Origin of the sequence: uncultured Nostoc sp., assembly GCF_964247315.1 — a bacterium.
Classification (GTDB): domain Bacteria; phylum Cyanobacteriota; class Cyanobacteriia; order Cyanobacteriales; family Nostocaceae; genus Nostoc.
The window spans coordinates 14,161-58,097 of the sequence record NZ_CAXTTT010000038.1 but is presented as its reverse complement, the minus strand read 5'-3'; the positions used below and the strand labels follow the sequence as shown (position 1 = coordinate 58,097).

General features: G+C 41.4%; 42 protein-coding genes and 3 pseudogenes. 23 read left to right on the top strand and 22 right to left on the bottom strand.

Features of this window, described 5'->3' with window-relative positions; all coding sequences use genetic code 11:
- The first annotated feature begins 301 nt into the window (after nucleotides 1-301).
- Entirely contained in the window at nucleotides 302-970 is a 669-nt protein-coding gene (locus tag ACFE93_RS13765) for a Uma2 family endonuclease (RefSeq protein WP_375473813.1), read from the top strand.
- A 38-nt stretch (nucleotides 971-1,008) separates the two neighbouring features.
- On the opposite strand, the gene ACFE93_RS13760 is transcribed toward ACFE93_RS13765, so the two are convergent.
- The gene (locus ACFE93_RS13760; protein ID WP_375473812.1) at nucleotides 1,009-1,209 is read right to left on the bottom strand and encodes a hypothetical protein; all 201 of its coding nucleotides are present in this window, start codon (nucleotides 1,207-1,209) and stop codon (nucleotides 1,009-1,011) included.
- 239 nt (nucleotides 1,210-1,448) lie between these two features.
- Here ACFE93_RS13760 and mnmE point away from each other — a divergent pair, with 239 nt between their 5' ends.
- From mnmE to ACFE93_RS13725, 7 genes and pseudogenes are all read left to right on the top strand, one after another.
- Entirely contained in the window at nucleotides 1,449-2,870 is a 1,422-nt protein-coding gene (gene mnmE / locus ACFE93_RS13755) for a tRNA uridine-5-carboxymethylaminomethyl(34) synthesis GTPase MnmE (protein WP_375473811.1), read from the top strand.
- 80 nt (nucleotides 2,871-2,950) lie between these two features.
- Nucleotides 2,951-3,175, top strand: coding sequence for a hypothetical protein (locus tag ACFE93_RS13750; protein ID WP_375473810.1), 225 nt, complete (start codon nucleotides 2,951-2,953; stop codon nucleotides 3,173-3,175).
- 162 nt (nucleotides 3,176-3,337) lie between these two features.
- A pseudogene (locus tag ACFE93_RS13745) lies at nucleotides 3,338-3,681 on the top strand (element excision factor XisH family protein); the annotation flags it as partial.
- 55 nt (nucleotides 3,682-3,736) lie between these two features.
- Nucleotides 3,737-4,561: a class I SAM-dependent methyltransferase gene (locus tag ACFE93_RS13740; RefSeq protein WP_375473809.1), complete on the top strand. Its 825-nt coding sequence runs from the start codon at nucleotides 3,737-3,739 to the stop codon at nucleotides 4,559-4,561.
- A gap of 41 nt (nucleotides 4,562-4,602) precedes the next feature.
- On the top strand, nucleotides 4,603-4,911 hold the full coding sequence (cutA, locus tag ACFE93_RS13735) for a divalent-cation tolerance protein CutA (protein ID WP_375473808.1): 309 nt from the start codon (nucleotides 4,603-4,605) through the stop codon (nucleotides 4,909-4,911).
- Between the two features lie 210 nt (nucleotides 4,912-5,121).
- Nucleotides 5,122-5,451, top strand: a complete 330-nt coding sequence (locus ACFE93_RS13730) for a hypothetical protein (RefSeq protein ID WP_375473807.1) — start codon at nucleotides 5,122-5,124, stop codon at nucleotides 5,449-5,451.
- Nucleotides 5,418-5,573 (top strand): annotated as a pseudogene (locus tag ACFE93_RS13725) (class II aldolase/adducin family protein); the annotation flags it as partial. The gene ACFE93_RS13730 and the pseudogene ACFE93_RS13725, both read left to right, overlap by 34 nt.
- A 339-nt stretch (nucleotides 5,574-5,912) precedes the next feature.
- Here ACFE93_RS13725 and ACFE93_RS13720 read toward each other — a convergent pair.
- From ACFE93_RS13720 to ACFE93_RS13710, 3 genes are all read right to left on the bottom strand, one after another.
- Nucleotides 5,913-7,358, bottom strand: coding sequence for a DICT sensory domain-containing protein (locus tag ACFE93_RS13720; RefSeq protein WP_375473806.1), 1,446 nt, complete (start codon nucleotides 7,356-7,358; stop codon nucleotides 5,913-5,915).
- 186 nt (nucleotides 7,359-7,544) lie between these two features.
- Nucleotides 7,545-9,047 (bottom strand): UDP-N-acetylmuramoyl-L-alanyl-D-glutamate--2,6-diaminopimelate ligase, encoded by a 1,503-nt coding sequence (locus ACFE93_RS13715; protein WP_375473805.1) that lies wholly within the window; start codon nucleotides 9,045-9,047, stop codon nucleotides 7,545-7,547.
- A gap of 53 nt (nucleotides 9,048-9,100) precedes the next feature.
- Nucleotides 9,101-9,382 carry a glutaredoxin family protein gene (locus tag ACFE93_RS13710; RefSeq protein WP_375473804.1) on the bottom strand — a complete coding sequence of 94 codons (282 nt, stop codon included), beginning with the start codon at nucleotides 9,380-9,382 and terminating at the stop codon, nucleotides 9,101-9,103.
- Between the two features lie 389 nt (nucleotides 9,383-9,771).
- Here ACFE93_RS13710 and ACFE93_RS13705 point away from each other — a divergent pair, with 389 nt between their 5' ends.
- From ACFE93_RS13705 to ACFE93_RS13675, 7 genes are all read left to right on the top strand, one after another.
- Nucleotides 9,772-10,737, top strand: coding sequence for a homogentisate phytyltransferase (locus ACFE93_RS13705; protein WP_375473803.1), 966 nt, complete (start codon nucleotides 9,772-9,774; stop codon nucleotides 10,735-10,737).
- Nucleotides 10,738-10,740: 3 nt separating this feature from the next.
- A complete protein-coding gene (locus ACFE93_RS13700) occupies nucleotides 10,741-11,214 on the top strand; it encodes a tetratricopeptide repeat protein (RefSeq protein WP_375473802.1) in 474 nt (157 codons plus the stop codon).
- Nucleotides 11,215-11,633: 419 nt separating this feature from the next.
- On the top strand, nucleotides 11,634-13,787 hold the full coding sequence (locus tag ACFE93_RS13695) for an ATP-binding protein (protein WP_375473801.1): 2,154 nt from the start codon (nucleotides 11,634-11,636) through the stop codon (nucleotides 13,785-13,787).
- Between the two features lie 288 nt (nucleotides 13,788-14,075).
- Nucleotides 14,076-15,302, top strand: a complete 1,227-nt coding sequence (locus ACFE93_RS13690) for a tetratricopeptide repeat protein (RefSeq protein ID WP_375473800.1) — start codon at nucleotides 14,076-14,078, stop codon at nucleotides 15,300-15,302.
- 151 nt (nucleotides 15,303-15,453) lie between these two features.
- Complete coding sequence (gene cobA / locus ACFE93_RS13685; protein WP_375473799.1) at nucleotides 15,454-17,049, top strand: uroporphyrinogen-III C-methyltransferase; 1,596 nt, start codon at nucleotides 15,454-15,456, stop codon at nucleotides 17,047-17,049.
- Between the two features lie 63 nt (nucleotides 17,050-17,112).
- Nucleotides 17,113-17,709: a dephospho-CoA kinase gene (gene coaE / locus ACFE93_RS13680; RefSeq protein WP_375473798.1), complete on the top strand. Its 597-nt coding sequence runs from the start codon at nucleotides 17,113-17,115 to the stop codon at nucleotides 17,707-17,709.
- A gap of 245 nt (nucleotides 17,710-17,954) precedes the next feature.
- A complete protein-coding gene (locus tag ACFE93_RS13675; protein ID WP_375473797.1) occupies nucleotides 17,955-18,260 on the top strand; it encodes a hypothetical protein in 306 nt (101 codons plus the stop codon).
- Nucleotides 18,261-18,775: 515 nt separating this feature from the next.
- On the opposite strand, the gene ACFE93_RS13670 is transcribed toward ACFE93_RS13675, so the two are convergent.
- Nucleotides 18,776-19,711, bottom strand: a complete 936-nt coding sequence (locus ACFE93_RS13670) for a putative 2-dehydropantoate 2-reductase (RefSeq protein WP_375473796.1) — start codon at nucleotides 19,709-19,711, stop codon at nucleotides 18,776-18,778.
- A gap of 168 nt (nucleotides 19,712-19,879) precedes the next feature.
- Between ACFE93_RS13670 and ACFE93_RS13665 the strand changes: the two genes are divergently transcribed.
- Both ACFE93_RS13665 and ACFE93_RS13660 read left to right on the top strand, forming a co-directional pair.
- Nucleotides 19,880-20,281 carry a fasciclin domain-containing protein gene (locus ACFE93_RS13665; RefSeq protein ID WP_375473795.1) on the top strand — a complete coding sequence of 134 codons (402 nt, stop codon included), beginning with the start codon at nucleotides 19,880-19,882 and terminating at the stop codon, nucleotides 20,279-20,281.
- Nucleotides 20,282-20,483: 202 nt separating this feature from the next.
- Nucleotides 20,484-20,813: a hypothetical protein gene (locus ACFE93_RS13660; RefSeq protein ID WP_375473794.1), complete on the top strand. Its 330-nt coding sequence runs from the start codon at nucleotides 20,484-20,486 to the stop codon at nucleotides 20,811-20,813.
- A 140-nt stretch (nucleotides 20,814-20,953) separates the two neighbouring features.
- Here ACFE93_RS13660 and ACFE93_RS13655 read toward each other — a convergent pair.
- The 6 genes and pseudogenes from ACFE93_RS13655 to ACFE93_RS13630 all read right to left on the bottom strand — a co-directional run.
- Nucleotides 20,954-21,331: pseudogene (locus tag ACFE93_RS13655) on the bottom strand (GNAT family N-acetyltransferase); the annotation flags it as partial.
- 71 nt (nucleotides 21,332-21,402) lie between these two features.
- Nucleotides 21,403-22,758: a UDP-N-acetylmuramoyl-tripeptide--D-alanyl-D-alanine ligase gene (murF, locus tag ACFE93_RS13650; protein WP_375473793.1), complete on the bottom strand. Its 1,356-nt coding sequence runs from the start codon at nucleotides 22,756-22,758 to the stop codon at nucleotides 21,403-21,405.
- 147 nt (nucleotides 22,759-22,905) lie between these two features.
- Nucleotides 22,906-23,352 (bottom strand): tellurite resistance TerB family protein, encoded by a 447-nt coding sequence (locus ACFE93_RS13645; protein ID WP_375473792.1) that lies wholly within the window; start codon nucleotides 23,350-23,352, stop codon nucleotides 22,906-22,908.
- 177 nt (nucleotides 23,353-23,529) lie between these two features.
- Nucleotides 23,530-23,667 carry a hypothetical protein gene (locus ACFE93_RS13640; protein ID WP_190240853.1) on the bottom strand — a complete coding sequence of 46 codons (138 nt, stop codon included), beginning with the start codon at nucleotides 23,665-23,667 and terminating at the stop codon, nucleotides 23,530-23,532.
- Nucleotides 23,668-24,235: 568 nt separating this feature from the next.
- The gene (locus ACFE93_RS13635; protein ID WP_375473791.1) at nucleotides 24,236-25,156 is read right to left on the bottom strand and encodes a histone deacetylase family protein; all 921 of its coding nucleotides are present in this window, start codon (nucleotides 25,154-25,156) and stop codon (nucleotides 24,236-24,238) included.
- Nucleotides 25,157-25,416: 260 nt separating this feature from the next.
- Nucleotides 25,417-28,053 (bottom strand): EAL domain-containing protein, encoded by a 2,637-nt coding sequence (locus ACFE93_RS13630; protein ID WP_375473790.1) that lies wholly within the window; start codon nucleotides 28,051-28,053, stop codon nucleotides 25,417-25,419.
- A gap of 870 nt (nucleotides 28,054-28,923) precedes the next feature.
- Between ACFE93_RS13630 and ACFE93_RS13625 the strand changes: the two genes are divergently transcribed.
- Nucleotides 28,924-30,279 carry a GTP-binding protein gene (locus tag ACFE93_RS13625; RefSeq protein ID WP_375473789.1) on the top strand — a complete coding sequence of 452 codons (1,356 nt, stop codon included), beginning with the start codon at nucleotides 28,924-28,926 and terminating at the stop codon, nucleotides 30,277-30,279.
- Between the two features lie 113 nt (nucleotides 30,280-30,392).
- Here the strand turns inward: ACFE93_RS13625 and ACFE93_RS13620 are convergent, their stop codons facing one another.
- Nucleotides 30,393-30,509, bottom strand: coding sequence for a PEP-CTERM sorting domain-containing protein (locus ACFE93_RS13620; RefSeq protein WP_375473816.1), 117 nt, complete (start codon nucleotides 30,507-30,509; stop codon nucleotides 30,393-30,395).
- Between the two features lie 397 nt (nucleotides 30,510-30,906).
- Between ACFE93_RS13620 and ACFE93_RS13615 the strand changes: the two genes are divergently transcribed.
- Nucleotides 30,907-31,167, top strand: coding sequence for a Calvin cycle protein CP12 (locus tag ACFE93_RS13615; protein WP_375473788.1), 261 nt, complete (start codon nucleotides 30,907-30,909; stop codon nucleotides 31,165-31,167).
- On the opposite strand, the gene ACFE93_RS13610 is transcribed toward ACFE93_RS13615, so the two are convergent.
- Both ACFE93_RS13610 and ACFE93_RS13605 read right to left on the bottom strand, forming a co-directional pair.
- The gene (locus tag ACFE93_RS13610) at nucleotides 31,164-31,982 is read right to left on the bottom strand and encodes a TlyA family RNA methyltransferase (RefSeq protein WP_375473787.1); all 819 of its coding nucleotides are present in this window, start codon (nucleotides 31,980-31,982) and stop codon (nucleotides 31,164-31,166) included. The genes ACFE93_RS13615 and ACFE93_RS13610 overlap by 4 nt on opposite strands.
- The gene (locus ACFE93_RS13605; RefSeq protein ID WP_375473815.1) at nucleotides 31,983-32,417 is read right to left on the bottom strand and encodes a DUF29 family protein; all 435 of its coding nucleotides are present in this window, start codon (nucleotides 32,415-32,417) and stop codon (nucleotides 31,983-31,985) included. It lies immediately after the preceding gene.
- Between the two features lie 318 nt (nucleotides 32,418-32,735).
- Between ACFE93_RS13605 and ACFE93_RS13600 the strand changes: the two genes are divergently transcribed.
- Nucleotides 32,736-32,969 (top strand): Nif11-like leader peptide family natural product precursor, encoded by a 234-nt coding sequence (locus ACFE93_RS13600; RefSeq protein ID WP_375473786.1) that lies wholly within the window; start codon nucleotides 32,736-32,738, stop codon nucleotides 32,967-32,969.
- Nucleotides 32,970-33,180: 211 nt separating this feature from the next.
- Here the strand turns inward: ACFE93_RS13600 and ACFE93_RS13595 are convergent, their stop codons facing one another.
- The 3 genes from ACFE93_RS13595 to apcB form a co-directional block, all read right to left on the bottom strand.
- A complete protein-coding gene (locus ACFE93_RS13595; RefSeq protein ID WP_375473785.1) occupies nucleotides 33,181-33,345 on the bottom strand; it encodes an element excision factor XisI family protein in 165 nt (54 codons plus the stop codon).
- Complete coding sequence (locus ACFE93_RS13590; RefSeq protein WP_375473784.1) at nucleotides 33,323-33,646, bottom strand: element excision factor XisH family protein; 324 nt, start codon at nucleotides 33,644-33,646, stop codon at nucleotides 33,323-33,325. Before ACFE93_RS13590 ends, ACFE93_RS13595 begins: the two co-directional genes overlap by 23 nt.
- Before the next feature lie 201 nt (nucleotides 33,647-33,847).
- Nucleotides 33,848-34,357 carry an allophycocyanin subunit beta gene (apcB, locus tag ACFE93_RS13585; RefSeq protein ID WP_375473783.1) on the bottom strand — a complete coding sequence of 170 codons (510 nt, stop codon included), beginning with the start codon at nucleotides 34,355-34,357 and terminating at the stop codon, nucleotides 33,848-33,850.
- Nucleotides 34,358-34,715: 358 nt separating this feature from the next.
- On the opposite strand from apcB, the gene glnA reads away from it, so the two are divergent.
- Entirely contained in the window at nucleotides 34,716-36,140 is a 1,425-nt protein-coding gene (glnA, locus tag ACFE93_RS13580; protein WP_375473782.1) for a type I glutamate--ammonia ligase, read from the top strand.
- A gap of 123 nt (nucleotides 36,141-36,263) precedes the next feature.
- Here glnA and ACFE93_RS13575 read toward each other — a convergent pair whose 3' ends face one another.
- Nucleotides 36,264-36,464 carry a hypothetical protein gene (locus ACFE93_RS13575; protein WP_196524783.1) on the bottom strand — a complete coding sequence of 67 codons (201 nt, stop codon included), beginning with the start codon at nucleotides 36,462-36,464 and terminating at the stop codon, nucleotides 36,264-36,266.
- A 373-nt stretch (nucleotides 36,465-36,837) separates the two neighbouring features.
- On the opposite strand from ACFE93_RS13575, the gene ACFE93_RS13570 reads away from it, so the two are divergent.
- The gene (locus ACFE93_RS13570) at nucleotides 36,838-37,737 is read left to right on the top strand and encodes a ferritin-like domain-containing protein (protein WP_375473781.1); all 900 of its coding nucleotides are present in this window, start codon (nucleotides 36,838-36,840) and stop codon (nucleotides 37,735-37,737) included.
- 641 nt (nucleotides 37,738-38,378) lie between these two features.
- Here ACFE93_RS13570 and patX read toward each other — a convergent pair.
- From patX to ACFE93_RS13550, 4 genes are all read right to left on the bottom strand, one after another.
- Nucleotides 38,379-38,606, bottom strand: a complete 228-nt coding sequence (patX, locus tag ACFE93_RS13565; RefSeq protein WP_375473780.1) for a heterocyst-inhibiting protein PatX — start codon at nucleotides 38,604-38,606, stop codon at nucleotides 38,379-38,381.
- Nucleotides 38,607-38,713: 107 nt separating this feature from the next.
- Nucleotides 38,714-40,459, bottom strand: coding sequence for an FAD-dependent oxidoreductase (locus ACFE93_RS13560; RefSeq protein WP_375473779.1), 1,746 nt, complete (start codon nucleotides 40,457-40,459; stop codon nucleotides 38,714-38,716).
- A 175-nt stretch (nucleotides 40,460-40,634) separates the two neighbouring features.
- Nucleotides 40,635-41,213: a hemerythrin HHE cation-binding protein gene (locus ACFE93_RS13555; protein WP_375473778.1), complete on the bottom strand. Its 579-nt coding sequence runs from the start codon at nucleotides 41,211-41,213 to the stop codon at nucleotides 40,635-40,637.
- A gap of 98 nt (nucleotides 41,214-41,311) precedes the next feature.
- A complete protein-coding gene (locus tag ACFE93_RS13550; RefSeq protein WP_375473777.1) occupies nucleotides 41,312-42,043 on the bottom strand; it encodes an alpha/beta fold hydrolase in 732 nt (243 codons plus the stop codon).
- A gap of 716 nt (nucleotides 42,044-42,759) precedes the next feature.
- Here ACFE93_RS13550 and ACFE93_RS13545 point away from each other — a divergent pair.
- Nucleotides 42,760-43,806: a zinc-dependent dehydrogenase gene (locus ACFE93_RS13545; RefSeq protein ID WP_375473814.1), complete on the top strand. Its 1,047-nt coding sequence runs from the start codon at nucleotides 42,760-42,762 to the stop codon at nucleotides 43,804-43,806.
- The last annotated feature ends 131 nt before the right edge of the window (nucleotides 43,807-43,937 follow it).

Sequence of the window (43,937 nt, the reverse complement as noted above, 5' to 3'; positions counted from 1 at the left end):
TATTGAATTCGGGTGGTCGTTTATTGAATTCGGGTGGTCGTTTATTGAATTCAAGCAGTGGTTAGGGTGGGGTAAAACCCAGATTCAAAGAACAACGTAGAGACTTGTGTGTACACCGTAGCGCCTTTTAAAAGAGGGAGGCTGGGAGGGAGAGGTCTGTCGAACTCACGTAATAATTAGGTGCTGTAGAATGCTTTAACCCTGACCAGTTTTGCATTTTAAATTCCCTGAACGCGAACAGCGGCTCTAAGAGTTGGGCTGACTGCTACGCTAAACTTATAGCAATGAGACGCTTGTTGCCATGTCTGTCGCCCAAGATTTAGAATCCCCAGAAAATGTTATATTTCCCCCAGGGAATTTATATAGTGACGAACCGCCTTTGGAAACTGACTTGCATCGGTTGCAAATGACACTGCTCATCCAATGTTTGGAGTGGCTGTGGCAAAATCGCAAAGATTTTTATGCATCGGGTAATCTCACCATCTACTACAGTCCACGCCAGCGCAAATCAGAAAATTTCCGGGGGCCAGATTTTTTTGTGGTACTGGGGACTGAACGCAAACCCCGTAAAAGTTGGGTTGTCTGGGAAGAAGATGGCAAATATCCCAATGTAATTATAGAAATTATCTCGGATAGCACAGGCGACACTGATAAAGGCTTAAAAAAACAAATTTACCAAGATATATTTCGCACGCCAGATTACTTCTGGTTTGACCCCGAAACGTTAGAATTTTCAGGGTTCCATTTGCTGGATGGTGAATATCAACCGCTAGAACGAAATCCCCAAGGCTGGTTATGGAGTCAACAGCTAGGTTTATATTTAGGAGTTGTTCAAGAAAAATTACGCTTTTACACTCGTGAAGGAGAACTGATTCCCACACCGGAAGAAGTGGCACAACACCAGAAACAACGTAGCGATCGCTTGGCAGCAAAACTGCGAGAATTAAATATAGATCCAGATACCATTTAACTTCCACGCTGTCTTGCTTGTGCCTGTTGGCTCAAATGCTATGGATCTTCAGGAAAAACCCATTTTGGCGGTTCCATCATTTTTTTTTGCAGACGTTCTTGTGCCAACTCCAGCATTTTCTCTAAGGGAGTATCTTCAATAAATTTTGCGGCTGACTCTCTAAACTCGGTATTGGGGCATTTATCCCCTAAAACACACCCGTTAACACAGGCTACAGCGCAGTTAATCTTTTGCTCCACAGTAAATTCCTCTCTCTAAAAGTTATGAGTTATAAGTTGTGAGTCATGATTTTCATCTCTAACTCTTCACCAAAGACGGGGCGTCTTTGGCTTTGCTCTTAACTCTTTACTATCAGGCATGACCTACAAGTAAATTTTACCTTGCCAGGTGGTATCTCATTAGTCTAAATACTTACCATTTAGAAACTTATGAGTTATAAGCTATGATTTTTACTCCTCACTCTTAATAAAGGGCGCTCATGTCAGAACTCTTTGCTACTACTGGAACTATAGCCGCGATCGCTACTGCTGTTGTCCCCCAACAGGGTAGTGTTGGGATTGTGCGGGTGTCTGGTTCTCAAGCAATGGCAATCGCCCAAATTCTCTTTCATGCACCAGGGCGACAAGTTTGGGAAAGTCACCAGATTCTCTACGGTTACATTCGCCATCCCCAGACGCAACAAATGGTGGATGAAGCTTTGTTGTTGATGATGAAAGCACCCCGTTCTTACACTCGTGAAGATGTAGTAGAATTCCATTGCCACGGGGGAATTATGGCAGTGCAGCAGGTATTACAACTGTGTTTGGAAAATGGGGCCAGACTAGCGCAACCTGGAGAATTTACTCTCCGCGCCTTTTTGAATGGACGATTGGATTTAACTCAAGCCGAAGGTATTGCTGATTTAGTCGGAGCTAAATCGCCCCAAGCTGCTCAAAGTGCCTTAGCTGGTTTACAAGGAAAATTAGCTCATCCGATTCGGCAGTTACGCGCTAACTGTTTGGATATTTTGGCAGAAATCGAAGCTCGGATTGATTTTGAGGAAGACCTTCCGCCGTTGGATGATAAAGCAATTATATCAGCAATCGATGAAATTGCCGCAGAAATAACTAGGTTATTGGAAACCAAAGATAAAGGTGAGTTGCTACGCACTGGTTTAAAAGTGGCAATTGTCGGGCGTCCGAATGTGGGTAAGTCGAGTTTATTGAATGCTTGGAGTCGGAGCGATCGCGCCATTGTGACTGATTTACCTGGCACAACCCGCGATGTGGTGGAATCTCAGTTAGTTGTCGGGGGAATTCCCGTACAAGTACTAGATACAGCGGGGATTCGGGAAACAACAGACCAAGTGGAAAAAATTGGTGTGGAGCGATCGCGTCGTGCCGCCAATGCAGCTGATTTAGTCTTGCTTACCATCGATGCTTCCGCAGGCTGGACAGCAGGCGATGAAGAAATTTATGAAAAGGTGCAACATCGTCCATTGATTATAGTGATTAACAAAATTGATTTAGTAGAAGAAATTGATCGGGAAAACCTTCAATCTAAAATCCCAGTTGCGCTTCCAGCGCACCAAAGGTACGAGCCAAAATCTACAATTGTCATAGCCGCAGCCCAAAATCAAGGTATTGATGCTTTAGAAACAGCAATTTTAGAGATAGTTCAATCTGGAAAAGTACAAGCGGCTGATATGGATTTAGCCATTAACCAAAGGCAGGCAGCAGCCTTAACTCAAGCTAAAATATCTTTAGAACAAGTACAAGCAACAATTGTTCAGCAGTTACCTCTTGATTTTTGGACAATTGACTTACGGGGGGCGATTCAAGCTTTGGGAGAAATTACCGGAGAAGAAGTAACAGAATCAGTTTTAGAGAGAATTTTTAGTAAGTTCTGTATCGGTAAATAAACCATAAAAGTATTAATTAAAAAAATAAAAACTCGTAATATTTATGTCTAATTTTTAATTGTTATAATACATATAATATAATGTTTGATAAAATTCCAGTTCAAGTTCTTGGTTGTCTTAAACCAGGCATAATTACGGTTATAGCCTTTCCCGGTGCAGGAATGTTAGATGGTGGGTTACTAATGGAGTTACCAACTGAAATAATTCCGGTAGAGCTACGAATGCCAAATAGTGAATTTATAGTAGTTTGCAATAAACAAAGTGGAGAGTTTACACAGGTGTTGCCAAAAAACTCATTCAAATAACATTATGTCTTTTATCAATAAGATTAATTTTGTAAACGCATTGATTTTGAGAGCTAATATAAATAAAATTACCAGTTCAAACCATTTGTTTTGATAGAATTTTTATAGTTGCTGCCAACAAAAACTGCCAGTGAATATATTTACAATTAAACTATGTAAGCTAAAAATATTTTTCATAATACTGTTTCTTCAGCTTTAAAAAAGGATGGGTGGACTATTACCGATGACCCTTTATCATTTAAAACAGCAATTTTAGAGATAGTTCAATCTAGAAAAGTGCAAGCGGCTGATATGGATTTAGCTATTAACCAAAGGCAGGCAGCAGCCTTAACTAAGCTAAAATATATTTGGAACAAGTACAAGCAACAATTGTTCAGGAGTTACCTCTTTATTTTTAGACAATTGACTTACGGGGTGTGATTCAAGCTTTAGGATAAATTACTGGAGAGGAAGTCACAGAATCAGTTTTAGAGAGGATTTTTAGTAAGTTCTGTATCGGGAAATAAACAGCAAAATTGTTCTAAAATGAAATTGGACTTCATCGCTGACACACCCTAGCTTATGCAAGACTTTAGACAAGAAATAAATGCCAGAGCTTCTATGGATTTGGAACAGCGAAGGACTTGGTATTCTCCCGTTGCTGATGTTTATTACAATGCAAGACCGCACTATCCACATAAACTAATCGATAGGTCTGTCGCTTTAGCCCAACTTGACTCAGATGCATCGATTCTTGAGGTTGGTTGTGGTCCAGGAAATGCGACGGTAGCTTTTGCTCAATTTGGTTTTTCAATGACGTGTATTGAGCCAAACCAGGATTTTTGTCATTTGGCACAACACAACTGCGATCGATATCCAAAAGTTACAATTTGCAATACTTCATTTGAGGAGTGGGAACTCGAAGCAAAACAGTTCAATGCCGTTCTAGGAGCCAATGCCTTTCACTGGATACCGCCAGAGATTAGATATACCAAGGCAGCAGCGGCAATGTGCGATAACGGTTTTCTGATCCTGCTATGGAATCTGACCCCAGAACCGAAATACGAAGTTTACCAAGTTTTAGAGGAAGTGTATCAAACTTATGCGCCCTCCTTTGTTCGATATGAAGGTGCACAGATTCAAGCGGAGATTTTGAGGGGGTTTGGACAAGAGATTTTAGACTCCAATTGTTTTAAAGAGTTGGTTGTTGAGCAAACTGCTTGTGAAATCACCTATAGCATTGATGACTACCTCAAGCTTTTGAGTACCTTTCGGAGACTAGAGCCACAAGCAAAAGAGTTACTATTTGCAGGATTGCGGGAGAAGCTAGAAAAATTTGGAGATAGCATACAACTCTCGTTTCTTTCTGCTGTTCATGTTGCTCGCAAAGCACCCGTGAAAGGTTAAGGAATTGCACAAATGTCTTTAATTGTAAGTCGAAAACTTTTATGAAAATCTACTATGTAACTTTAAATAACATAGACGAAGCACGCCAAATTGGTCGGGCATTACTGGAATGTAAGTTAGCAGTTTGTGTCAATTGGTTCCCAATTACTTGTGCTTATAGTTGGCAAGGAGAAATTACTGAAGAACCAGAAGTTGTTTTAATTATCAAAACTCAAGATGGTTATGCTTTAGAAATAGAAAAACTTATTCAAGAGCATATTACTTATACTAATTTTATCGCCGAAATTTCTCCGACAGCAGTTAATCAGGGTTTTGTCAATTGGTTGAATACAGAAGTTTCACCGCGCTAACAATAGAAATTATCTAAGAAGACAGCACAAATACAGGTATACAAGGTATAAGGGCAGAGAAAATGGCTGGGAGCAAGATATGAACCTGCCACGGGTATGATTAACGCTCCTGCCAAATATGAAACAATAGAATACTTTTTAAATAGTGTATTTGCTCCCACGAGTTATGCCTCGAAAGCCTTATTATAACTATTTTACTAGAGGTCAAAAATGGCAGTTCTCAAACTAGAAAATGGAACTCTCCAAACCGATTTAATTCACATTGCCCAGGAATTAGCCCCCCTGAATATTCAAATTAATCGCCTGACTGTAGCAGATAACCCCAAACTCCAACATTTGTTGGCACAGGATAGTCTCAACGAAGATGAAAAAGAACAAGTACTCAAAGCAATAGATAGTTACTTTGAGCAACTACAACAGACAGCCGGCTATAAATCTCGTGATTTGGTTGTTCTTCATCAAGGGATTCCTAACCTTGATGAGTTAATGGCAAAGTTTGACCAAATTCAGTCACTCCACCGCAAATATCCGCATTACTAATTCGCGATCATGGTTTGACAGTTTGGGCTTGTTCTTTTGAAGCTGCTCGTAATTATATTGAGTTATTAGACTACATCTTTCGCTACATGGTTGCCGCCATTCGGTTAGGCATAAATATCTGAATGAGACTAACTATTGACTATGGACTTTTGATTATGAACTAATGGCCAATAATGCTGGAGTCACAAAATTAAGATATTAGACCTCTTGCAAAAATCCTTGAATTACCCCTCCCCAACCCTCCCCTTGTGAAGGGGAGGGGGCAAGATTTCAAGTTTCCCCCCTTTATAAGGGGGGATTAAGGGGGGTCTATTCGACTTATGCAAGAGGTCTATTGTTTTGGGTTTTCATGCTCCCTACAAACGGAAGTTTACTGAGTTTGCAGCAGGTTAGGCAAAATAACTGTAGGAGTTATAAGTTATGAGTGATGAGTTATGAATTTTTAACTCATCACTTATAACTCATAACTCATTTTCTGTAGCGATCGCTTTTGGGATATTACCAACACTTGCCAGGTGTACTGTAAAGGTAGAACCTTCAGATAATTTACTTTTTACAGAAATAGATCCACCACAGCGCAGTAGCAATTGCTGTACAATTGTTAACCCCAACCCAGCACCACCATAATCTTCGGTTACTGCTGTACGCACACGATAAAACCGATCGAAGATTTTGGGAATTTCGTTTTCGGCAATACCGATACCTGTGTCGCGGAATTCTAATTGGACATAATCGCCTTGAGTACGGGCACGCACCCATACTTGACCTCCATTAGGAGTAAACTTAAGACTGTTGTGCAGCAGATTAATCACAATTTGTCTCAGCTTACCAGTCACGCACCAAACAGATGGGAGTTCAGTCGGTACGGTGTAGGCTAGCATAATTCCTTTTTCTTGGGCTACAGGTTGGTAAGTACTGACTACTCCAGGTACAATCTCTGAGAGACGCACCAACTCCAAAGTCGTCCCCTCTAAATTCTGTTCTAGTTGCACCAGTTCCAAAAAACCAGTAATCAGGGAATTTTGCTGATCGCACTGCGTATTTAACATTTGTAAATAACGTTGTCGCTGTGGGGGTTTAAGATTAGGGGAATTTAATAACGAAAGTGCTGTCTTCATGTGCGTCAAGGATATACGTAGTTCCTGACAGACATTTTTCAGGTATTCATCTTTGAGTTGCTCTTTGTTGTGCAGTTCTTGATTTTGCTGCTCCAACTTATTAGTACGTACTGTGATGATTTGACGATTAATTTCATCTTGTCGGAGGAGTTGTTTTGCCAACAGTTGATTCATAAGTGTGGCTTCGGGCACAGTTGGACAAATAAAACTAGCAGGTATTGAGGATGATTCTGGTGCAATCGCTTGTTGGATACCATTTAATACTTGCTGAATTACTCTCCCCTCAACAGTAGTTATAATCAGCAACGGCTGGTTTTTATTAGTATTTATCTTCCCCGATGTCTGATTTTTGCGTTTTTTTAGTGGTCGATGAGCCAAAATTAAACTGCAAAACTGGGGTGATAACACCATCAGAAAGTTTTCCCGTCGCATTTGGCTATCTGGTGGTAGGTAAACAGGGACATAATGTGGAGATGAGGGAGACAAAGTAAAATTTTCTTCCCCTGCTTCCCCTGCGCCGATTCTTCTCTTCTCCTCAATCTGGCAAGTATAAATGAGACTAGACGCACCTACCGAGGATTGATAACGCGCTAATTCTGATTGCCAAATTTTATCTGGTGGTAGCTTCACCCATAGAGTGGCTGCAATTTGCTGCTCAATGAGTAAGTCAATTTGCGCTCTTACCAGTGATAGCAGAGTAGCAGGACTGAGGGACAATGGTTTAGGAGGCGTTTGCACTCCCATAACCAGTTGATAAACAGACAGATCCTTAGTCAGAGAAACATTCATGAGTCAAGCACAACTTGGATGAAGCAAGAAATAATTCTGTCTTCGATTTTCACCTTTATGTGTGCATCTTTTACAAAATCACTACGGAAAGAAACATTAACTATAAAAAACTCTACCTAGAGGAGAGTGGGGAATGGGGAATGGGGAAGAGTTACCAATGCCCAATGCCCATGCCCAATGCCCAAATTAAGCTTGTACGTTAAGTCTTTCGTGTAAAGCGTCGCGTGCGTGTTCTCGGTCGTCAAAATGGATTTTTTCGGTGCCGAGAATTTGGTAGTCTTCGTGACCTTTACCAGCAAGCAATACTCCATCACCGGGTTGTGCTTGTAAAATAGCAGTACGAATTGCGATCGCCCGATCGCAAATTACTGTTGGCTGCACTGTGTCAGCTATTCCCGCCAAAATATCTTGCAAAATCCTTTCTGGATCTTCAGTCCGGGGATTATCTGATGTCACCACTGCCACATCAGCTAACTGGGCGGCAATTTTACCCATTTTTGGGCGCTTAGTGCGATCGCGATCGCCTCCACAACCAAATACACAAATCAATTTACCAGGTATAAACGGACGTGCAGCTTTCAATAAATTTTCCAAGCTATCGGGTGTGTGGGCATAATCCACAATCACGCTAATATCTTGCTCAGTACTAATCTGTACCCGTTCCATCCGTCCGGGGACTCCGGGAAATTCAGGTATTACATTTGCCACTAACTGCAAATCTAGCCCTAAGTGCAAAACTGCTCCTACGGCTGCTAAAAGATTTTCTAAATTATATTGTCCGACTAGGGGCGATCGAAAAGCCACGTCACCTTTTGGTGTATGTAATGTCCCACTAACACCATTTGGCTGGTAACTTAAATCGCTCATCCATAAATCAGCGCTGTTGTCGTTGACGCTGTAACTCCAAACTCGTTCGGAATCCAACGATACAATTAACCGCTTCCCGTAAGAATCATCAGCATTAATTATTGCCCGTCCCTTGAGATAATTAGGACTAAATAACAACGCTTTGGCAGCAAAGTAATCTTCCATATCGCTGTGATAGTCAAGATGGTCTTGAGTAAGATTACTAAATACCGCCACCTCAAATTCACACCCCAACACTCTACCTTGGGACAAAGCGTGAGAACTGACTTCCATTACCCCGAACTCACTCCCAGCCTTTACCGCCTCTGCTAGCTGCTGTTGCAGTTCCACCGCAAAAGGGGTAGTGTGGGCAGCAGTTTGCTCAAAACCTGCCCAACGAGTGTAGAGAGTTCCCATCAAAGCTGTAGCTAAATTAGCTTGCCCTAGCAGAAATTCAATTAAATGAGTAGTCGTAGTTTTGCCATTTGTACCAGTTACGCCTACCAACTTGAGTTTTCGCCCCGGATAACCATAAAAAGCACTGGCTATCTGGGCACAAGCTTGAGTGATGTTACTTGCACTAATGACCACAGCCTGATTTGTGGGAGGATTTTTTTGTGCAGCTTCGGGAGAAACGATCGCAGCTACAGCCCCCGATGCGATCGCACTTTGCCAAAATTCTCCACCATCAACCCGCGTTCCTGGCATCCCAATAAACAAATCTCCCACACGACAAGCATGGGAATTCGTCTTTAAACCCCTAACTTCCACATCCTCCAAAGTTGGATAACTAGGCAATTGCTCAACACTGTCTACCGCTGTTAGTAATTCCCGCAATTTCATTTTGTGAACCTCGTCACATTCTTAATCTTGCGCTTATTCTGCATTATTTTTTTCTAATTGGCTAAATATTTACGCAACATTTGCTCTAACTGTTGCACGCTAGCACGAGGAGAAGGACGCGGCAATGGTTTCTCACTTCCCTCCTCATCCTCTGTGCCTCTGTGGTTCGATAAATAAAGTACCGGCACTTCATACTCATACGCAGCAAACCAATCTTCACGAGTCGTAATATCCCTCATTTCCAACTCGAAACTGAGATTTTGGATTTGTTCTAGCTTTTCTTGCAAGCCTTCACATAGATGACAGCCGGGTTTACTGTATAAAATTAATCGCATTCTTGATTTGAATTGGCGCAAGAAGTTATAAGTTTAGAATAACGTAGACGCTTCGGCTTGTCGCAGGCTACCGCAGAGGGCACAAAGGAGAAGGGTAGCCAATTTCAAAGTCCTTCTCCCAAGCTCTACGGTGTATACAGAAGTCCTTTTGACCCCCTCTAACTCCCCCTTAGTAAGGGGGAGAACCGGATATTACCCTCTTTGCAAGAGGGGATTAAGGAGGGTAAATCCAGGCTTTGGGCTTCATTACCAAGATGTGTGTACACCGTAGCTCCCAAGCTTGGGAGAGGAATTTAGGATGAGAGCTCATTGATTCATGAAAGAAGTCTAATGACCAAATTCTGTGACAATGATTAACAACCAGCCAGAATACTGTATCTAAGCTACTCATGAGCCAAAGTTCTCAAAACAGCCCTTTACCAGGCAAACCTGTTCAATCATATTTCCAGTGGTTATACGCTTTCTGGAAATTCTCTCGCCCTCACACAATTATTGGTACAAGTCTAAGTGTTTTGGGTTTATATTTAATTGCTATTGCCATAAGTAGAGACGCGATTAATCATATCTCTACGTATTCCCTACTCCCTGTCTTCGGTGCATGGATTGGTTGTCTGTGTGGCAATGTCTACATTGTGGGGTTGAATCAATTAGAAGATGTGGAAATTGACAAGATTAATAAGCCTCATTTACCCTTAGCGTCTGGTGAGTTTTCTCAGCAAACTGGGCAATTAATTGTCGCTTCTACTGGGATTTTGGCGCTGGTTGTGGCATGGCTAACTGGCCCGTTCTTATTAGGTATGGTAGCAATTAGCTTGGCCATTGGTACTGCTTATTCTTTACCGCCAATTCGCTTAAAACAGTTTCCCGTTTGGGCAGCGCTGTGTATTTTTTCGGTGCGCGGTACGATTGTTAACTTAGGGCTATATCTGCATTACAGTTGGGCGTTGCAACAAAGCCAAATAATTCCGCCTGTGGTGTGGGTGCTGACATTATTTATTTTGGTGTTTACCTTTGCGATCGCTATTTTTAAAGATATCCCCGATATGGAAGGCGATCGCCTCTACAATATTACTACTTTCACTATTAAACTTGGGCCCCAGGCTGTGTTCAATCTATCTCTTTGGGTAATAACTGCCTGTTATTTGGGAATAATTCTGGTTGGGGTGCTACACGTCGCCTCGATTAACCCGATATTCCTGGTAATTGCTCATTTTGGGCTATTGCTTTGGCTGTGGTTGCGGAGTTTGACGGTAGACTTACAAGATAAAAGTGCGATCGCTCAATTCTACCAATTTATTTGGAAACTCTTTTTTATAGAATATCTAATTTTTCCTATCGCCTGTCTTTTGGCTTAGACAATGCTAGAAACCTTTCCCACTAGTTCGATTATCGCTGCTGTTGTAGTTGTTCTGAGTCTGTCACTCCTTGGCTATTTCGCTTGGAAAACTTTGATAACCTCAGACTTGTTTCAAAAAGGGATCAATCTTGCCCAAGCAAAAGATTACCAAGGTGCAGAAGCAGCTTTTCGCAAAGTGATTTCCATCAACTCTACAAATGATGTAGTACGCTTGTTTTTGGGAGATGTTTTAAACCAGCGAGGACAAGTAGAGGAAGCAACAGAATTATTTCGGGAAGTAATTCGCCGTAGTCCGAAAAATCCTGATGCTTACTTGCGTCTGGCGAATATCCTCATGCAGCAAGAGCGAGAAGAAGAAGCTAAAACTAACCTACTACAAGCTAAAGATTTATTACAAAAACAGCGCCAACCTGAAAAAGCTAAAAAAATCACTCAACTGTTAGATAAAATGAGTGCTAAGTCAAGCGAATCTTAACTTTAATGAGAATTGCAGAGATTAAATTTTCTTGTTGTGTCTCCTAATTTTTTTGCCATTCTCATCATAATGATGGGAATGGTTTTTCTTTGGTAACTTACTAGTGCATACTATAATTATATCCGCAATTTCCGCCAATTTGACCACTCTCTTCATAGCCATTATAATTGCAATCGGATGCGCAACAAGCTCCATAGCCACAATTAATTGATTTAGACTTTGAAGAGAAAATATGGGGAATTCTAAATGATTTCTTTTTGCAAAACAGCGATGATACTAACAGCCTTTTTGTTTTGTAAAGACATATTGTAGTCTCCTTAAGCAGTACAGAAATTAGACACACTGTACCAGTAATATTTTGGTACGAGAATAATATTAAGCAAAAACAGAGATTTTATCGATTAAACAATCAAGTATTTATGTCAAATATAATATCAGAATTGTGGACTAACTTTTTGACATCAGAATCATTTATTCCACATGGACATTGCTATCTATGGCAAACGAATTTAGTTTGGTTACACATATTATCTGACGCATTCATTGCACTAGCTTATTACTCGATTCCAGCTACACTCTTCTACTTTGTCCGCAAGCGACAAGATTTGCCCTTTGATTGGATTTTTTTGCTGTTTAGTGGATTTATCATAGCTTGCGGCACCACTCATTTAATGGAGATTTGGACACTTTGGCATCCAACCTATTGGATGTCGGGATTTCTCAAAGCAGTAACTGCAACAATATCTGTAATTACAGCAGTAGAGCTTATATCTTTAGTTCCACAAGCACTGGCACTTCCTAGCCCTACTCAATTAGAACAAGCAAATCAAGAACTTCAAACACAAATATCCGAACGCTTATGGGTAGAGGAGGAACTGCGAAAATACCAGAATCATCTCGAAGAAATGGTTGCTGTTCGTACCAATGAAATTACTAAGACTAACGAACAATTACAACAAGAAATTCTTGAACGCCAACGCATTTTAGAAATTCTCCGACAAAGCGAAGAACGCTACCGTTACTTGGCTGAGGCAATTCCTCAACTTGTCTGGACAACTAAACCTAACGGCGAATGCGATTATTTTAATCAAAATTGGTGCGAATACACTGGGCTAACATTAGAGCAATCTTTGGGTTCTGGTTGGTTAGCTGCATTGCATCCAGATGATCTTCAAAGAGCTGATAAAGTATGGTCTGATGCTGTAAAAAATAGCACTATATATAATAATGAATATCGCTTTAAACGAGCTGCTGATGGTTCCTATCGTTGGCAGCTAGCGCGAGGTTTACCACTCAAAGATGAGCAAGGTTTTGTAGTCAAGTGGTTTGGAACCTGTACAGATATCCACGAACAAAAACAAATACTTGAAGAACGAGCGCACCTGCTGGAATTAGAACAAGTAGCACGAGCGAAAGCAGAAACAGCCAATCGAATTAAAGATGAATTTTTAGCCGTCCTCTCGCACGAACTACGCACTCCACTCAACGCAATTCTCGGCTGGTCAAAGTTGTTGCAAACCCGTAGGTTAGACGAAACAAAGACATCTGAAGCACTAGCCACAATCGAGCGGAATGCTACCTTACAAGTTCAACTCATTGAGGATTTACTGGATATTTCCAGAATTTTACAAGGCAAACTTACGCTGAATATCACAAAGATTAATCTAAAGTCTACGATATTGTCGGCACTACAGACAATGCAATTAGCAGCAGAAACAAAGTTGATTGAGGTGAATACAGTATTTGAACCAGGTGTAAGGCAAATCATGGGCGACTCGACTCGTTTGCAGCAAGTCGTCTGGAATTTCCTTTCTAACGCAATCAAATTTACACCAAGGGGAGGAAAGGTAGAAGTGCGATTAGAGGAAACTGATGGCTATGCTCAAATCATCGTTAGCGATACGGGTAAGGGAATTAGCGCTGACTTTTTGCCATTCGTGTTTGATTACTTTCGCCAAGCAGATAGCACCTCTACGAGAAATTTTGGTGGATTAGGACTGGGATTGGCAATTGTACGTAATATCATCGAAATGCATGGCGGCATCGTCAAAGCAGATAGCCACGGTGAGGGTAAAGGGGCAATATTTACTGTTAGCTTACCGCTTCTGGCAGATGAAAGTCCAAGGCTGACGGATAAACAAAATTACCCTGCATTCTTAGCTATTAACTCCTTACCTTTGAATGGTATCCGGGTTTTAGTTGTCGATGATGATACTGATTCACGAGATTTTGTTGCTTTTGTATTAGAGCAAGATGGGGCTTTTGTTATGGCAGTATCTTCGGCTGATGAAGCATTAAAAACTTTAACAGAGGTCAAGCCAGATGTGTTAGTCAGCGATATTAGTATGCCCGATATGGATGGCTATATGTTAATACATGAAATGAGAACTCGGACACCAGAACAAGGTGGACAAATTCCAGCAATTGCCTTGACTGCGTTTGCAAGAAACAATGACTACGAAAAAGTCCTAAAAGCTGGGTTTCAGATACATTTATCCAAACCTTTTAACCCAGAAAAATTAATTGCAGCTATTGTTAAACTTATGGAAACAGAAGTGTCAGCAATTACATAAAAACGACTTTTTACTTTTAATAAAGCACCATCTATTAGACTTCTTATATGAATCCCTCTCCAAGCTTGGGAGAGGGATTTAGGGTGAGGGTTTTTGTGTACAAATAAACAATTATATGAAAGTACACTTGTATCAAGTTAGCTTAATCACTTATAATTCTTGCTAGAACCCCGCCAAAGCGACGCTTTTGCTCCTCTAAGAGTAAGGAAGGGCTGAGATGGGGTATTTTGACATCGCAATTAGCCGAACTTGATATTATATGTAAACCAAGCAAGTAAGGTAATAAAAATGCTGAAAAACAAGAATCTACTGGTAGCAGCTATTATCTGCTTGTGTTTGAGTAATGGGAATAGTGCCTTTGGTAAAGATGTTGGTGTTATTTTAGCAAAAATTCAAAATACTCAGTCCGCAGTTATTTGGAACAAAAACGCAGTTGCTAACTTCGAGCAAGGAAGCAATCTCTATAAACAGGGAGATTTAAAAGGAGCAGAGGCGGCTTTTCGGAAAGCAATTGAACTAGAACCCAATTTTGCACAAGCTTATATTGCCTTGGGAAATACTCTCGACGATCGAGGTAAACCACAAGAAGCGATCGCCCAATACAATAAAGCTATTAGCCTCGATCCTCAAGACTCTGGAGCATACTTTAATCTGGGTTTGACTTTAGCAAGACTGAATCAGTTAGAAGCTGCGATCGCACAATATCAAAAAGCCATCAGCCTTGAACCCAAGTATGCTGAAGCTCACTATAACTTAGGAAATGCTCTCTACGCTCAAGGCAAACTCACAGAAGCAGTTACCGAATATACAGCAGCAATTCACCTCAAACCAGACTATGCACCGACTTATACTCGTTTAGGAAATGCTCTGTACGATCGAGGTGAGCTAGCAGAAGCAGTTACTCAGTATAAAAAATCCATTAGCTTCGATCCTAAGTATGCAGACGCTCACTATTACTTAGGAAACGCTTTGTACGCTCAAGGAAAGCCAGCAGAAGCAGTCGCCAACTATACCGAAGCCATTCGTCTCGAACCGAAAAATCCAGCAGGTTATAATGCCTTGGGAAATACTCTATACGCTCAAGGCAAACTAGAAGAAGCGATCGCACATTACAAAAAAGCCATCAGCTTTGCTCCCAACTATGCAGACGCTCACTATAATTTAGCAAGTGCTTTTTACGCTCAAGGCAAGCTAACAGAAGCAATCGCCGGCTATACCGCAGCGATTCGTCTCGATCCCAAACACGCACAAGCTTACACAGGTTTGGGAAATGCGATGGACGATCGAGGTAAACCTCAAGAAGCGATCGCACATTACAAAAAAGCCATTAGCCTCGTCCCCAACGATGCATTCACTTACTATAATTTGGGAATCACTTTGGGAAGACAACAACAACCAAAAGAAGCGATCGTAAATCTCAAAAAAGCCAGAGAATTATTCCAAGCTGAGAAAAATAAGGAGATGGTTGAGCAAGTCGATCGGCTAATCCAAAAAATTAATACTCAAACGAATTGAATAAAGGGATTGGGGATTGGGGACTGGGGAAGGTGGGCCCCCCTCTGGGGATAAGGGGTAATGGGGACTAGGAAAGAAGCAGGGAAGAAGAACTATTAACAAATGACAAATGACAAATGACAAATGACAAATGACAAATGACAAATGACAAATGACAAAACAAAGGGGTAAAGTCTACCTCGTAGGTGCTGGGCCTGGAGATGCAGCATACTTAACAGTAAAAGCTGACAATCTTTTAGCTGCTGCTCAGGTGTTAGTTTACGATGCTTTAGTAGATGCTCAATTATTGCAGTGCGTACCAGATGATTGCCTGAAGTTAGATGTCGGTAAACGTGGTGGCAAACCCAGTACAAGCCAAGCACAGATTAACAAGTTACTGGTGAAGCACTGTCTGCAAGGAAAACAAGTTGTACGGCTCAAATCAGGCGATCCGTTGATTTTTGGGCGTTGCACTTCCGAAATTGAAGCGTTGAAAACATCCGGTTGTGATTTTGAACTAGTACCAGGAATTTCCTCAGCCCTTGCAGCACCTTTGTTGGCAGGAATTCCCTTAACAGATCCGGTGTTAAGCCGCACTTTTGCAGTGCTTACAGCTCACGAACCAGAGGTTTTAGACTGGGAGGCACTCTCACGCTTAGAGACACTGGTAATTTTGATGGGAGGGCGACATCTACAAAAGATTGTACATCAACTTGTGCGACATGGGCGATCGCACTTAACACCCATTGCCATCATCCGTTGGGCAGGAACTCCCGATCAACAAATTTGGACGGCGCAACTGGGCAATATTCTGGAACAAACCGTCGGATTATCCCTTTCCCCGGCGGTAATTGTGATTGGCGAAGTTGTTGGGCTACGCAAGTACTTACAACCTGAGAAAATAGATTGTCAGGATTCGACTTCAGCCAAAACTTTTAGCCCCCCTGCTATGTCAAGCAATTTCCCCCTATCTCCCCTTCCCCTTACTGGTAAAATGATCTTGGTGACACGTTCAGTTGGCCAATCGAGTCAATTTAGCGATCGCCTCATTGCATCAGGTGCAACAGTCATCGAAATGCCTACCTTAGAAATCGGCCCGCCCTCTAGTTGGGAAGCTTTGGATAATGCGATCGCTCATTTATCTGACTTCGACTGGTTAATTCTCACTTCTACCAATGGCATAGACTACTTTTTTGAAAGGCTAACTACCCAAGGTAAAGATAGCCGCGCCTTAGCTGGCATCAAAATTGCCGTCGTTGGTGAGAAAACAGCCCAAAGTCTCAAACAACGCTCTCTGCAAGCAGATTTTATTCCCCCTAACTTTGTTGCCGATTCTTTAGTGGAAAATTTTCCAGATAAATTAGATGGTAAAAAGGTTTTATTTCCCAGAGTTGAAAGCGGCGGCAGAGAAGTTTTAATTAAGGAATTAACTCTCAAGGGAGCAAAGGTGATAGAAGTTGCAGCATATCAATCTTGTTGTCCTAGTAGTATTCCACCTGCGGCAAAGTTAGCTCTCCAAAACCGCAAAGTAGATGCGATCACCTTTGCCAGTTCTAAAACTGTACAATTTTTTTGTCAACTTACTAACAACATATTTTCTAACAACTCTGATGCTAGCCAATTCTTAGAGGGAGTTTGTATTGCCTCTATCGGCCCCCAAACCTCCAAAACTTGCCATGATTTATTTGGACGTGTGGATATAGAAGCCCAAGAATACACTTTAGATGGTTTAACCCAAGCACTGATCGCATGGGCGGCAAATTTTTAGATGAGAGAGCAAGGGAGGCAGAGGAGCAGAGGAGAATAACTACTGACAAATGACTAATGACAAATGACAAAACGTATAATCGGCTTAACTGGAGGTATTGCTACAGGCAAAACCACTGTCACCAATTATTTAGCTAGCACTTATAACCTGCCGATTTTGGATGCAGATATTTATGCTAGAGAGGCAGTCTCTTTAGGTTCGCCGATTCTGGGCGCGATCGCTCAACGTTACGGCGAGCAAATTTTACTACCAAATGGCAGCCTCAACCGCCAAAAGCTAGGTGAAGTTATCTTTAATCGTCAAGATGAACGCAACTGGATAGAAGATTTGATTCATCCTGATGTGCGCGATCGCTTTCTCAAAGCAATTGCTCAGTCTCCCTCACAAACACTGGTGTTAGTAGTGCCTCTATTATTTGAAGCTGGGATGACTGATTTGGTAACAGAAATCTGGGTAGTGCGTTGTTCTCAAGAGCAACAACTACAAAGATTGATACAACGAAACCATTTAAATACAGAACAAGCACGAGCCAGGATTAACAGCCAGTTATCCATCGAAGAAAAAGTGGCTCAAGGAGATGTTGTTTTAGATAACTCTTCTACCCTAGAAGTACTACTGAAGCAGATAGATGTAGCTCTAGCCACTACAAGTAGTGACTAGATTCCATTGATATTAAAATAATATATACATATATGACATTTTCAAGACATAAAAAGCTTATTAATTAATACTAGATAGTTAAGCAAAAAACTGATATTTCACCAAATCTCGTCCAACAGTTAGGTGATTTTACAGTTGAATTTGCGGTTAATAGTACTGTAAATTTAAAAAAATCGGCTTTTAAATGAATTATAAGTTCTATTTTTTAATTGTTTTTAAGTGCCTTCTCTTCAATCAGAACAGGTATGAACTTAAGTTTTAGTTTTTTAAATAAATTAGCTGTGGTTCTCTCTCCCATAACAGAATTAAAACAAAAAAATAAAATCCATGATTATAGACAACAAGTTTGGGGAGGTGACTACATATTTGAGCGCCTCAATGAAGGAACAATCGGGTACATGACTGGAGTAGGGAAAAGCGTTAAAACCTGCGATCGCATTATTTTACGAGAAGGTTGTGAATCTTATCAATATCAAGTTGAAGAAATTGATTACTACTCCGCTCCATCTGATATGTGGACAGCTTTACTCAAGCAAATACCGAATGACTAAATATTAAAGTCAACCAGTTGCTTCAATTTTAGAGTTCAATACAGTTCAGAATGAGCAACAAAATCCCGATGTAGAGACGCGATTTATCGCGTCTTTAAAGACCAATTATCTACACGATTCTTCTTCTCTTAGTAGATAATAGTAGAAGTAAGGTATATCATAATCTGCTCCTCGCTTGTTACAGGTTTTTGCAAATACATGAGGTACACCCCTCCCCAACCCTCTTCTTACCAAGGGGAGGATGCGCGATAGCGCAGGTAGAATATTTTTATACCTCACCGAGTTGAAATCTGCTGTATGAGAGGAGTGAGGTATAAAAACTTAACTCAACCGAGAACAGTTATATCTATCTTAAATCGATCAAAAAATGAGCTATTAAAGTATTTCTTTTGTAGGGTAGCAAGTAAAGATACAAAAGATTTGAGTCATTTTTGAATCCCTGCGTTAAAAATTGGGGGAGTAGCAAGTTAGGAGTTAGGAGTTAATAATTGCCTCTCTTATCTCCCCCATCTTCCTCACTTTCCCCTAGTATCTAAAAACTTCAACTGGTGGTATAAACAGCTAATCTGCATTAAATTCACACCCTTTACTTGGGCTTTCCGTAATGGGTTGCCGAAAATTGCTTCTATCTCCAAGGGACGATGTTCGTCGTAGTCAATTTTCATGCTGGGGCGGTAAGGCGTCATTTTGACAGTATAATCGAGCATTGTTTGAATAAAGCGATCGCTGATCGTCCGCCCATAACTTTTCGCCCCCGCCGCTACTTCATACATTAACTGTTCAACTAACTTGCTAGTGTACTCATGCGCCATTAATTCATCTGTTCTAGCGTTGAGAATCACAGAAAGCCCATTGTACGGGATATTCCACACCAACTTTTTCCAACGTGCTAGTAGTAAATCTTCAGCTAATTCAATTGAGATGCTAGCGCTTTCAAAGTCATCAGCAATTTGCTGCATCCTCTGAGTTATCCCACTAGGCTGATAATTAGGGGTATATTCACTGAAGGTAATTTGCCCATAGTCTAGGTGGTGTATATGTGCTGGGCCCACTTTGTTAGAACATAAAAAGCACAATCCACCGATAACAGTTACATTACCAACAATTTTAGCAACTTCCTCTTCTACACCAAGTCCATTCTGTAATACCAACACCACCCCATTATCTTTAACTACAGGTGGCAACATCTTTGGTAATAAATGGTTTTGCGTCGTCTTCAGTGCCACCACCACCACATCGCATTGTGGCATCTTTTCTACGTCATTGTAGGCGTGGACTTCGGGAAGGTTAAAGTCACCGTCTTTGGACTCTACCACTAAACCATATTTCTTTACCTGTTGGTAATCACTCTTGAGCAAAAAGTGGACATCCAACCCAGCTTTTTGCAGTCTAGCGCCATAGAATCCACCTAATGCTCCAGTTCCCAGAATGGCATACGTGCGATCGGACATTTTTTCTATAACGGAATTTTCCTAGAAACATCATAAGGTAATGTCTGACGGGAGTACGCGTCTAGGTGTAGTTTATTCAACGCCTGATTTTAAATTTATTTTGTTTAATAAAACTTAAAAGAGGTTTATTATCCTTTAAAATCTTTTGCAGAGATTTAGGTAAAATATATGGCTGATATTGTTGATATTGCAGTTACATCTGAGTCATTTAAAACACTGGTAGCAGCTGTACAGGCTGCTGGTTTAGTAGAAACATTAAAAAGTCCTGGCCCGTTCACTGTCTTTGCACCAAATGACAAAGCTTTTGCCAAGTTACCAGCGGGAACTATCCAAACTCTGTTACAAAACATTCCCCAGCTAACGCGGATTTTAAAGTATCATGTCGTTCCAGGAAAGCTGCTACAGGCTGATTTGGCACAACTTGGTACGGTTAATTCTGTGGAAGGTTCACCGATTAAAATTGATTCTTCTGATGGTTTTGAAGTTAAAAATGCCACAGTTCTAGCAGCAGATATTGAAGCTGACAATGGTGTGGTACACGTTATCGATACAGTGATTTTACCGGGTTAATTCAGCTAGGGTGGGTGTTTTCCACCCTACTTATCCAAAATCTTTATAATTAACTAACTATTGAGTAGTATCAAAACGCAACTTAATATTTTAATTTATGTTATGTTTGCAATGTGATTACTCACTCATCTGTTAATGTAAATTTAGTTATTTTAAAATAAATTAAGTTCTTAAAAAGCCAACATCTATCCCAAGAAAATTAATGCTCGATTTTAACACCTTAGTAGAGTTCTCTCGTGGCAACTGTATAGGTATTTGTACGTTTCTGGTACCAGCAAACTTGCTTGTCACAATTTTAACGATGAGCCTAGTAGCCTTACGTCGCCCATCGTATCAAGTATGGCAATCTGCTGGAATTGCCGGCTTTTTCGCTTCTGTAATGATACTGCACGTATATACTTGGTTCATGATTGGCGTGGTGATGGCTCCTACTTATATCTTGATGTGGCTAGCAATCACCTGTTTGGTGACTAATTTGGCAGCAATTCTTTTTCAAAGACGCTACAGTAACAGCCCTAGTCTTTCCAACTGAAGTCTATCGGGCGTCTATAGGTGATATTTTCCGAGAATCATCCATCATTTGACGCCTCTCCATTCATGCTCAAGGATGGCATATAGCCAAGAGTCTCGCCATTCTCGCTTAATCCAATGGTGTTCTCGCAAATATCTTTCTTACTGCATTCGGATTTTTTGCATAATTCGTACTGAGGCAATGTTTTCTGGATGACAAGTCGCAAAGATGCAATGTAAGTCTAACTCCTGAAAACCAAAGGATACAAATGCTTTTACAGCTTCCGGTGCATTTCTTTGTCAACAAAATTCCTGAGTTAAACAGTATTCAATCGAGCCTATTTTATTACCAGTATCCTGAACGAATATGCGACAGATACCAATTAATTGCTTTTGAGGGTTTAAAGTTACTGCCAAGACAAAATGCTGGCGGGGTTCTTCCCCTTGCAATGAAATCTCTGTTTGCAAAAAGTTTTTGGTATCTTCTTCGCTATTGGGGCCAAAGGTTAAATAACGCACAACTTTAGGATCGCCAGCGTATTTATGAACTGCTGGCTAATCTGATTCTACAAAGTCTCGCAGTATGAAACGTTGGGTTTCTAGTTGTAAATTTACTTGGGAAATTCTGCACATAACTGATTGACTACCCGATCTAGTCCTACAGAATGAGCGGCTTTGAACAATAAACGATCGCCTGCTTGCAAAAATGTCTTCAACCTAGCCACCAACTCGGCATGAGTTGCAAAGCACTCCGATGGGATACCCTCTGCACTAAGAGCGATCGCTTCGGCATCTTGTCCATCTACCAAAACTAACAAGCCGTCTAAATTTAACTTTTGCACCGTTTCTCCCACTCGCTGGTGCAACTGCTGCGATCGCTCTCCCAATTCTTTCATTGCACCCAATACGGCAATCTTCCGCTTTCCGGGTGTGTCTGCCAATAATTGCAACGCTGCAATCATTGCTTCTGGTGCAGCATTATAAGTTTCATCTAAGATTACCACATCATTGGGTAAGGTAAATCGCTGCGATCGTCCTGTGGGCATATCCACCGTTACACCTGCTTTTAAGGATGCCCAATCAATCCCTAAAACCTTTGCCACCGCTAAAGCTGCCAAAAAATTAGTTGCATTATGACGACCAGGTAGAGGTAGAGGTAGTTGGATTCCTGCGACTTCCACAGTCTCGTTATCAATTAACTGCCCTTGAATATCCCCACCAGAAAAGCCGTAAGTTAAAACTTCTCCGTGCCAAACTTTCGCCGCTGTGGCCATTAATAGGGGATTGTCGTGGTTGAGAATTGCTACGCTATCAGCAGACATTTCCACTAACAACTCACATTTTGCCTCAGCGATCGCTTCTTCGGAACCCAGTAACTCAATATGTGCCGTCCCCACATTGGTAATCACTCCAATTGTTGGACGCGCTATTTGCGTCAGTTCGGCAATTTGTCCTCTACCCCGCATTGCCATTTCAATCACGGCGTAGTCATTTTCGGCGCCAAGTTCTAGGAGAGTTTTCGGAACACCGATTTCATTGTTGTAATTTCCATAAGTTTTGTGAACTCGTCCCTTTGTTCCTAAAACTGCGGCGATCAATTCTTTGGTTGTAGTTTTACCCACCGAACCAGTTACACCAATTACAGGAATGTTAAAGCGATCGCGCCACCATCGGCCAAGTTTTTGATATGCCTTGAGAGTGTCTTTTACCTGTAATACCGGAAATCCCGGATTTTTGTATTCAAAATCTACGATTGCAGCTATTGCACCTTTTGCGATCGCAGTTGGTACAAATTCGTGTCCATCAAACTTATCGCCTCGGAAAGCGACAAATACTTCACCTGGCTTCAAGGTACGGCTATCTGTTTGGATACCGCTAGTTACTTGTGTTAAAGCAGTTTCAGATAAGTTTACAGAATTGGCCAAAATAACTTCAGCCAGTTGGATTAGGGTGACAGAACAAAGCATAAGCAATTTATAATTTAAAGTTCCAAATCATAAAAACAAAAAATAGTGGCAAAGAAGTTTAACTTCCGTGCCACGCTTTATTTATAAGCTACTTATACAGTTTAATCAAGTAAAGACAATGGGCATAACAAGTTATGTTCGATCGCCTTATGCACGATTTTTAATCAAGATTACTTGCACAATTTGTATTGCTATCTCACTTGAAACCCCTAAAGCTTGATATAAATCATTTAAGAAGTCTTTTTCTTCTTCAGGTAAAATACCTTCAGCTAGGACAAAATCAGTGGCTACTGCAAAGGCTGTTTCCCGCAAGTCTTGAGATAGAGAATCTTTTGCTGCATTAAACAAGGCATTAAAGTCATCACCTTGGAGAATGCCCAAAATTTTTTCAAACAGCCTGTTGATCATTTCATGGGGATAACTTTTAAAAAGTTTCATCCGAGACAGCACAGAAATGATAGAATTTGCTTGCTCAACAGAAAGATAACCGTCTGAAGCCGTTGCCGTCAATATAATGACAGCAAAAGCTTCCACTGGACTGAGTGCTGCTTGGGCTTGGCTTTCTGTGCCCAACACAGCGTCGAATAGACCCATTGTAGTAGCTCCTTGGTTAGAGTCCCAATAGCGTTACAGTTACCTGTATAGTTTGGTAGATTTACAGGAAAGACTGTGATGCTTGAGACTTTCATCCTTTAGTGTTCCCAGGATTTCTTCACGGCGAACACTTATATTCAATGGTTTTTGGCAGGAACTACATTGCCATCTATAAACTTAACGTTCTCCTGTCTTTTCTATTGTCTCAATTACCGCCAAACCTATACCAGAAGCTGCCATTAACAGTACTACTGATATCAAATAGGCGTTGGTCAGCATTCGTAAAGCTTCATCAAAAAAAATATAGGTGGTCATTGCTTCACCTTTTGAACTTTTTGCTGCTAGTGCTTTTTATTTCTCCACACCCCGATAGGTGAATTCCGTTGAGAAATTGCTAGCAATTGCATCTTAACAAAACTTTAGCTCTTTCAGAACAGAATTCAAACTTTTTATTTCTGAAGATTTGATGAATTTTAGAAAGCCTTTGTAAAATAAATTACTTATTTTTAGTTTAGTTCACAAGTTGTGTCACCCTAAATTTACGTAAATATAGTTGTTAAATATGTCAGCTAACCCTGAAATAATTCTGAGAATAAATATCTACAAATTGCCTATTTTTGCCAACTATATTGTGAATATAGAAGAAGATTCCCAGTTTATGAGAGAAGTTGGGAATCTGAGCTACAAATCAAATAGGATTACTGCGATCTCAGTGCATATACGAAAGTTATTCAATTAGGAATTCCGAGGTTTCACTTAAAAAAAGGGCATTGCAGAACAGTGGGATAAATTGGGACAAACTCTTGAGGCTCTTGAAGCAGAGGGGGAATTTTAGAAGTCCCAAAATCATTAGGCTTTCTCTGCAAGGCCAAAAAAGAGATGCCTAAAATAAACAGCGTTCAATTGTCGCTACAACTGATTGAGAAAGAGAATCAAAATCGTAACCACCTTCTAAGCCAAACAGAATTTTACGAGTTATCCCTAGACAATAATCAGTAAATAAAGCGTAGTCTTCTGGCTGCAAATTAATACTTGCCAAAGGATCTGCGGCATTGCCATCATAACCAGCACTCACAATCAGTAAATCCGCTTGAAAGTTAACTAAAAATGGTACTACTTGTTTTTCAAATAGTGGCTGATATATGGCAATATCACTACCAGGGCGTACTGGTAAATTTAATACATTATTGTGAAAGCCGCGTTCTGTCGATCTTCCCGTACCGGGATAACATGGATACTGATGTAGGGAACAATAGGCGATGCGTGCTTCTGTTTCAACGATCGCCTGAGTACCATTACCGTGATGTACATCCCAATCGAGGATGGCGACGCGGTTAATTCCAGGTTGTTCTAGAGCAAATAAAGCAGCGATCGCGGCATTAGAAAATAGACAAAATCCCATCCCGGCATCACTTTCAGCATGGTGTCCGGGAGGACGCGCTAGTACAAAAGCTGGATTAGCCGACTGTAACACAACCTCAACTCCATCTAACCATGCACTGACTGCCAACAATGCCACATCATAACTGCGCGGGGAAACTGGTGTATCTCCATCCAAAGGGCCGCCGCCACTAGAAGCGATTTGCCACAGTTTTTTGATATAGGCTGGGCTATGCGCTCTAACCAACGAAGACATCAGTGATGGCTGTTCTGATGCTGGTGTAGGCGATCGCCAGGTAATTTTATCTGCGAATGTAGCTGCTTTTAAGGCATTTGCGATCGCACTTAAACGTTCTGGTTTTTCGGGATGGTATTTTCCAGTCTTGTGAGCTAAAAATTCGTCTGAATAAATGACTGGCAGCATAGGACGAAAAAGGTCGGCAGCAGGACAATGAATTTTATTGTATCCTCACTAGTACAAACAGTTTTCACTTGTACTAGTACAGCACGGCGTAAATAAACATACCCCTTCGGGTTCGGCAGTTCCTCATGGGGGGAACCCCCATCGCCCTTGGCGTCTCCCCTTGGGAGAAGACCGGACTGCCTCACCATTTCAAATAGTGTAAAAGCCCGAAATACAATTATGCGTGACTTTTGACTTTTGACTTTTGCCTTGCGGTACTACTAGATCGTTGGTCGTTTACTTTCGAGAACTTCTGTTGCTTTGTGTTCAGAAAGTGGGCGGTAGAATAAAAAGCCTTGTACCTCCTCGCAGTTGATAGATTTCAAGAATTCCAATTCCTCTTCCTTCTCTACCCCTTCGGCTGTTAACTTTAATCCCAAGCTGTGTCCCAAGGTAACTATCGCCTGGATAATATGAGCTACTTTGGCATCCTGCGTCAAATATTGAATGAAAGATTTATCTATTTTCAGATTGTGGAGTGGCAAAAGTTGTAAGCGCGAAAGTGAGGAATGACCCGTACCAAAGTCATCAATGGAGATGTAAACACCCATCTGCTGTAGCTCCTTTAACACTTTTGTGGTAAAATCCAAGTCCTCAATCGCTGTGGTTTCCATAATTTCTAGTTCTAAAAAGCGCGGCTCCAGACCTGTTTGTTCTAAAACCTTGGCTATAGTCTCTACCAATTTGGGTTGGCGGAACTGCTTGAGAGAAAGATTGACAGCGATCGCGATCGGTGGCAATCCAGCATCTTGCCATGCTTTATTTTGCCTACAAGCCGTTTGCAGCGTCCATTCACCGATGGGGACAATTAATCCACTTTCTTCGACCAGAGGAATGAATACACTGGGGGCGACCAATCCCATCTCTGGGTGCTGCCAACGCAACAGAGCCTCCATACTAGTAATTTCTCCTGTGGCAATGTTCACACGAGGCTGATAGTACAGCGTAAATTCATTGCGTTCTAGGGCATAGCGCAAGCTCTTTTCTAAAGTCAGGAGTTCAGGATTTTTAGCACTCAGAGAAACACTGTAGAATTGGTAATTATTCCGTCCTTTGTCCTTGGCGTAGTATAAAGCGGCATCTGCGTGCTGAATTAATGTTTCAGCGTCAGGACTATTGTTATCAAGTAAGGCAATACCGAGGCTAGCAGTCACATAAAGTTCATGCTCTTGAAGATGAAAAGCATCCTCAAAGGCTTGTAAGATTCTTTGCGCCACCAAAGTTACCTCTTTAATATCATTAACTCGTGGGAGTAAAATAGTAAACTCATCGCCTCCCCAACGGGCTACAGTATCTCCGCCTCTGAGTGAGTCTTTTAATCTTTGAGAGACGCTTTGTAACAATTGGTCTCCCAGAGTGTGCCCCAAAGTATCATTAATTACCTTAAAGCGATCCAAATCGAGGAAGATCACAGCTAAACTTTCGCCATTTCGAGTGGCGTTGGGCAGAGTTTTACTGAGCAGCTCGTTAAATAGTAGACGATTAGGCAACCCTGTCAGCACATCATGGAGGGCTTGATAGCGAATCTTTTCTTCTACTTGCTGACGCTGCCGCGCACCAATGATACTGGCGGCCATTGTCAAAAGAGCAGATTCTTCGTGCTTTGACCAATGACGCTCAAAGGTGCAGTCTGCCAAGCCAAGGTATCCCCACAACTCATTCTCCGACCGGAGAGGCACCAAGAGAAGGGATTGAATGCCATCTCGAATCAAGAATTCTTGTTCGGCGACCGGAAATTTTTGGGTGATTCCGCTAATCGACTTGCCGCTAAAGAGAACTGTGTACCAACGGGCTAATCCAGAGGTTTGATAAGTCTGATTCTGCCAATGGTTGCGGGTAGATTCAATACAAGATTGTGTCCATTCAAACCGTAGGCTGACTGCCATTTCTTCTGTAACAGGATGGGGATGGTTCTGAAAGAGATAGGCACGATCTGCCTTGGCAGCTTCGCCCAGTACAGCTAGAGCTCGATCGATACCAGTTTCGTAATTCATTTCTCCTAGCAAATAATTGGCAGCTTCTGCAACTGCTTGTAACAAGCGATCGCGCTGCCGTAGTTCGGCTGTAGCTTGCTTTTGCTCTGTAATATCTCTAATAATAAAACTTCTAATTAAATCGCTTTCAGGAAGATAGAGAACGGATTGTTCAAAAACTTCTGTACCGACTTCCACCTCCCGCACAAAAGAATTTTTTTCTAGATTGTTAATTCCAATCAAGAGTCCCGTTAATATCGGGTGTTCTGTCCCAACTTCCCTAATATTGGGAAACTTGATACCTGCGGCTGGATTGAGATAAGTAATTCTTCCTTCGAGATCCATTTCAATAATTGGATTGGGAATGAGTTCAGGAAAGGATGCTAGGCGAGCTAGGGCGAACTCACTAGCTGCTTCAAAGCTGGGATCGATGGCTAAGGTTTGAAAAGGATTGGCAGGACTGGCTTGCTCTGATAAGAAACCAGATAAGTCTTCAACATCAAAAGATTCAGAAAATGCTTGTTCTGAAATATTGGAAATAGCATAATATTTAGCCTGAGCTTTATTACTGCCAAAAGCAATGATATCTCCATGCCTAAGATTATGAGAAAAGCATTTATTACCATTTACAAATAAGCCATTAGTACTTCCTTTACCCTTATAGTTGCCATCAATAATCTGGAAGCCGTATTGGTCAGTTTCTGGAACAGTTACTCGTAATAAAATTGCATGTTGCATTGATACTGACCGGGAAGCCAAGACAATAGTGTTTGCAGGATGCCGCCCCAGAGAATAAGTAGTCTCTCGTAAGGGGACAGTTCGCCGCCCTTCCAGGTCTTGGATGACCAACAGATGGCGTATTTTTTCCCGCTCATTTCCTCGCATGGCTGTTCCTCAATTTCTCATATAATTAATATTTATGTCTTAGTCTAAAAAAGACTGCTCCTATAAGTCCAGAATTTCAAGCTGCACTTATGGTAAAATTTGCTTCATAAAAGTTCTCAATCATTTGCGTAGGCGTAGCCCGCCGCAGGCATCGCAAAATTGGTATAGGGCGTAGACCAGCCTTTACCTTCATGATTGACCGCAACCACTCTTCTTTTTATGGAATGAGTTGGCTAATTGTTCAATCAGTTTTTTTAATAGAAATTCTGTTGTTTTGTCTATTCATACATAAGTTATAAACTTTGTTACTTTGTCTATATCATCTAACCTTGTCTTTCTTAGGATACCCAGATTAACAATTCAAAATTAAAATTTCAAAATTGTACCCTTACAGGCAAGCTAGGCGTAGCCTCACGTAAAGCCTGCGGCATAGCTACGCTTAGGGCACAGCCTCTTGTAGAGAAGAGAGTTACATGAGGGAATTTCAACCCTGACTAAAACTGAACAAAGTCGGAGCCAATCCGTCTTTGAGCTAAGTATAGATGTTGGCGTTAGCCTCTCTCTTTAGGAGCTAGTTATCCATTAGTCACATCTTTACTTAAAATTTATAAAATACCTAATCTCCAACCTCATAAAGTTAGGGACTTTTTATGTCCTATATATAGAGTATTAGTTCAACAACTTAGGGATAATAAAGAGGTATGTTTAACTTTTCCTTCCCCTGATAATGGGGTTAAGAAAGTAAGCATTGGTTAAGCATGGTTAATGAGTACGAATTAATACCTATCATTTACGATCAAACGCTGAAAGTAAGTGTTTTGAGCATTGGATAAGCATTTTAGAGAGAGTGAAGGCTGAAGTGTTGATATTATGTCGGTTTATCGTAATCTGCAAGAAACTCACTTAAATCGTGCCCGCGCCAGTCTTAGACAAGCGCTTTCTTGGTATGGATATCTTCGCAAGTCAGGACAGCTTTCATCTAACCCAGAATTAGTAGGTTTGGTAAAACCAGAATTGGAAGCTTTGAATGCCACACTCAACAAGCTAGATTCAAATGTCATTAGAATAGCTGTCTTTGGTTTGGTGAGTCGGGGAAAGTCAGCAGTTTTAAATGCCTTATTGGGAGACAAAATTCTACAAACTGGGCCCTTAAACGGTGTCACCCAATGGCCGCGTTCCGTGCGATGGCAGCCAGGTGGGAAGGTACTAGTAGAGTTAATTGATACCCCCGGATTAGACGAAATTGCGGGTGAGTCACGGGCGGATATGGCACGAGAAGTAGTACATCAAGCGGATTTGATTTTGTTTGTCGTCTCTGGTGATATCACGCGTACTGAGTATCAAGCACTGCTGGAATTAAGGCGATCGCAAAAACCCCTGATTTTAGTGTTTAACAAGATAGATTTATATCCAGATACCGATCGCGGAGCGATTTACCAAAATTTGCAACAACTGGGTGCTGGGAATCCCCAAGCAAAGCCTCTACTCCCGGATGAAATTGTAATGGTAGCGGCAGAACCAGCAGCAATGGAAGTGCGGGTTGAGTGGCCTGATGGGCGTGTCAGTTATGAATGGGAAACCCCATCACCGCAAGTAGACGAACTCAAAGAGACAATTCTAAATATTCTTAATCGGGAAGGGCGATCGCTTCTGGCTTTAAATGCACTGATCCAAGCACGGGATGCAGAAGCCGCGATCGCTCAAAAAACTATCGATTTACGCGAAAAAGAAGCCGAAGAAATCATCTGGCAATTTACCAAATACAAAGCTTTGGCAGTAATGCTCAATCCCATCGCCTTTTTAGATATCCTTGGCGGAACTGTTGCTGATTTAGCTTTAATTCGCGCTCTCGCTAGATTGTATGGTTTACCGATGACTAGCTACGAAGCCGGGAAAATTTTAAAGACGATTTTATTTAGTTCTGGTGGCTTGCTACTGGGGGAATTAGGTAGTAGTTTTATTTTGGGTTTAGGTAAGAGTACGGCTGCAATAACTAGTGGTGATAATCCCAGCAATATTACTGCTTTTGCTGGCAGTGCGATCGCTCAAGCTGGTATTGCCGGATATGGCGCATATTCCGTTGGCAAAGCCGCCCAAGTCTATCTCGAAAAAGGCTGCACTTGGGGACAATTGGGCGCTAGCAGTGTCATTCAAGAAATTCTCTCTCAAGTTGACCAAAACACAATTATGTATCGTCTGCGACAAGAGTTAGGTATAAAGTATTAAGATTTTTGAGTTGTGTTCCGAAAAGTTTCTGTTGACTCAAATTAACCAGGAAGTAAAAACTACCGTATCAAGCTCGCTGACACGGCAGTTATAAAATAGTCGAAGTTGTGAGCCTAGACTATGCCTTTAACTTTGCCTTGCTGCTTAGATTTTTTGCCTAAGACAATAAAAGCACTAGCTGTCAATGAACCCAATATGATTGAGGGTTCGGGAACAGAAGTAGGTTTCAAAACAGGTGTCAAAAGAAAAGCATTAGTTCTTTAGGGAGTTTTGAGTTACTACAGATACAAATGTTGAGAATAAATAAAAATTGTTTCGTCTTTGTTGCCGTTTATAAGTGTTTATCAACTTCTATCAAGCTCTTCTGACAATTGACTGATATTCCCAATTTGGGATGCAAGATTGAGAACATGACCATCTCTTACTAGCGATCGCAACTAGTAGAATTCCCCTACCTTTTTGAATCAAAGATGACAAGAGGGTAATCCCACTCAATTTTGCTAAAAAGATGGCGGTGTTTACCACTACCTCTTGTGGGAAGCCTATCTAAACTAGAAATGTGAGCTTCCTAAGGTGATTGAAAGCTCATAGTTAATATCTATCTCTGTAAACAAAGGTGAAAGTATCATGACAACTACCTTAAACTCATTTGAAACTGCTGGAGCGGCAAATATTGAAGAAGCCATTACTAATGCCATTACTGAAGCCCGGACAACCTGCGATCTAGATGGCAGTAATTCTGCTGGTTGTGCCGTAGCTTGGGACATTGTAGAAGAATTGCAAGCTGAGAAAGCTCATAAACAGCAAGCAAAATCAAAGAAAACCTCTTTGGAAAATTACTGCGATCGCCATCCAGATTCCGTAGAGTGTCTAATCTATGACCTTTAACTCTTCCGTAAATCAGTTGTTGCTGATTGCGTTATTTGCTTAATTGCCTGTAAATCAAGTGGTGGTGTTTCACTTTCTATTGCCAACCACAACAGATATTCGATATTCCCAGCAGGGCCAGTGATCGGCGACCAAGTTAAGCCTTTGTATTTCCACCCTAATTTGTGGGCGGCTTGCAACACCTGGAAAATGGCATCAGCTTGGTCGTTTGGATCGCGCACAACACCTTTTTTACCTACACGGGATCTGCCAACTTCAAACTGTGGCTTGACTAATAACACAACTTCTCGGTTCGCTTGAGTTAGTTGCCATAAAGCAGGCAAAATCTTAGTTAAAGAAATAAACGATACATCAACTACCGCCAAATCAGGGATCGGGTCATCCTCGCCATATAATTCATCTGGTCGTAGTTGCCGTAAATTGGTGCGTTCCCGCAAAATCACCCGCGAATCATTTCGCAACCGCCAGTCAACTTGTCCGTAACCGACATCAATACCGTAGACTTGTTTTGCTCCAGCTTGCAAAAGACAATCAGTAAAACCACCAGTAGAAATCCCACCATCTAAACAAATGCGCTCTGCTACGGGAATGGCAAATACTGACAAAGCTTTGGAGAGTTTTTCACCGCCTCTAGAAACAAAAGGCGATCGCTCTTTAATATTTATTTGAGCCGAAATATCAACTTCAGTACCAGGTTTATCAACTAACTGTTGATTAACAGTAACTTCCCCCGCTTGAATTAGCCGTTGTGCTAAGGCGCGAGAAGAACATAAATTTAGCTCTACTAATAGTGTGTCGAGTCGCTGTTTAGCCAATTAACTAGACTCTCCTGGTAAGATTAAAACCAAAGCACGATTAATAATTTCTTCTTGGTTAACCAGCTTTTCTAATTCTTGAGCTTGATAACGACCTTCTTCTACTTCTAGAGAAGCCTCATCAATGGCATTTAAATAGGCTTCTGCTAAAATTTCTAACAATTCTTCTGGCGTGAGATAATAGTCCCCGGCTTTGCGCCGCTTATTTTCTCGCTGAATTTCCCGAACTGAATTCCGAATTAAGACTTCCCAAGAGCGAGTTGTGCGATTTTCAGCTTGTTGTTTAATCAGATGCAACAATAGAATCACTGCATAGCTACGAATCGTCTTGATTATGTCATTTCGGCTCATTTCTGTTAATTCTTCTACTATCAGCAATGCTCCTTGAACATCGCCCTTAACAAGCAAGTCTTTCAAACTCAATAATTCTTCCATAATCAACGCTTCAAACATCGGCAACTTCTATTGCGCCTGATAATACATTTATACTATAAATTTTGTTGGTACTGTTTCAGTTACTTAAGTTCTGCTAAATACCGCTACTATCTCAGCACTGAATTTTACAAACAAGACGTAAGATTTTATCCTAAAAGTTGTATTTTTTTGTCAAAATCAACACATTTTCTCTTTTGTTTATAAGATGAAAGCATATGCTGAATTGAGAAATTCTTTACTCTTTACAAAATTTAGTGAAGTCGCAGAAGTCAAATTACTGCACTCAAACCCGATATTTAAAACAGGAGACAGGCTATTATGACACAGCAAAATGCTGCCCGACTTTTTGAAGCCGTAAAACGAGATCAAGCATTACAAGAAAGGCTCAAAGCAACAGCTAATCCAGAAGCCTTCATCAAGATTGCTCGTGAACGTGGTTATGAATTCAATGTTGAAGAACTAAATACTGAGATCGACAAATTGTCAGAAGAAGATTTAGCCGCCATTGTCAATCCCGGATGGGGGACTAGACGCCACCTTAATCCTAGATAATTCCTATTTTATGAAAATTAAAGTATAGGAACAACTGGATTTGTAAAGGTACTTCTAAATATCAAACAATAGCATGGTTGTTGAAAGTCAACAACTATGCTATTTTTTTTATTTGCTTGGAGTTGCCCAAATTTGCAACTTGCGTAGGCGCAACCCGCCGTAGGCATCGCTTTAACTTTTTTCTTCTTCGAGAAGATACAACTAAAAATAATTAAGATACAGCGAAATTTGTGTATTGCCGTAGTTCAGAGGGATGGAAACCCAAAACAATATCTTCGCGCGGGATACCAGCTTCTAATAATGCCTCTGCTACTGGCTGGGAAGTACCATCATATTGAATCCACACTTTATCATTAATAATATCTATATATACCACCGAACCATGTACGCGGCGCACTCCATCCCAGCCAATGTGTAACACTTCGTACTACGATAACTTCATACTGTCCTACAGCTTCCTGGAGGTCATTCACCGAAGAAGGACTCAGAAGACTTTTGATTTTACCAGCTATTTTTTGATCGTCTCTCTCAGCAGCAATGGTAACTCTTTCTGCTCCAATATCTACGTAAAGTTCTTTACCCCCGTATGCCAGGTATAAGGGATCGTTGGTTATTGTCCAACCATCTGCGATAAGTGCTTTAATGACTGCGGTGTGGTAGATGTCTCTGGCTGGCATTAGTCGAAAGATAGCTTCAAAAATACAGCTTTAATCTAGCAAAGTTATTTTACAGAGTTATGATTTTGCCCCCAAAGGGCAAAAGCTTGAATAAAGCCCTTCTCAACGTCTAGAGTTCACAAAAAAGCGATCGCTCCATAAAACCAAAGTGCGATCGCTATTTATGTTTATGTTAGGGCAGACACCTTGCCTGCTTAAAATCTAAATATCTATCTCGCTCAACTCGCGTGTGATGTGATCGAATGGTTCATCTACAAAAGCAGTATTAACCACACCTGCTGCTACTACTTGTTCCTTAATCAAATCCTTGAGAATTTGGATACCGCGAACCGTAGGCCCAATAGGTACTCCTAGAGAATTGTAAGTTTCACGTAGCCCTTGCAGCACTCGTTCATCCAATACATTTGTGTTCCCAGCAACCAGCGCATAGGTGGCATAGCGCAGATAGTAATCCATATCCCGCAGACAAGCTGCATAACGACGAGTTGTATAAGCATTTCCACCGGGGCGAATCAATTCTGGCAGTTCTTCAAATAACCTCAAACCAGCTTGCTTGACAAGTGCAGCCGCATTAGAATTGATTGCCGCCGCCGCTTGTACTCTTGCTGTACCACTATCAAAGTAAGACTTTAGGCTATCGATCGCATTCCGGTCAAAATACCGACCAGCTAAGTCATAATTCTTAATTAAACTTGTTACCGCATCGCGCATTCCTTCTTCTCCCAATCATTGCTATTTATGGTTTGATATTTATTTGGCTGCACTTATGCACCAGTAAAGTTTTGTGCTATTAAAAATAGATTCGGCACAAAAACAATCTATCCACTATCTATGGATTCTATGCCAAAGTTGACCCCTATATGATGAACTTTCCAGTTTTGTACAGATGATCGCCGAAAGGTTAATATAACCTGATAATCCAGATATCTGTAACATAAACTACACAATTCCTTAATGTCTAGTATTTAAGATATTTCTGGTGTGTCACGGCTTGATTGAGATCAGCAGGGTTAGGATTATTTGGAAGATTCTGGTATTACTTTAGGAAATTGGTAGAGAAGGAGTAACAATGACAACACCGCAAGAAGTCTTGAAGAGAATTCAAGATGAAAAAATTCAACTGATTGATCTCAAATTCATCGATACAGTAGGTACTTGGCAGCACCTCACATTGTACCAAAACCAAATCGATGAGACTGCATTCACCGATGGTGTGCCTTTCGACGGTTCTAGTATTCGGGGTTGGAAAGCGATTAACGAATCGGACATGACGATGGTACTCGACCCCAACACTGCTTGGATCGACCCATTCATGGAAGTCCCAACGCTAAGTATAATTTGTAGTATTAAAGAACCCCGCACGGGTGAATGGTACAATCGCTGCCCACGCGTTATTGCCCAAAAAGCAATAGATTACCTGGTTTCCACTGGTCTTGGTGACACAGCCTTCTTTGGCCCTGAAGCTGAGTTTTTCATCTTTGACAGTGCTAGATTTGCCCAAACCGCCAACGAAGGCTACTACTTCATAGACTCCGAAGAAGGTGCTTGGAATTCCGGTAAAGCTGGTACAGATAACAAACCCAACTTGGGTTATAAACCACGCTTCAAAGAAGGTTACTTCCCAGTTTCACCGACGGATTCTTTCCAAGATATCCGGACAGAGATGCTGTTGACGATGGCACAATTAGGTGTACCCATTGAAAAGCATCACCACGAAGTTGCTACTGGTGGTCAGTGCGAACTTGGTTTCAAGTTTGGGAAGTTGATCGAAGCGGCTGACTGGTTGATGATTTACAAATATGTCATCAAGAATGTTGCTAAGAAATACGGTAAAACCGTCACCTTCATGCCAAAACCGATTTTTGGCGATAACGGTTCGGGAATGCACTGTCACCAATCCATCTGGAGAGACGGCCAACCTCTGTTTGCAGGTGATAAGTATGCTGGTTTGAGCGATATGGGGTTGTACTACATTGGTGGTCTTCTCAAACACGCACCAGCGCTGTTGGCAATCACCAACCCTAGCACCAACTCATACAAGCGCCTAGTACCTGGTTATGAAGCTCCTGTTAACTTGGCTTACTCCCAAGGGAACCGTTCTGCTTCTATCCGTATTCCTCTATCTGGCACTAACCCCAAAGCCAAACGTTTGGAATTCCGTTGTCCAGATGCTACATCTAATCCCTATTTGGCATTTGCTGCAATGCTTTGTGCTGGTATTGATGGCATCAAGAACAAAATCCATCCTGGTGAACCCTTAGATAAGAATATCTATGAACTCTCTCCAGAAGAACTGGCAAAAGTTCCTTCAACTCCAGGTTCTTTAGAACTGGCGTTGCAAGCACTGGAAAAAGATCACGCCTTTTTGACAGAATCAGGCGTTTTCACGGAAGACTTTATCGAAAATTGGATTGATTACAAGCTAGGTAACGAAGTTAAACAGTTGCAACTGCGTCCTCATCCCTACGAATTTTATCTCTACTACGATGCTTAATGAAGAGTCGTATCTAACTAAAAAGTAATAAGTTTTGCCACCCTAAAGTAGAGGGTGGCTTTTTTTTCCAGACTTGTCAGTTGAGACATTCACTCAAAAAATCCAGCTTAGAATTCTTGAAATTTAGCTCATGGAAGCATGACTGGGCCCATAAATCATCCGAGTGTTAGCATCTACCTTCCCTTGAATCGGGTTCCAGTAATAAGATGCTTCCTCAGGAAGACCAAGTTCTTGTGCCGCCCGCATCAACATTGATTGTTGGCGATTCTTGACTTGCTGATGTTCACGCACCATTAACGCACGAGACTTATCTGCGATAGACATAATCATAGTCCTCTCTATTTCGTGAATATATAATTTTTTTCTTTACAAGACTAATATAACAAAAATTCTGTAACATAAGCTACTTTTTACAAAAAATTATATTTTGTTTGCCTACAATTTTCCCCCTAAGCCGGAAAATCTCTCCAATCCACTTTTAATAACTAAAATCATCTAACTTCAGGTTGGTCTGAGCTAAAAAACACACTTTACCCATGACTGAACATTTATTCGTTACTTTTATTTACACTTAAGTTCAACTCAAGTGATTAATTTTTGTGACTTTTACTCTTTTTTTCGGTGAAGCGGCACAAATACAGAACTCGCAAAAATTAAGTTATTATTAAATAAAGATTTACAAAAATTTACATAATTTATGACAGTCACTTACCCACGTAAATTTCAGAATGTTTTGAGTGCGAGAGATATATTAAAACGGGTGGTATGCGATCGCGAAATCCATCTGATTACCCTCAACCGCTACCGTTACAGCGAACAACGTAGTTGTAAAGACCTAACTGAGGTAATTGAACAACTCAATGGACAGCCGCGGGAACTGGTGCGGGATTTGTCTCATCACATCTCAGATGAAGCTCGTCATGCCATGTGGCTAACTGACTTGTTGATTGATTTGGGAAGCGATATAGGAACTCCCCCTGGAACTTCCTATATTGATGAATTTGATCGGCTGCTCGACAAAGACACCTATGACCCAAAACACAACCTAGAGGACGGCATGATTGCTGCCTTGGCCGCAATTAACGTCACCGAAAAACGGGGCTGTGAGTATTTCTCTGCTCACATTCACGCCCTCAAACAAGCACCGCAGACAGAAGAAAACATCAAAATTCGAGAAACCATTGAAAAAATTCTCCCAGAGGAAGCAGGACACGTCCGGTGGGGTAATCGTTGGCTAGGAGAACTCGCGCGTAAAAGTCCAGAACATCAGCAAAAAGTCGAGCAAGCCAAGCGAAAATATACTGCAATTGAACAAGCGGCATTTGAATCGGGAATGGATATTACCTTGGGTGCAGAACTACGGCGAGTTACCAACTTGGTGGAAGTGGCAAATACCATGCCGCTTTGGCAACGTCCCCAATACTTGATGGAACGTTTACCCCAGACTTTGCTAGCGCCTGAGTTGCAATTTACTAGAATTCAAGCCGCACAAAAGGCTTGGCAGCGAGATCCACAGACGTTTATTGAGAAGTTTGTGCCAATGTTCCTCAATGGCATCCAGGGAACAGAAAATAATCGCAAGAAAACAACGGTGTAAAAGGGCATGGGGCATTGGGCACAAGAGACAGAGGTGCATAGGGGCAGAGGGGAAGAACTTACTGAACTTCTCCCCTGCTCCCCTCTCCCTTTCTTTAACTAAAATTCATCTAAAAAGACCAAATGCAAAATTTTGCATCTGGCCTTGGGTGTAGAATAATTAAAATGACTAAGATGATCTAGCAGATCCTTCTTAATATTTATATCGTCGGGAGCCATCTGGGGGGAGAACGAACTAGGGGGCAAAAGTAGGTCAAGAATAGTAGATTTGTTAGCAAGTGCAATAAATCTTTACTACTTGTGCTAATCCATACGCTAGATAAGTAAGAGATGAAACGAAAGAGATTTTATGCTTCGGCAAAGGACGTTAAACAGATGTCGGAGCTAAGATCGGTTACTTGCTTATCTAGATAACTACTTACTGAATGCATGAGAAGAAAATCTATTGGGGAATTTTGAGCGGCAGGATTGAGGCCAACTATATATACAAAGCTTGCAATTGAAATACTAAGCGATCGCTGAAGACTTTCGTGTGTTAACTGTATATATCTCTGCCAAAAAACTGTGTAAAAGATGTTAGCACAGCATCCTGTTTTCTGGTAATTTTGTTCTTTTGGAAAAAGAGGCATTACCCTACAGTAGTTAAACCACAGCATAGATATTTCGGGCTTTTTGTGTCACTTCTCTGCGCCCACTACCGCGATGACGTGGCGCATCATCTGAAGCTTGTTCAGATGCCGCCAAGAGCCGTTGTTCCGAAGTAGGCGTGGAAGGCAGCCCTGTTGATAAGTGGTTGACCATTGCTTGGCAATTAAAAGCTAAGGGGCCGAACACCAGACTCGAGACTAAAAGTGAAATGGCAGCACGCATAGCAGATGTCTATTTTGGAACTCTCCTCTTCACTGATACTTAGCTTTTTAAGGAATATCCGGACAATTAATCAAAAAGTATTCTGCTTTACTGAAAATAAACTCTTCTTATCCTCTGTTTAAATGTTCGACTAAGAACCAATTACCAGAGTGATTGTGACGACCCCACAATGTAACTAATTGTTCGTGGGGATAAGCGCGTAATTGCTCATCGATATGCGATCGCAAAGTCACAAGCTGCCAATTTTGCCCTTGATATGCGGCTGGTGCTGTGACAGTGAATCTGTATTCCTGCTGTTCCCAGCAAAAAAAGATACCTTTGAAACAGTTACTTTCCTGAATTAATGCTTTGTCAAAAGCAGAGTCAGGACAATCGCCACTAACTGGATAGGCTTGTAGGTTATCTAAGTAATACAGTTGCCAGTACTGCCAATCCGAATGATTGGGAGGAAGATTAAAGAAAGGAATAATTAGCGCTTTTGAGCGATTATCTTCTAATAAAGCCGTTTGCAACGTCCTAACAGGTAAATCTCTCGGCTGGCAGTTTAACTCAACACATATTGCCGCTGCCATCCCCGCTGCTTGACCAATTCCCATAACCACAGGTTGTAATCTGGTAGCGCCATTGGCAATGTGGGAGACAGAAATATTCTTTTCACAGACCAAAAAACCATCTGTTGTGGCTGGAATTAGACAACTGTAGGGAATTGTAAAGGGAGTCCCCGTCCAACGTCCTCCCCAACGGATGGATTTAGGTTGCAGTGGGAATTGAACGCCAGGATAATGATGGTCATTGGCGTAGTTACCAACTGCGATTGCATCATTAAATATAGATGCAACTCTACCTTTGGCGATCGGCAAAATATCCTGTTCTCGGACAGTAGTTAGCCCCACCAAGCGGCGGCTTTCCCGGTAATAGGGATGCAATGCAAAAGCTGTAGGGGCGTGAGGAAATACTTTTTTTGCTAAACCATAACGACGACTAAGCTGTTTTTGGATAAAATGAGCAAAATTTTGGCTGTGCCAGCGAGATTCTTGGATGAATTCACTTCTGGATACATCTGACTCTATCAACCGCCCTACCCCTTCGCCGTAGTCATTGCCACAGATCGGCCAATTCATCATAAACAGGCCATCAGGCAAACGTCCATAATTTAAAAATGTTTCTGCTCCATAGCCATCCCAAGCACCTGTAAACTGTGATGGATTATAGTTAGGGGCAGCCGGAATCTCTGGTGCAATTGATTCACCAAAGTCTTGCATAATCACTACATAAGTGGGCGCTTGCACAGGATATTTCTGGGTTAAAGAGTTAAAAATCACTGGGGCGCTAGGTTCTCCCCACTCGGATTGCAATTCCCAACCCCAGCGGTAAGGTATATCAGCTAAAGGTAATAAATCTCCTAACTCTGTACCGTCGAGAATAATTTTGGCTGTGACAGCAAAATCTGCAAAGCTCACACCAGTAATCGAATCACCTTGGCGGTAAACCTCCATTGGCACTTGTCCAGAAATCCAGTGCAGATTTGGCAATTCCTGCACCCAATCAGCAAAAATCTCTGCCCCAATTCGGGGATCGTAACTAAAAAAGCTTACCCAGCTGTTATCTAATCCACCAGGCTGTCGTTGTCGCAATTCCTGCAAAAACGCACCCCATAACCCCGTTTGAAAGGGTTCTAATTCGTTGCCATCGGGTACAGACACTCCAGCCGAAGTTAGCATTCCCCCCAACCAAGGAAATTCACTCACCAGAATGGTTTTGGCTCCCCGTCGTGCTGCTTGGATAGCAGCCGCAGTGCCTCCGGTTCCCCCACCAACAACTAAGACATCAGCTGTATATGTCTGATTAACCATCCTTTAACCTCATAGGAGTTCCGACATATTCTCCTAAAAAAAAGCGATCGCATTCCAGTTTTTATCTCAAACTGAGTGCGATCGCCATCGGATTCCTAAAATTAAAAGAGATTATTAGGATTATTTGTCAATTATTACTTACTTAACTAGAAGTCAAGGCAGTGTTGAGTTAGATTTACTTTGTCAAACCCTCAAACACACCCCTCAAAGCTGCAACAGCATCTTGAGTCCGCGCCCAAACTCCTTGATCTGGGTCTTGACCTGTAAGTTCTCTTGTACCCAAAACTTCTAACACACCTTTCAACTGTTCTTGATGAGCGCGATTTTCAAAGTTCACTTGATTGAGCGGCCCAATAGCTTCTTTCACGTCATCACCTACCACCTGAGAAGCCTTATGGATAATTAAACCAGTCATTACGGCTTGGTGCTTAATCCTTTCGTGAATAGAAACTTTTTGGTATAGTGTCAGCTCATCTCCATCTATTATCCGGTTTACTTGCTCAACGTACTGCCCTATAGTGTCTCTAGGCTGGGCTGAACCACCACCAAATTTTGAAATAACTCCCTCAATAACTGTAAGGTTTTCTTGGTCATCTTTGAGAAAGTCGTTTAGGCGTTTGCTAATTTCTTGATCGTTGCTTACAGCAGGTAGTACTTTTCGTTCATTAGAAATTAGCAACTCTTGTATAGCTTTCAAATCTGCTAGCTCTGTAGCGATCGCGCTACGCTTGGTATCATCTAAAGCCACAACCATTTCTAGACTTGCCTCAAATAAATTAGGATACTATTAACCTCTCACATTTGTTTTGCTCAATAAATCATTCTTGAGATGTATTATCATTATATTTATGCCTAAAGTCGCAAACAGGAATACAGCGAATCTGATATACGTATAAACTTCCAGAAGTCGAGTAGCTGTTCTCCTACAAGCTGATACTGGGAAAAGTGAAAGAAATGCCCTCCTTCTAAACAAGACCAGAGGCGATCGCCCTCCTTCAAATGCGATCGCCATCCTTGCAGTGCCTCTGGTTCCACAACAATGTCATTTAAGCCACTACAAACCATCAAAGGTACTGGAACTCCGTTTGCCTTTATACTCACCCTTTCAAACAGAGAATGAGGAGAGAGCGAACAATCTAAGTCTTGCTCCAGCAGATGTGTCAAACTCTTGAGAGTGCGTTCATCCTGATAGCCAAATAAGTTATAAACCATATCAGTCAAAAGCTTTTGGCGACTTAAAAACTGACGGTGCATATAGTAATGAGCTTGCCAATCAACCGCCGCATCAACACCCACGGCTAATAGCGTCAAAGCCTTGACTGTTTCTGGATAGCGACGGCTATAAAGTAGCCCTAGTAATCCTCCTGTACTATGACCAATTAGGTGAATAGGTCGATTGGAAGATTTCAGGTAGTCATGAAGCAGAACAACAGCAGCATCTAGCGAACTTACTTCATCTTGGCTTTGGCGATATTTCCACTCTTGGATTGTCACTAGATCGGACAGGTAACGAAGTAGTGGTTGAGCAAAGTATTGCAAACTAGGGCTTGTATTTAACCAAAGAACATCCGGCAGTTTAGACATCCTGATTTTCCTGTAAATAGAATAAACTCTCAATTTAATAATTAAGAATTTTTATAACTAATAATTACAAGTTGCTATATCTGATTCCATCTGATTTTTCCAGCCAGACTTACCAGTGTGTCAAACCTCTTGTAAAAAATTATTGATAAAAATATTCAATATATTTTAGAAAAGCTTACAGCATTAGCAAAATTATTGCAAATAATTATTGTTAGTGATTAATACCGTTTCTTTGTGAAGTTACACAAAAATTTCTCCACTTATCAGCGTCTCCCTGTTTGTAAGGCTACGGTGTACACACAAGTAGAGTTGGGAATTAAATAGACGGAAAAGAACGGAAAATTTGTTTAAAATCCTTAGTTTGACCTTAAACTTTATCAACAAGCTGACACTATTGATAATAACCTTGGTAAACTCAAAACCTTGCCTACTAAGGCTTGTATTTTACCAGGCAAGGATTCTAAGACTTGTGCATATACTATTAGGACTTACGCAAAAATCGCCTAAAAGCCTAATTTGTCGAACCGCCTTTCCTTCGGAACGCTTTGCGAACGCGTAGCGTCTCGTAGAGAAGACGCCAAGACGCCAAGAATTCGTAGAGTGTGCGTAAGTCCTAACTATATTTGAACAAGCTAAAATACAGAAATCTCAGATTTGATAGCTTAACGTTGACTGCTAATGTTACATCTAGTATCGTTGAGCGGGGAAAAACCAACGTGAAAGCACAGGTATTTAGAGGCGTTAATCAACTGTCTTACGAAGATATCCCAGTTCCAAATCTGGAACCAGATGAAGTTCTGGTACAGGTGCAGGTTGTGGGGTTGTGTCAGTCAGATATAAAAAAAATTCGTTATCCGCTATATGAACCGCCGCGCATTTTTGGACATGAAACTGCCGGCACGATCGCAGCACTAGGCAATAATGTCAAAGGTTGGCAAGTTGGACAACGCGTCGCAGTAATGCACCATATTCCTTGTATGCATTGTACCTACTGCCTAAATGATAATTTCTCTATGTGCGATGTTTACAAGAACATCTCCACTACCGCAGGTTTTAACGCCAGTGGCGGCGGTTTTGCCGATTATGTGAAGGTTCCTGGACATATTGTGGAAAATGGTGGGTTGATTCCCATCCCGGATAACATCAGTTTTGAAGAAGCCAGTTTTGTCGAACCAACTAACTGCTGCTTGAAAGCTGTGAAAAAAGCCCAAATTGCTCCGGGACAAACTGTGTTAGTTACTGGTGCTGGGCCAATTGGGTTAATGTTTATCATGTTGGTGAAGTATTTTGGAGCAAAAGCGATCGCTACCGATTTACTACCCTCTAGAATTGATAAAGCCTTGAGTGTTGGTGCAGAAGCGGCTTTTGATGCTCGCGATCCTGATTTATCTGCCAAAATCTCTGCCTTAACGGGTGGACTAGGTGTTGATGTTACGCTGCTAGCTGTTCCGAGTGAGAAAGCTTTCTTTCAAGCACTTGATAGTACGCGCAAAGGTGGCAAAATCTTGTTTTTCGCCGAATTCCCTGATGAGGTGGAAATTCCCATTAACCCGAATATCCTTTACCGTCGGGAAATTGACTTGATCGGCAGTTATAGCTCATCTTATCGGCTTCAGAATCTATCAGCCGATATTGTATTTAATCAGCGAATTGACGTACAAGCATTGATTAGCGATCGCTATCCATTAAAAGATTTATCAGCAGCTGTGGAAGTTGCGATCGCACCCACACCGGATACTTATAAAATCTTAATTTATCCGTAAAAGGAAGATTAGGGAGATGGGAGAGTGTTAAAACTAGAAGTTTAAAGTTCTGAGATTCAACGATGAAGCTCAAAGGTTCAACGATGAAGCTCAAAGGTTCAACGATGAAGCTCAAAGGTTCAACGATGAAG

Coding starts and splice junctions, on each gene's coding strand:
- ACFE93_RS13750 (WP_375473810.1), top strand. CDS start 2,951: ATGTTTGATAAAATTCCAGTTCAAGTTCTTGGTTGTCTTAAACCAGGC.
- ACFE93_RS13550 (WP_375473777.1), bottom strand. CDS start 42,043: ATGTCTAAACTGCCGGATGTTCTTTGGTTAAATACAAGCCCTAGTTTG.
- cobA (WP_375473799.1), top strand. CDS start 15,454: ATGACAAAACAAAGGGGTAAAGTCTACCTCGTAGGTGCTGGGCCTGGA.
- ACFE93_RS13645 (WP_375473792.1), bottom strand. CDS start 23,352: ATGGGTCTATTCGACGCTGTGTTGGGCACAGAAAGCCAAGCCCAAGCA.
- ACFE93_RS13715 (WP_375473805.1), bottom strand. CDS start 9,047: ATGAAATTGCGGGAATTACTAACAGCGGTAGACAGTGTTGAGCAATTG.
- ACFE93_RS13670 (WP_375473796.1), bottom strand. CDS start 19,711: ATGTCCGATCGCACGTATGCCATTCTGGGAACTGGAGCATTAGGTGGA.
- patX (WP_375473780.1), bottom strand. CDS start 38,606: ATGCGTGCTGCCATTTCACTTTTAGTCTCGAGTCTGGTGTTCGGCCCC.
- ACFE93_RS13765 (WP_375473813.1), top strand. CDS start 302: ATGTCTGTCGCCCAAGATTTAGAATCCCCAGAAAATGTTATATTTCCC.
- murF (WP_375473793.1), bottom strand. CDS start 22,758: ATGCTTTGTTCTGTCACCCTAATCCAACTGGCTGAAGTTATTTTGGCC.
- ACFE93_RS13555 (WP_375473778.1), bottom strand. CDS start 41,213: ATGGTTGTGGCTTTAGATGATACCAAGCGTAGCGCGATCGCTACAGAG.
- ACFE93_RS13640 (WP_190240853.1), bottom strand. CDS start 23,667: ATGACCACCTATATTTTTTTTGATGAAGCTTTACGAATGCTGACCAAC.
- ACFE93_RS13625 (WP_375473789.1), top strand. CDS start 28,924: ATGTCGGTTTATCGTAATCTGCAAGAAACTCACTTAAATCGTGCCCGC.
- ACFE93_RS13695 (WP_375473801.1), top strand. CDS start 11,634: ATGTCAAATATAATATCAGAATTGTGGACTAACTTTTTGACATCAGAA.
- ACFE93_RS13635 (WP_375473791.1), bottom strand. CDS start 25,156: ATGCTGCCAGTCATTTATTCAGACGAATTTTTAGCTCACAAGACTGGA.
- ACFE93_RS13560 (WP_375473779.1), bottom strand. CDS start 40,459: ATGGTTAATCAGACATATACAGCTGATGTCTTAGTTGTTGGTGGGGGA.
- ACFE93_RS13700 (WP_375473802.1), top strand. CDS start 10,741: ATGCTAGAAACCTTTCCCACTAGTTCGATTATCGCTGCTGTTGTAGTT.
- glnA (WP_375473782.1), top strand. CDS start 34,716: ATGACAACACCGCAAGAAGTCTTGAAGAGAATTCAAGATGAAAAAATT.
- ACFE93_RS13665 (WP_375473795.1), top strand. CDS start 19,880: ATGGCTGATATTGTTGATATTGCAGTTACATCTGAGTCATTTAAAACA.
- ACFE93_RS13605 (WP_375473815.1), bottom strand. CDS start 32,417: ATGGAAGAATTATTGAGTTTGAAAGACTTGCTTGTTAAGGGCGATGTT.
- apcB (WP_375473783.1), bottom strand. CDS start 34,357: ATGCGCGATGCGGTAACAAGTTTAATTAAGAATTATGACTTAGCTGGT.
- ACFE93_RS13720 (WP_375473806.1), bottom strand. CDS start 7,358: ATGAATGTTTCTCTGACTAAGGATCTGTCTGTTTATCAACTGGTTATG.
- ACFE93_RS13710 (WP_375473804.1), bottom strand. CDS start 9,382: ATGCGATTAATTTTATACAGTAAACCCGGCTGTCATCTATGTGAAGGC.
- ACFE93_RS13575 (WP_196524783.1), bottom strand. CDS start 36,464: ATGTCTATCGCAGATAAGTCTCGTGCGTTAATGGTGCGTGAACATCAG.
- cutA (WP_375473808.1), top strand. CDS start 4,603: ATGAAAATCTACTATGTAACTTTAAATAACATAGACGAAGCACGCCAA.
- ACFE93_RS13690 (WP_375473800.1), top strand. CDS start 14,076: ATGCTGAAAAACAAGAATCTACTGGTAGCAGCTATTATCTGCTTGTGT.
- ACFE93_RS13730 (WP_375473807.1), top strand. CDS start 5,122: ATGGCAGTTCTCAAACTAGAAAATGGAACTCTCCAAACCGATTTAATT.
- ACFE93_RS13630 (WP_375473790.1), bottom strand. CDS start 28,053: ATGCGAGGAAATGAGCGGGAAAAAATACGCCATCTGTTGGTCATCCAA.
- ACFE93_RS13740 (WP_375473809.1), top strand. CDS start 3,737: ATGCAAGACTTTAGACAAGAAATAAATGCCAGAGCTTCTATGGATTTG.
- ACFE93_RS13660 (WP_375473794.1), top strand. CDS start 20,484: ATGCTCGATTTTAACACCTTAGTAGAGTTCTCTCGTGGCAACTGTATA.
- mnmE (WP_375473811.1), top strand. CDS start 1,449: ATGTCAGAACTCTTTGCTACTACTGGAACTATAGCCGCGATCGCTACT.
- ACFE93_RS13600 (WP_375473786.1), top strand. CDS start 32,736: ATGACACAGCAAAATGCTGCCCGACTTTTTGAAGCCGTAAAACGAGAT.
- ACFE93_RS13590 (WP_375473784.1), bottom strand. CDS start 33,646: ATGCCAGCCAGAGACATCTACCACACCGCAGTCATTAAAGCACTTATC.
- coaE (WP_375473798.1), top strand. CDS start 17,113: ATGACAAAACGTATAATCGGCTTAACTGGAGGTATTGCTACAGGCAAA.
- ACFE93_RS13570 (WP_375473781.1), top strand. CDS start 36,838: ATGACAGTCACTTACCCACGTAAATTTCAGAATGTTTTGAGTGCGAGA.
- ACFE93_RS13615 (WP_375473788.1), top strand. CDS start 30,907: ATGACAACTACCTTAAACTCATTTGAAACTGCTGGAGCGGCAAATATT.
- ACFE93_RS13675 (WP_375473797.1), top strand. CDS start 17,955: ATGAACTTAAGTTTTAGTTTTTTAAATAAATTAGCTGTGGTTCTCTCT.
- ACFE93_RS13705 (WP_375473803.1), top strand. CDS start 9,772: ATGAGCCAAAGTTCTCAAAACAGCCCTTTACCAGGCAAACCTGTTCAA.